Annotated in this window: 58 protein-coding genes, 1 tRNA gene, 1 pseudogene and 1 riboswitch (1 of these 61 cut by a window edge); of the genes and pseudogenes, 27 read left to right on the forward strand and 33 right to left on the reverse strand. The window is 69.8% G+C overall.

Annotated elements, in window-relative coordinates; all coding sequences use genetic code 11:
* Positions 1–126: 126 nt before the first annotated feature.
* On the reverse strand, positions 127–516 hold the full coding sequence (locus tag AB0N07_RS07935; protein ID WP_365833253.1) for a hypothetical protein: 390 nt from the start codon (positions 514–516) through the stop codon (positions 127–129).
* Between the two features lie 115 nt (positions 517–631).
* On the opposite strand from AB0N07_RS07935, the gene AB0N07_RS07940 reads away from it, so the two are divergent.
* Both AB0N07_RS07940 and AB0N07_RS07945 read left to right on the forward strand, forming a co-directional pair.
* On the forward strand, positions 632–1,471 hold the full coding sequence (locus AB0N07_RS07940; protein WP_365833255.1) for a helix-turn-helix transcriptional regulator: 840 nt from the start codon (positions 632–634) through the stop codon (positions 1,469–1,471).
* Positions 1,455–1,661: a DUF397 domain-containing protein gene (locus tag AB0N07_RS07945; protein ID WP_365833257.1), complete on the forward strand. Its 207-nt coding sequence runs from the start codon at positions 1,455–1,457 to the stop codon at positions 1,659–1,661. The genes AB0N07_RS07940 and AB0N07_RS07945 overlap by 17 nt, the downstream gene beginning before the upstream one ends.
* A 151-nt stretch (positions 1,662–1,812) precedes the next feature.
* On the opposite strand, the gene AB0N07_RS07950 is transcribed toward AB0N07_RS07945, so the two are convergent.
* Positions 1,813–2,256 (reverse strand): hypothetical protein, encoded by a 444-nt coding sequence (locus AB0N07_RS07950; protein ID WP_365833259.1) that lies wholly within the window; start codon positions 2,254–2,256, stop codon positions 1,813–1,815.
* A 204-nt stretch (positions 2,257–2,460) separates the two neighbouring features.
* Between AB0N07_RS07950 and AB0N07_RS07955 the strand changes: the two genes are divergently transcribed.
* Positions 2,461–3,984 carry a helix-turn-helix domain-containing protein gene (locus AB0N07_RS07955; RefSeq protein WP_365833261.1) on the forward strand — a complete coding sequence of 508 codons (1,524 nt, stop codon included), beginning with the start codon at positions 2,461–2,463 and terminating at the stop codon, positions 3,982–3,984.
* Between the two features lie 78 nt (positions 3,985–4,062).
* Entirely contained in the window at positions 4,063–4,632 is a 570-nt protein-coding gene (locus AB0N07_RS07960; RefSeq protein ID WP_365833263.1) for a hypothetical protein, read from the forward strand.
* 6 nt (positions 4,633–4,638) lie between these two features.
* On the opposite strand, the gene AB0N07_RS07965 is transcribed toward AB0N07_RS07960, so the two are convergent.
* The 6 genes from AB0N07_RS07965 to thrC form a co-directional block, all read right to left on the reverse strand.
* Positions 4,639–6,159 carry a carboxylesterase family protein gene (locus tag AB0N07_RS07965; RefSeq protein ID WP_365833265.1) on the reverse strand — a complete coding sequence of 507 codons (1,521 nt, stop codon included), beginning with the start codon at positions 6,157–6,159 and terminating at the stop codon, positions 4,639–4,641.
* A 141-nt stretch (positions 6,160–6,300) separates the two neighbouring features.
* Positions 6,301–7,416 carry an NADH:flavin oxidoreductase gene (locus AB0N07_RS07970; RefSeq protein ID WP_365833267.1) on the reverse strand — a complete coding sequence of 372 codons (1,116 nt, stop codon included), beginning with the start codon at positions 7,414–7,416 and terminating at the stop codon, positions 6,301–6,303.
* A 168-nt stretch (positions 7,417–7,584) separates the two neighbouring features.
* A complete protein-coding gene (gene groL / locus AB0N07_RS07975; protein WP_115907423.1) occupies positions 7,585–9,207 on the reverse strand; it encodes a chaperonin GroEL in 1,623 nt (540 codons plus the stop codon).
* A gap of 385 nt (positions 9,208–9,592) precedes the next feature.
* Positions 9,593–9,799, reverse strand: coding sequence for a cold-shock protein (locus tag AB0N07_RS07980; protein WP_019057200.1), 207 nt, complete (start codon positions 9,797–9,799; stop codon positions 9,593–9,595).
* A gap of 452 nt (positions 9,800–10,251) precedes the next feature.
* Positions 10,252–10,527, reverse strand: a complete 276-nt coding sequence (locus tag AB0N07_RS07985) for a MoaD/ThiS family protein (protein ID WP_030941262.1) — start codon at positions 10,525–10,527, stop codon at positions 10,252–10,254.
* 47 nt (positions 10,528–10,574) lie between these two features.
* The gene (gene thrC / locus AB0N07_RS07990; protein ID WP_365833270.1) at positions 10,575–11,864 is read right to left on the reverse strand and encodes a threonine synthase; all 1,290 of its coding nucleotides are present in this window, start codon (positions 11,862–11,864) and stop codon (positions 10,575–10,577) included.
* An 18-nt stretch (positions 11,865–11,882) separates the two neighbouring features.
* A riboswitch (SAM riboswitch) is annotated at positions 11,883–12,039 on the reverse strand.
* A gap of 168 nt (positions 12,040–12,207) precedes the next feature.
* Between thrC and AB0N07_RS07995 the strand changes: the two genes are divergently transcribed.
* Positions 12,208–13,152, forward strand: a complete 945-nt coding sequence (locus AB0N07_RS07995; RefSeq protein WP_365833272.1) for a glucosyl-3-phosphoglycerate synthase — start codon at positions 12,208–12,210, stop codon at positions 13,150–13,152.
* A 95-nt stretch (positions 13,153–13,247) separates the two neighbouring features.
* Positions 13,248–14,639, forward strand: a complete 1,392-nt coding sequence (locus AB0N07_RS08000; RefSeq protein ID WP_365833274.1) for a trehalose-6-phosphate synthase — start codon at positions 13,248–13,250, stop codon at positions 14,637–14,639.
* 58 nt (positions 14,640–14,697) lie between these two features.
* On the opposite strand, the gene otsB is transcribed toward AB0N07_RS08000, so the two are convergent.
* The 3 genes from otsB to AB0N07_RS08015 are packed head-to-tail and all read right to left on the reverse strand — an operon-like array spanning position 14,698 to position 17,159.
* Positions 14,698–15,579 (reverse strand): trehalose-phosphatase, encoded by an 882-nt coding sequence (gene otsB / locus AB0N07_RS08005; protein ID WP_365833276.1) that lies wholly within the window; start codon positions 15,577–15,579, stop codon positions 14,698–14,700.
* Between the two features lie 58 nt (positions 15,580–15,637).
* Complete coding sequence (locus AB0N07_RS08010) at positions 15,638–15,898, reverse strand: DUF3263 domain-containing protein (protein ID WP_365833278.1); 261 nt, start codon at positions 15,896–15,898, stop codon at positions 15,638–15,640.
* Positions 15,899–15,938: 40 nt separating this feature from the next.
* Positions 15,939–17,159, reverse strand: coding sequence for an extracellular solute-binding protein (locus AB0N07_RS08015; RefSeq protein ID WP_365833280.1), 1,221 nt, complete (start codon positions 17,157–17,159; stop codon positions 15,939–15,941).
* A 161-nt stretch (positions 17,160–17,320) separates the two neighbouring features.
* Here AB0N07_RS08015 and AB0N07_RS08020 point away from each other — a divergent pair, with 161 nt between their 5' ends.
* The 3 genes from AB0N07_RS08020 to AB0N07_RS08030 all read left to right on the forward strand — a co-directional run bounded on the left by AB0N07_RS08020 (position 17,321) and on the right by AB0N07_RS08030 (position 20,504).
* On the forward strand, positions 17,321–18,262 hold the full coding sequence (locus AB0N07_RS08020) for an ROK family protein (RefSeq protein WP_365833282.1): 942 nt from the start codon (positions 17,321–17,323) through the stop codon (positions 18,260–18,262).
* 80 nt (positions 18,263–18,342) lie between these two features.
* The gene (nagA, locus tag AB0N07_RS08025) at positions 18,343–19,473 is read left to right on the forward strand and encodes an N-acetylglucosamine-6-phosphate deacetylase (protein WP_365833523.1); all 1,131 of its coding nucleotides are present in this window, start codon (positions 18,343–18,345) and stop codon (positions 19,471–19,473) included.
* Between the two features lie 101 nt (positions 19,474–19,574).
* Positions 19,575–20,504 (forward strand): 1-phosphofructokinase family hexose kinase, encoded by a 930-nt coding sequence (locus AB0N07_RS08030; RefSeq protein WP_365833284.1) that lies wholly within the window; start codon positions 19,575–19,577, stop codon positions 20,502–20,504.
* Between the two features lie 9 nt (positions 20,505–20,513).
* Here the strand turns inward: AB0N07_RS08030 and AB0N07_RS08035 are convergent, their stop codons facing one another.
* Entirely contained in the window at positions 20,514–21,461 is a 948-nt protein-coding gene (locus AB0N07_RS08035) for a carbohydrate-binding protein (protein ID WP_365833286.1), read from the reverse strand.
* A 133-nt stretch (positions 21,462–21,594) separates the two neighbouring features.
* Complete coding sequence (gene cdgB / locus AB0N07_RS08040; RefSeq protein WP_365833288.1) at positions 21,595–23,250, reverse strand: diguanylate cyclase CdgB; 1,656 nt, start codon at positions 23,248–23,250, stop codon at positions 21,595–21,597.
* A 308-nt stretch (positions 23,251–23,558) separates the two neighbouring features.
* On the opposite strand from cdgB, the gene AB0N07_RS08045 reads away from it, so the two are divergent.
* Positions 23,559–24,143, forward strand: a complete 585-nt coding sequence (locus tag AB0N07_RS08045; RefSeq protein ID WP_266956703.1) for a flavin reductase family protein — start codon at positions 23,559–23,561, stop codon at positions 24,141–24,143.
* 201 nt (positions 24,144–24,344) lie between these two features.
* Here AB0N07_RS08045 and AB0N07_RS08050 read toward each other — a convergent pair whose 3' ends face one another.
* Both AB0N07_RS08050 and arfB read right to left on the reverse strand, forming a co-directional pair.
* Positions 24,345–25,241 (reverse strand): sigma-70 family RNA polymerase sigma factor, encoded by an 897-nt coding sequence (locus AB0N07_RS08050; protein WP_365833291.1) that lies wholly within the window; start codon positions 25,239–25,241, stop codon positions 24,345–24,347.
* Positions 25,242–25,332: 91 nt separating this feature from the next.
* Entirely contained in the window at positions 25,333–25,770 is a 438-nt protein-coding gene (arfB, locus tag AB0N07_RS08055) for an alternative ribosome rescue aminoacyl-tRNA hydrolase ArfB (protein ID WP_365833293.1), read from the reverse strand.
* A gap of 173 nt (positions 25,771–25,943) precedes the next feature.
* Between arfB and AB0N07_RS08060 the strand changes: the two genes are divergently transcribed.
* Positions 25,944–26,519 (forward strand): TerD family protein, encoded by a 576-nt coding sequence (locus AB0N07_RS08060; RefSeq protein ID WP_344399573.1) that lies wholly within the window; start codon positions 25,944–25,946, stop codon positions 26,517–26,519.
* 63 nt (positions 26,520–26,582) lie between these two features.
* On the opposite strand, the gene AB0N07_RS08065 is transcribed toward AB0N07_RS08060, so the two are convergent.
* From AB0N07_RS08065 to AB0N07_RS08080, 4 genes are all read right to left on the reverse strand, one after another.
* Positions 26,583–27,029, reverse strand: a complete 447-nt coding sequence (locus AB0N07_RS08065) for a PIN domain-containing protein (RefSeq protein ID WP_365833295.1) — start codon at positions 27,027–27,029, stop codon at positions 26,583–26,585.
* Positions 27,026–27,268 (reverse strand): type II toxin-antitoxin system prevent-host-death family antitoxin, encoded by a 243-nt coding sequence (locus tag AB0N07_RS08070; protein ID WP_365833298.1) that lies wholly within the window; start codon positions 27,266–27,268, stop codon positions 27,026–27,028. The genes AB0N07_RS08065 and AB0N07_RS08070 overlap by 4 nt, the downstream gene beginning before the upstream one ends.
* Before the next feature lie 99 nt (positions 27,269–27,367).
* The gene (locus AB0N07_RS08075) at positions 27,368–27,568 is read right to left on the reverse strand and encodes a DUF397 domain-containing protein (protein WP_365833300.1); all 201 of its coding nucleotides are present in this window, start codon (positions 27,566–27,568) and stop codon (positions 27,368–27,370) included.
* The gene (locus tag AB0N07_RS08080) at positions 27,565–28,440 is read right to left on the reverse strand and encodes a helix-turn-helix transcriptional regulator (protein ID WP_365833302.1); all 876 of its coding nucleotides are present in this window, start codon (positions 28,438–28,440) and stop codon (positions 27,565–27,567) included. Before AB0N07_RS08080 ends, AB0N07_RS08075 begins: the two co-directional genes overlap by 4 nt.
* 500 nt (positions 28,441–28,940) lie before the next feature.
* Here AB0N07_RS08080 and AB0N07_RS08085 point away from each other — a divergent pair, with 500 nt between their 5' ends.
* From AB0N07_RS08085 to AB0N07_RS08100, 4 genes and pseudogenes are all read left to right on the forward strand, one after another.
* Positions 28,941–29,807, forward strand: a complete 867-nt coding sequence (locus tag AB0N07_RS08085) for a helix-turn-helix domain-containing protein (protein WP_365833304.1) — start codon at positions 28,941–28,943, stop codon at positions 29,805–29,807.
* A 67-nt stretch (positions 29,808–29,874) separates the two neighbouring features.
* Positions 29,875–30,222 (forward strand): hypothetical protein, encoded by a 348-nt coding sequence (locus tag AB0N07_RS08090; protein WP_365833306.1) that lies wholly within the window; start codon positions 29,875–29,877, stop codon positions 30,220–30,222.
* The gene (locus AB0N07_RS08095; RefSeq protein ID WP_365833308.1) at positions 30,219–30,476 is read left to right on the forward strand and encodes a hypothetical protein; all 258 of its coding nucleotides are present in this window, start codon (positions 30,219–30,221) and stop codon (positions 30,474–30,476) included. Before AB0N07_RS08090 ends, AB0N07_RS08095 begins: the two co-directional genes overlap by 4 nt.
* Positions 30,476–31,059 (forward strand): annotated as a pseudogene (locus tag AB0N07_RS08100) (Uma2 family endonuclease). Before AB0N07_RS08095 ends, AB0N07_RS08100 begins: the two are co-directional and overlap by 1 nt.
* On the opposite strand, the gene AB0N07_RS08105 reads toward AB0N07_RS08100, so the two are convergent.
* Both AB0N07_RS08105 and AB0N07_RS08110 read right to left on the reverse strand, forming a co-directional pair.
* A complete protein-coding gene (locus AB0N07_RS08105) occupies positions 31,038–31,307 on the reverse strand; it encodes a hypothetical protein (protein ID WP_365833311.1) in 270 nt (89 codons plus the stop codon). The pseudogene AB0N07_RS08100 and the gene AB0N07_RS08105 sit on opposite strands and share 22 nt — an antisense overlap.
* 320 nt (positions 31,308–31,627) lie before the next feature.
* Positions 31,628–33,100, reverse strand: coding sequence for a M1 family metallopeptidase (locus tag AB0N07_RS08110; RefSeq protein WP_365833524.1), 1,473 nt, complete (start codon positions 33,098–33,100; stop codon positions 31,628–31,630).
* Between the two features lie 7 nt (positions 33,101–33,107).
* Here AB0N07_RS08110 and AB0N07_RS08115 point away from each other — a divergent pair, with 7 nt between their 5' ends.
* Entirely contained in the window at positions 33,108–33,608 is a 501-nt protein-coding gene (locus AB0N07_RS08115; protein WP_365833313.1) for a hypothetical protein, read from the forward strand.
* A 35-nt stretch (positions 33,609–33,643) separates the two neighbouring features.
* Here the strand turns inward: AB0N07_RS08115 and AB0N07_RS08120 are convergent, their stop codons facing one another.
* Positions 33,644–34,336 (reverse strand): pentapeptide repeat-containing protein, encoded by a 693-nt coding sequence (locus AB0N07_RS08120; RefSeq protein WP_365833315.1) that lies wholly within the window; start codon positions 34,334–34,336, stop codon positions 33,644–33,646.
* 128 nt (positions 34,337–34,464) lie between these two features.
* On the opposite strand from AB0N07_RS08120, the gene AB0N07_RS08125 reads away from it, so the two are divergent.
* The 3 genes from AB0N07_RS08125 (at position 34,465) to AB0N07_RS08135 (ending at position 38,272) form a co-directional block, all read left to right on the forward strand.
* Positions 34,465–35,646, forward strand: coding sequence for an FAD-dependent oxidoreductase (locus tag AB0N07_RS08125; protein ID WP_365833317.1), 1,182 nt, complete (start codon positions 34,465–34,467; stop codon positions 35,644–35,646).
* Positions 35,647–35,732: 86 nt separating this feature from the next.
* Positions 35,733–36,713, forward strand: coding sequence for a zinc-binding dehydrogenase (locus AB0N07_RS08130; RefSeq protein ID WP_365833318.1), 981 nt, complete (start codon positions 35,733–35,735; stop codon positions 36,711–36,713).
* A 56-nt stretch (positions 36,714–36,769) separates the two neighbouring features.
* The gene (locus AB0N07_RS08135; RefSeq protein WP_365833320.1) at positions 36,770–38,272 is read left to right on the forward strand and encodes an MFS transporter; all 1,503 of its coding nucleotides are present in this window, start codon (positions 36,770–36,772) and stop codon (positions 38,270–38,272) included.
* Positions 38,273–38,350: 78 nt separating this feature from the next.
* Here the strand turns inward: AB0N07_RS08135 and AB0N07_RS08140 are convergent, their stop codons facing one another.
* From AB0N07_RS08140 to AB0N07_RS08150, 3 genes are all read right to left on the reverse strand, one after another.
* The gene (locus AB0N07_RS08140) at positions 38,351–40,987 is read right to left on the reverse strand and encodes a glycosyl hydrolase (RefSeq protein ID WP_365833322.1); all 2,637 of its coding nucleotides are present in this window, start codon (positions 40,985–40,987) and stop codon (positions 38,351–38,353) included.
* Positions 40,988–41,099: 112 nt separating this feature from the next.
* Positions 41,100–42,506 carry an FAD-binding oxidoreductase gene (locus AB0N07_RS08145; RefSeq protein ID WP_365833324.1) on the reverse strand — a complete coding sequence of 469 codons (1,407 nt, stop codon included), beginning with the start codon at positions 42,504–42,506 and terminating at the stop codon, positions 41,100–41,102.
* Between the two features lie 10 nt (positions 42,507–42,516).
* A complete protein-coding gene (locus AB0N07_RS08150) occupies positions 42,517–43,173 on the reverse strand; it encodes a rhomboid-like protein (RefSeq protein WP_365833326.1) in 657 nt (218 codons plus the stop codon).
* A gap of 34 nt (positions 43,174–43,207) precedes the next feature.
* Between AB0N07_RS08150 and AB0N07_RS08155 the strand changes: the two genes are divergently transcribed.
* Complete coding sequence (locus AB0N07_RS08155) at positions 43,208–44,092, forward strand: aminoglycoside phosphotransferase family protein (RefSeq protein WP_365833328.1); 885 nt, start codon at positions 43,208–43,210, stop codon at positions 44,090–44,092.
* A 46-nt stretch (positions 44,093–44,138) separates the two neighbouring features.
* Positions 44,139–44,621: a GNAT family N-acetyltransferase gene (locus tag AB0N07_RS08160; protein ID WP_365833330.1), complete on the forward strand. Its 483-nt coding sequence runs from the start codon at positions 44,139–44,141 to the stop codon at positions 44,619–44,621.
* Positions 44,622–44,688: 67 nt separating this feature from the next.
* Here AB0N07_RS08160 and AB0N07_RS08165 read toward each other — a convergent pair whose 3' ends face one another.
* Positions 44,689–44,967, reverse strand: a complete 279-nt coding sequence (locus tag AB0N07_RS08165) for a hypothetical protein (protein ID WP_365833332.1) — start codon at positions 44,965–44,967, stop codon at positions 44,689–44,691.
* 74 nt (positions 44,968–45,041) lie between these two features.
* Positions 45,042–45,788 (reverse strand): hypothetical protein, encoded by a 747-nt coding sequence (locus AB0N07_RS08170; protein ID WP_365833334.1) that lies wholly within the window; start codon positions 45,786–45,788, stop codon positions 45,042–45,044.
* A 416-nt stretch (positions 45,789–46,204) separates the two neighbouring features.
* Between AB0N07_RS08170 and AB0N07_RS08175 the strand changes: the two genes are divergently transcribed.
* The 3 genes from AB0N07_RS08175 to AB0N07_RS08185 all read left to right on the forward strand — a co-directional run bounded on the left by AB0N07_RS08175 (position 46,205) and on the right by AB0N07_RS08185 (position 47,691).
* A complete protein-coding gene (locus AB0N07_RS08175) occupies positions 46,205–46,678 on the forward strand; it encodes a hypothetical protein (RefSeq protein ID WP_365833336.1) in 474 nt (157 codons plus the stop codon).
* Positions 46,679–46,847: 169 nt separating this feature from the next.
* On the forward strand, positions 46,848–47,141 hold the full coding sequence (locus AB0N07_RS08180) for a hypothetical protein (protein WP_030941334.1): 294 nt from the start codon (positions 46,848–46,850) through the stop codon (positions 47,139–47,141).
* A gap of 244 nt (positions 47,142–47,385) precedes the next feature.
* Positions 47,386–47,691, forward strand: coding sequence for a hypothetical protein (locus tag AB0N07_RS08185; RefSeq protein ID WP_115907393.1), 306 nt, complete (start codon positions 47,386–47,388; stop codon positions 47,689–47,691).
* A gap of 136 nt (positions 47,692–47,827) precedes the next feature.
* Here AB0N07_RS08185 and AB0N07_RS08190 read toward each other — a convergent pair whose 3' ends face one another.
* The 4 genes from AB0N07_RS08190 to AB0N07_RS08205 form a co-directional block, all read right to left on the reverse strand.
* Positions 47,828–48,250, reverse strand: coding sequence for a hypothetical protein (locus AB0N07_RS08190; RefSeq protein ID WP_365833339.1), 423 nt, complete (start codon positions 48,248–48,250; stop codon positions 47,828–47,830).
* A 124-nt stretch (positions 48,251–48,374) separates the two neighbouring features.
* Positions 48,375–48,800, reverse strand: a complete 426-nt coding sequence (locus tag AB0N07_RS08195; protein ID WP_365833341.1) for a hypothetical protein — start codon at positions 48,798–48,800, stop codon at positions 48,375–48,377.
* Positions 48,801–49,170: 370 nt separating this feature from the next.
* Positions 49,171–49,524 carry a hypothetical protein gene (locus AB0N07_RS08200; RefSeq protein ID WP_344399559.1) on the reverse strand — a complete coding sequence of 118 codons (354 nt, stop codon included), beginning with the start codon at positions 49,522–49,524 and terminating at the stop codon, positions 49,171–49,173.
* 219 nt (positions 49,525–49,743) lie between these two features.
* Positions 49,744–50,007 carry a hypothetical protein gene (locus AB0N07_RS08205; RefSeq protein WP_365833343.1) on the reverse strand — a complete coding sequence of 88 codons (264 nt, stop codon included), beginning with the start codon at positions 50,005–50,007 and terminating at the stop codon, positions 49,744–49,746.
* Between the two features lie 421 nt (positions 50,008–50,428).
* On the opposite strand from AB0N07_RS08205, the gene AB0N07_RS08210 reads away from it, so the two are divergent.
* Positions 50,429–51,853, forward strand: a complete 1,425-nt coding sequence (locus AB0N07_RS08210) for a condensation domain-containing protein (protein ID WP_365833345.1) — start codon at positions 50,429–50,431, stop codon at positions 51,851–51,853.
* A gap of 142 nt (positions 51,854–51,995) precedes the next feature.
* Here AB0N07_RS08210 and AB0N07_RS08215 read toward each other — a convergent pair whose 3' ends face one another.
* Entirely contained in the window at positions 51,996–52,763 is a 768-nt protein-coding gene (locus AB0N07_RS08215; protein WP_365833347.1) for an FAD-dependent oxidoreductase, read from the reverse strand.
* A gap of 98 nt (positions 52,764–52,861) precedes the next feature.
* Here AB0N07_RS08215 and AB0N07_RS08220 point away from each other — a divergent pair, with 98 nt between their 5' ends.
* The gene (locus AB0N07_RS08220; protein WP_365833349.1) at positions 52,862–53,857 is read left to right on the forward strand and encodes a hypothetical protein; all 996 of its coding nucleotides are present in this window, start codon (positions 52,862–52,864) and stop codon (positions 53,855–53,857) included.
* A 236-nt stretch (positions 53,858–54,093) separates the two neighbouring features.
* On the opposite strand, the gene AB0N07_RS08225 is transcribed toward AB0N07_RS08220, so the two are convergent.
* Positions 54,094–54,167 (reverse strand) — tRNA-Thr (locus AB0N07_RS08225).
* A 213-nt stretch (positions 54,168–54,380) separates the two neighbouring features.
* Between AB0N07_RS08225 and ugpC the strand changes: the two genes are divergently transcribed.
* Positions 54,381–54,634, forward strand: the beginning of a protein-coding gene (gene ugpC, locus AB0N07_RS08230; RefSeq protein WP_365833351.1) for a sn-glycerol-3-phosphate ABC transporter ATP-binding protein UgpC. 883 nt of this gene lie beyond the right edge of the window; only the first 254 of its 1,137 coding nucleotides appear in the window; its start codon is at positions 54,381–54,383; its stop codon lies beyond the right edge, outside the window.

Genomic DNA, 54,634 nt, shown 5'->3' on the forward strand with positions numbered 1-54,634 from the left:
TCTACCAGCGGTCCCGTTCGTCATTCACCGCAGGGCCAGCACGCCCACCCGCGCCTGGACAGCGCCCCAGCCAGCCTTAACTTCCCGGCCTTGGTTCTTCAGCCGATGCCGGCCCGCACGACCCCCTCATGGCAGACGCACCCCTCGGTTCCGGCTGCGCACCCGAGCCCGCAGCACCTCCTCGGGCGGCGCGGCCCCCACCGCCTCCGGCGGGCACTCCCACTCCCGCCCGCCGCCGACCGGCCGCAGCTGCACCCGCCCGCCGACATGCCCCATGACCTCACCGAGCCGCCCGTCCCGCACATCGGTTGCGTACGCACCGACCGCCGGCCGCTCCCCCCGCAGCACCGACGCCAGCTTCTCCGCCGTACGGACATTGCAGCGCCCGAGGTCGACCAGCGCGAACGGCTCCTCGCTCGCGCCGGTCACGGGATCGACGCGCAGGGACGGCAGGGCCACCCCGACGCCCGTGAGGGCCTCCCGCAGGCTTTCGACGACTTCTTCGGTCGACCGCACGTCGCTCCTACCTCCACGCTGAGTTCGCTGTTCGCAACACAGCGTGGCCGTAACGCCCCTAACCTGGCCATACGACACGTTCCAACAACGCCCAGTGTCCGACAGGGAGTTGCACATGCCGGGACCCAAGGACCTCGATCCGTCGTCTTCGCCGCGGGCCCTCCTGGGCGCGGAGTTGCGGCACGCACGCGAGAAGGCCGGACTGAGCCAGGACGAACTGGGGCTACGGCTGTTCGTCAGCGGCTCGTTCATCGGACAGCTGGAGGCGGGCACGCGGCGGATGCAGCCGGAGTACGCGCGGATGCTGGACGAAGTCCTGGAGACGGGAGGCTTCTTCCTGCGGAACTGCCGGGCGGCGGCCAAGTCGAAGTACCTGGAGGATTTCGCGGAGGCGGCGGAGGCCGAGGCGCAGGCCACGGCGATCCGAGAGTACGCGCCGCTCCTGATCCCCGGGCTGCTCCAGACGGCCGCGTACGCACGGGCCGTGAACCGCGCATACGACCCGACGGCATCGGAGGAGACGATCGACGAGTGGGTGGACGGCCGGTTGGAGCGGATCCGCCTGCTCGACCACCCAACAAGGCCGGTGTTGTGGGTGGTACTTGACGAGGCGGCACTGCGCCGGGAGACCGGCGGCCGGGCGGTGATGGCAGAAGCCCTGCGCCACATCGCCGGTCTGGCTCGGCGAAGGCGGATCATCGTGCAGATGCTGCCGTTCAGCGCGGGGGCCCACACGGCGATGGAGGGTGCCCTCAAGCTGATGGAGTTCGAGGACGCCCCTCCGCTCGTCTACTACGAGGGGCCGGGCACCGGACGCCTGGAGGACGACCCATCAACGGTCGCCCAACTGAGGTTCAGGTTCGATCTCCTCGTGGCCTCCGCGCTCCCGCAGGAGAAGTCCCTGGCCCTCATCGAGGCGTTGGCGCAGGATTACGCCCATGAGGAACACCCCTGACTACGACCTGAGCACGGCCACCTGGCACAAGTCGAGCTACAGCGGCGGCGGCGGCAACAACTGCCTCGAAGTAGCCGACGGCCACCCCGCCGTCGTCCCCGTCCGCGACTCCAAGAACCCCCACGGCCCGAAGCTCGTGTTCCGGGCGGCGGCCTGGTCCTCCTTCCTCGATGCCGTGAAGGACGACTAGGTGGTTACCGGTAGCCGTTCCAGTAGTGCTCGGTGCCCGGGCAGAAGTGGTAGGTGTTGTTGGCCCGGACCGCCCTGCCGTTGGACCAGATCACCAGGTTCCCGTCCGCCTGGAGAATGGCCGTGGCGTTCGGGCTCCAACTGGCGGACTGTCAGTCGTTGCCCTCCACGACCGATCCGTTGAGCTGCTGCCAGTCGCCGTAGTGGGCCAGGTTGCCGTCGTGCCAGAACACCAGCTTCCCGCCGACGGCGTTCCACTTGTTCGTGCCGGTCGACCACACCGGGGTGCCGGCGCTGACCTGTTTGTTCAGGCCGTAGGACCAGCGGCTGTTCAGGCAGTACTGCACCAGGTTTCCGTCATTCTGGACGGTGATCTTCTCGTCACGGGTCCAGAGGCTCTGGTTGGTGGTGTACGCGTGGTCGATCCCGAGCGTGGTCTGGTGCGAGCAGGCGTCGCCGCCGGGATCGGAGCTGAGGTGGTCGCAGACGAAACTGGTGGCCGACGCGGTGCCCACGCCGGCGCCGGTGGCGACGCCCCAGCCGAGCAGTGCTCCCGCGGCCGCGACGGTCGCGGCGAGCTTGTGGCGACGACGCATGAATTCCCCCTGAGCGTCGAGGATCCGGTGCGCCGTGGTCGGTGGCGCGCGAGAACGCCATGACGGCTGCGGGTGGCGCGAAGTATCCGTTGCACGGTGAAGCCGTCCCTCCGGTGCCGGTCCGCACAGCGAGCCTTGTTGTGACCCTGCCAGCGCCTGCCTACTCTGCGACCGGACCGACTTGCGAGTCTCTCGGGGGGCGACATGCACGGTGATCTGCGTGCGGACACGGCGGCTGCCGTACGGATTCGACGGGCCGACGACGTGCTGGACATGCAGCGTGCCGCGCGCACGGGCGGCACCGGGCCGGTGCTTCGCTGGCTGGAGGGCCGCACCAGCGCCACCGCCTTCCTGATGAACCCCGCGGGCACTGCGACCTACCCGGCCCGCGCCCTCCTCGGCGACGCCGAGCGTGGTCTCGCACTGCGCGGGGCACGAGAACTGACCGAGCGGCGGCTGGGATCCGTTGCCATCGACGAGGACGGACTCACCTGCATCGTCCTTCCCCTCGACGGATCGCGGGGCTCCACCGCGCCCCTTCTCGCTGCCGTGGTGCCCAGGCCGGCACCACCTGAACTGCCACTCCTGCTTGCGGATGCCTCATCCGTGCTGAGTCTGAGCTGGCTGGCGGAACACACCCGGCGCCGGCAGCGCCGGCTGAGGATCGCCGAAGCCGGGACGCGTGAAGCAGTCCTGCGCCTGCTGATGAACGGCCATACGTCCACCGCACGCCAGATCGCGGGGGCGCTGCGGCCGGCTCTGCCCGAGGTGGTACGGGTGTACGTCATCGAGGGCCCGCCGAGCGTTCGCGGCCAACTGGCCCGGAAACTGAGCGACATGGCCAAAGGCGCGTGGGTCGTGCCGTGCCCGGTGTACGTCGACCACCTCTTCATGCTTGTGCCCGCTGACGACGCCCCGGCACCGGCCTCGCCCCCCGAACTGGCGGCCCTCTGCTGGATCGGAGAGAGCAGTGCCGTGCCCCTGCGGGACACCGCCACCGGCTACGCGCAGGCCTTCCATGCTCTCGCCGCCGCACGCGGCCGCCCGGAACGGCAGGCCTCGTTCGCGGCCGGCCCCGACCTGGCGCTGACCATCGGGCCCGCCGCGGCGGCCTGGGCCAAGGCCTTCCTCTCACCGATCCGTACCCACCACGCGAGACGGACCCAGGACCCCGACGGCGCGGAACTGCTGGCCACCGCCGCGTCATGGCTCAGCTTCCACTCCCGTGCGACGGCCCACCTGAATATTCACCGCAACACCCTGAGCGCGCGCCTGACATGCATCCAGGAGCTGCTCGGCCTGGATCTTCACCGGCTCTCCGACCAAGCCGCACTGGCACTCGCTCTGCGCAGCGCCACCGCGCAGATCCCGCCCCCGCCGGAGGGCGACGCCGCACGGGCGGCAAAGCCGGTGCCCGTCCTGGACGAGCTGCTGTCACTGCCCCGCGTCGGGGTGTGGGCCCAGCAGCAGTTCCGTCCTGTCACCGGGCCCGACGTCCCGGCATGCATCGCGGAGACCCTCACCACCTGGCTGCGCCTCGACGCACGCATCGGCCCCACGGCGGCCGCGCTGTCCATCTCGGCATCCGCCGTACGCAAGCGCCTGACACGGGCCGAAGCACTGCTCAGCCGCTCGCTCCTACGGTCCCCCAGCGCCATCCATGACCAGTGGCTCGCACTGCGCACTCTCGACCTGGCCGAGCAGACCGAAGCGTCGGCAGCCCGGTGAGCGGCACGCCCGCGCCGGCCAGATCCCCTTCTGCACCCTGGACACCGAAGAGCTCAAGGACTGCGCACACTGATACCTATGAACCATGCCCAACTGACGGCCCTGGGCCGAGCCCTCCGCCTCCTCGGCGAGCACGGCGAAGCCCTCACCGCCGACACCCCCGACGGCAAGCTCCACGAGGTCAAGGCTGACCTGCGCCGCGCTCTGGACCTGCTGGACGAGAGCGTCACCTCCGCCGCGCCCGCCACCCGCTGCCCCGAGCACCCGAACGGCCCGGTCGACGAGAACGCCCACGACCGCTGCCTGCTCTGCGAGACCCGGCGCCGGGCGGCCCGCCGCGCCGAGTTCAACGGCGGCCCCGTACTCCCGCACGCCACCGAGACCGCCCCCTCCCGCTACGGCGCCAGCGCCGACCGCCCGCAGCCCCAGCAGCGCTGGCTCCCGGAGGCGTGGAACGGCCAGACCTGGCACCTGTGCGGCACGCCGAGGCGGGACCGGCGCGAGGCCGAGCTGTATCTGGCCGCTCAGCGCCGCGGGCCCCGCCCCGCGATGGCGTACCGGCTGGTGCACGAGTTCACCGACTACGAGGTGCTGCGTGTCTGGGGCACGCCGGTGAAGGTCGACATCGAGCCGTTGGGAAACCTCTAGCGGCGCCTACTCGAGCAGCGGGAGCGGCGCGAACTCGTACCCCTCCCACAGCCGCCGCGAGGTCTCCTCCGGATACGGCCCGACCTGCTCCTTCGGCCCGGCGTCCAGCACCTGGACCAGGCGCTCCTCCGCCTCGAACGCCGGCCAGCCCGGATCGCCCGACCGCGCGAACGCCGTCCAGGACTCCCGGAAACGGGACGACAGCGCCTCCCCCTCCGCGGTGGCCCCCGTACCCGCGAACAGCAGCTGCCCCAGGTCCGCCTCGAACGTGCCGAACAGCAGCGGAATGTCCAGCCCGTGGCACGCCCCGAGACCGCCCCCGCCGCCAGGGGCCGCCCAGGTCAGCTCGTAGAGGTGAGCGCGACCGCCACCCGCGACCTGTGCCTCGGCCAGGTGCAGTGACGGCATGTTGAACAACCAGTCCGTCTGCACGCGCTCGAACAGCTCACCCGGCGTGGCCTGCGGGAAGGCCGCGCGATACGCCCGCTCCCCGTCCGGCCCCGGCCCGAACGTCCGCAGCGCCCAGCCCGCCTGCTCCTCCCCGATCTCGCCCAGCATCCCGCCGAGCGCGAGAAACAGCCGGAACTCGTCCCGGTTGTGCCCGACGAGCAGGTCGACGTCCTTCCCCGCGCCCGCCCTCAGCGCCTGCCAGGGTGTGCACGGCAGCACCTCGCCGTCGACCACCGGCGAGAAGGGCGTGGCCGTCGGGGCCACCCGCCCCCACCGGTCCGCGTACGACATCATCCGCGCGCTCAACGCCTCGCCCACCGAGGTCAGTTGACGGGGATCGACGGTCGCGAGATCGGCCGCCGTCGGCCGCAGCCCCGCCTCCTCCGCGATGGCGGACGCGATGTCACGGGCCAGCTCGCCGGAGAAGTAGGTCCCCGGCACACTCTGCGCGACCGCCCGCCGGAACAGCCCCCGGGCGCTCGGCATGGCCAGCAGGGAGGCCACCGACCCGGCCCCCGCGGACTCACCGAAGACGGTCACCTGCCCGGGGTCGCCGCCGAACCCCTCGATGTTCTCCCGCACCCACTCCAGCGCCGCCACCTGATCGAGCAGCCCGCGATTGGCAGGCGCCCCCTCGATGAGCGCGAACCCCTCGATCCCGACCCGGTAGTTGAGCGTCACGACGACCAGGTCCCCGTCACGGGCGATGCGTTGGGCGTCGTACCCGGGACTGCCGGAGTGCCCGAGCTTGTAGGCCCCGCCGTAGACCCACACCATCACCGGCCGCAGAGCACCCGAATCCGCCTCGGGCGTCCAGACATTGACGGTGAGCCACTCATCGCCCTCGGGGGCGTTCAGCACCCCCCTGCGCCCCTGGATCCCGGACTCCTGCGGAGGCGGCGGCCCGAACTCGTACGCCTCCCGGGTCCCCTCCCAGGCCCGCACCGGACGCGGCGCCCCGAACCGGTCCTTGCCGACGGGCGGTTCGGCGAACGGAATGCCGCGGAACACCGTCAGCCCGTCCTCAAGGCGCCCACGCACCGCTCCGGCGACGGTACGCACGACAGTGGTCGTCATCATCAACTCCTGGTCTGGATCGCTGCGGGACGCCACATATTTTCGGCCCGTCCGGCATGTGAGGACCAGGCCGGAGGCCGATGGGGGTCTGGGTGCGCAGCCCCCGGGGCCGCGCACCCCCACCGACCCGCACCGCTCCGCTCAGCTCAGCGTCTTCAGCGCACTCGCCGAGTACGGCTCAAGCTCGTCGCTCCGCCCGGCAAGCACCTTCGCCGCCCACTCGGGATCCTGCAGCAACGCCCGCCCGACAGCGACGAAGTCGTACTCCTCCCGCTCCAGCCCGTCCAGCAGATCGTCGATCCCCCGGATCGGCGACCCCTCCCCGGCAAACCCCCGGAGGAAGTCCCCGTCGAGCCCCACCGACCCGACGGTGATGGTCGGCCGCCCCGTCAGCTTCTTCGTCCACCCCGCCAGATTGAGGTCGGAGCCCTCGAACTCCGGCAGCCAGTACCGCCGCGTAGAGGCATGGAACGCATCCACGCCGGCCGCGGCCAGCGGCGCGAGGATGGCCTCCAGCTCCTCCGGCGTCTCGGCAAGACGCGCGTCGTACGCCTCCTGCTTCCACTGCGAGTACCGGAACAGAATCGGGAACTCCGGCGACACCGCCTCCCGCACGGCCGCCACGATCTCCGCCGCGAACTTCGTACGCGCCACGGCGTCGCCGCCGTACGCGTCCGTACGCCGGTTGGTGCCGGCCCACAGGAACTGGTCGAGGAGGTAGCCGTGCGCGCCGTGCAGTTCTATGCCGTCGAAGCCGATGCGCTCGGCGGCGACCGCGGACTCGACGAACGCGCCGATGACGGCGTCGATGTCGGCCTGGGTCATGGGGGTGGCGTCCTCGACGCCGGTGACGCGCAGACCGGAGGGGCCGTGCGAGGGGGCGTCCGGGTAGGGGCCGTCACCCTGGTTGCGGACCGTGCCGATGTGCCACAGCTGCGGAACGATCGTGCCGCCCGCCGCGTGCACCGCCTCGGCGACCTTCTGCCAGCCCGCGAGCTGCTCCTCGCCGTGGAACCGGGGGACGCGGTCGCTGTTGCCGGCGGACTCGTGGCCGACGTAGGTGCCCTCGGTGACGATCAGCCCGACACCGGCGGCGGCCCGGCGGGCGTAGTACGACACCACGTCCTCGCCGGGGACGCCGCCCGGGGAGAACATGCGCGTCATGGGTGCCATGACGATGCGGTTGGGGACGGTCAGGCCGTTGATCGCGGTGGGCCGGGAGAGGATCTCGGCGGCGCGGGAGGGGGCGGTGGTCACGTGGGTGGGCTCCTCGTGCGATGGCTGCATTGACCTACTGGTATGTGCATACGCATTGTTGCACCTACTTAATCAAATTTCCTATGACCTCGAACACGCCCGAGGGCGGCACCCCCTGTTTCCAGGGAGTGCCGCCCTCGGTTGGAACCCGGATCAGCCGGAGGCCGATCAGAAGTCCATGTCACCGCCCGGCATACCGCCACCGGCAGGCGCGGCGGCCTTCTCCGGCTTGTCGGCGATGACGGCCTCGGTGGTGAGGAAGAGCGCGGCGATGGAGGCGGCGTTCTGCAGGGCAGAGCGCGTGACCTTCGCCGGGTCGATGATGCCTTCCTTGACCAGGTCGACGTACTCGCCGGTCGCGGCGTTCAGGCCGTGGCCCGGGGTCAGGTTGCGCACCTTCTCCACCACGACACCGCCCTCGAGGCCGGCGTTGACGGCGATCTGCTTCAGCGGGGCCTCGAGCGCGATGCGCACGGCGTTGGCACCGGTCGCCTCGTCACCCTCCAGGTCCAGCTTCTCGAAGACCGAAGAGGCCTGGATGAGCGCGACGCCACCACCGGCGACGATGCCCTCCTCGACGGCCGCCTTCGCGTTGCGGACGGCGTCCTCGATGCGGTGCTTGCGCTCCTTGAGCTCCACCTCGGTGGCGGCACCGGCCTTGATGACCGCGACACCGCCGGCGAGCTTCGCCAGGCGCTCCTGCAGCTTCTCGCGGTCGTAGTCCGAGTCGCTGTTCTCGATCTCGGCACGGATCTGGTTGACCCGGCCCTGCACCTGCTCCGTGGAGCCGGCGCCGTCGACGATGGTGGTCTCGTCCTTGGTGATGACCACCTTGCGGGCGCGGCCCAGCAGGTCGAGGGAGGTGTTCTCGAGCTTGAGACCGACCTCCTCGGAGATGACCTCGCCGCCGGTGAGGATGGCGATGTCGTTCAGCATCGCCTTGCGGCGGTCGCCGAAGCCGGGGGCCTTGACCGCGACGGACTTGAAGGTGCCGCGGATCTTGTTGACGACCAGGGTCGACAGGGCCTCGCCCTCGACGTCCTCGGCGATGATCAGCAGCGGCTTGCCCGACTGCATGACCTTCTCCAGGAGCGGGAGCAGGTCCTTGACGGAACCGATCTTGGAGTTGGCGATCAGGATGTACGGGTCGTCGAGCGACGCCTCCATCCGCTCCATGTCGGTGGCGAAGTACGCCGAGATGTAGCCCTTGTCGAAGCGCATACCCTCGGTGAGCTCCAGCTCCAGACCGAAGGTCTGGGACTCCTCGACGGTGATGACGCCTTCCTTGCCGACCTTGTCCATGGCCTCGGCGATGAGCTCGCCGATCTGGGTGTCGGCGGCGGAGATGGAGGCCGTGGAAGCGATCTGCTCCTTGGTCTCGACATCCTTGGCCTGCTCGAGCAGGGCACCGGAGACGGCCTCGACGGCCTTCTCGATACCGCGCTTGAGGGCCATCGGGTTGGCGCCGGCGGCTACGTTGCGCAGGCCTTCCTTGACGAGGGCCTGGGCGAGCACGGTCGCCGTGGTCGTACCGTCACCGGCGACGTCGTCCGTCTTCTTGGCGACTTCCTTGACCAGCTCGGCGCCGATCTTCTCGTACGGGTCCTCGAGCTCGATCTCCTTGGCGATGGAGACACCATCGTTGGTGATCGTGGGGGCGCCCCACTTCTTCTCGAGGACGACGTTGCGGCCCTTGGGGCCGAGCGTCACCTTCACGGCGTCCGCGAGCTGGTTCATGCCGCGCTCGAGGCCGCGCCGCGCCTCCTCGTCGAACGCGATGATCTTGGCCATGTGAAGTGGTCCCTCCAGGACTGGGGGTGATTCCTTCGGACCGCGCCCGCGCCCGCGACGGACGGCTCGCCGACCCGTGGGTTCCTTGCCCCACCCGGCCTGCGGGCCTCACCGACCCGGTCCATCTTTGTCACTCTCACCTTCAGAGTGCTAACGCCAATGATTAGCACTCGACCCCCCCGAGTGCAAGGTGTGCCCGCGGAGCGGGCTCGTTGAGGGGTGGTGGTCGGGCGACGAGCGGGCGCAAGCGGCTACCGGGTACCGGGCGGCACCCACGCCGGGACCTGCCCAGGCCCCCCGGGCATGCCGAAGGGCCCGCACCCTGAGGTGCGGGCCCTTCGATCAAGAACAGAAGAACGTCGCTGCAGTTAACCCGGCGCGTGCTTCAGCTGGTCGCCAGACGGACCATGTCCGCCTGCGGCCCCTTCTGGCCCTGCGAGATCTCGAAATCGACCCGCTGGCCCTCTTCCAGGGTGCGGTAGCCGTCCATCTGAATCGCACTGTAGTGGACGAAAACATCCGCACCACCGTCGACCGCGATGAAGCCGTACCCCTTCTCCGCGTTGAACCACTTGACGGTGCCCTGAGCCATGCCTAACTCCCCTATTACTGGCCCTTGCACAGATCCACACTTCGCGGATCCGGGTCAGACCTCACCCCCCACGGTTGGGGGCGTGCGCCGGAACGCGTCGACCGCGGCTGAATGTATCTGTCCAACTGCCGTCTGCAACAGGTCAATCGGACGAGAATTCCGGGCACGACCGGTCGGGACCTTACGGAGAATTCGCCCGAATTCAGGGCAAGTCGGGCCCCATAAATGGAGCATAAGACGCAAAAAACCTGCACACTTTGGCTACTTCTCGCTGCCCGAGAAGCAAGAACTCATATGCACGCGGCAAGCGGAGTCGAGCAGGTTCCCCAACTGTACCGTGCTCAACCATGCAGAATTGCCCCCTCCGCTTCTCTCACGGAGGGGGCAATTCGATGAACTCTTCGTAACCGACATTACCGACGGTAATAAGCGGTCGTCCGACCTGTTTCCGGTCAGCCTCCGGCGACGGCCGGGATGATCGAGACGCCCGCCCCGTCCGGAGTCGCCGTCTCCAGCCCCTGCTCGAACCGCACGTCGTCGTCGTTCACATACACGTTGACGAACCGCCGCAGCTTCCCCTGGTCGTCGAGAACCCGCGCGGCGATCCCGGTGTGGTTCTTCTCCAGATCGGCGATGACCTCGCCGAGGGTCCCACCTTCAGCAGTGACCTCGGCCTGGCCGCCGGTGTAGGTACGCAGGATGGTGGGGATACGAACGTTGACGCTCACGATGAACCTCCGGTCGGGGTGTGGCTTTCAAGGGGCGCGGGGAACGACTACGCGAGGCCGGCCTCACGGAACGACTCCAGGCTGGGGCGAATCGTCGCGGTGAGCCCGGTACCGGCCACCGCGTCCAGCGTCTTCAGACCATCACCGGTGTTGAGGACGACCGTCGTCAGGGCCGGGTCGAGCACGCCGTTCTCGATGAGCTTGCGCGTCACGCCCACGGTCACGCCACCGGCGGTCTCCGCGAAGATCCCCTCGGTCCGGGCGAGCAGCCGAATCGCGTCCACGATCTGCTCGTCATTGACATCCTCCACCGCCCCACCGGTACGCCGGGCGATGTCCAGCACATACGGACCGTCCGCCGGGTTGCCGATGGCCAGCGACTTGGCGATCGTGTTCGGCTTCTGCGGCCGTACGACGTCGTGCCCCGCCTTGTAGGCGACGGAGACAGGGCTGCACCCCTCGGCCTGCGCCCCGAAGATCTTGTAGGGCTTGTCCTCGACGAGCCCGAGCTTGATCAGCTCCTGCAGCCCCTTGTCGATCTTCGTGAGCTGGGAGCCGGAGGCGATCGGCACGACCAGCTGGTCGGGCAGCTGCCAGCCGAGCTGCTCGCAGATCTCGTACGCCAGGGTCTTGGAGCCCTCCGCGTAGTACGGCCGCAGGTTGACGTTGACGAAGCCCCAGCCCTCGCCGGCCGGGTCGCCGATCAGCTCGGAGCAGAAGCGGTTCACGTCGTCGTAGTTGCCCTCGATGCCGACGAGCTCGCCGCCGTAGACCGCGGCCATGACGACCTTGCCCTGCTCCAGGTCGTGCGGAATGAACACGCAGGAACGGAAGCCGGCGCGGGCGGCCGCGGCACCCACCGCACCGGCGAGGTTGCCGGTGGACGAGCAGGACAGGGTGGTGAAGTCGAAGGCGCGGGCGGCCTCGATGGCCTGGGCGACGACCCGGTCCTTGAAGGAGTGCGTCGGGTTGCCGGAGTCGTCCTTCACGAAGAGCTTGCCGGCGTCGACGCCCAGTTCGCGGGCGAGGTTGTCGGCCTTGACGAGCTTGGTCCAACCGGGGTTGATGTTGGGCTTGTCCGCCACGTCCGCCGGGACGGGCAGCAGGGGCGCGTAACGCCAGATGTTCGCGGGACCCGCCTCGATCTGCTTGCGGAGCTCCTCGGTGTCGTAGGCCGAGAAGTCATAGGCGATCTCGAGCGGGCCGAAACACTCCTCGCAGGCGAAGACCGGGCCGAGGGGCACCTGGTGACCGCACTCGCGGCAGGAGAGCGCCGCGGCGGGACCGAGGTCGACGGTCGTGGAGTCGGTGGTGCTTGCAACAGTCTGCGCAGCCATGTGAGGCGAGGCCCTTTCTCCTCATCTTCCTCACGACGCATCTCGCCGTGAGACGGATTTGGCACCTTCCCTAGCCGGGAGCCTCGCGGAACGATCAGCATCGATCGGTACGAGACCGGCTGGAGGGTTGCCGGGGCTTCATCGGGCCGTATCCCTCTGCCCCTCTGGATGAGCGGTATTCGGTTGTTCAACTCGTTCAACGCGGGACGACCCCCGACATGCGATGGTCACCAGCGTTGTTCAAGACTGTAACCGAAGGCCAGGACAGTTGAGATAGTCGTCCGAACCGCGAGATGGATCACGGATCCCACGCTCGCCGAGAGAACGCAGAGGAGCCGCCTACGTGCTGGAAGAAGTCGAGCGCTGGCTGAGCACCCGCTCCTGGTCCCTGACCGACCGCCCTCTCCACCAGATCCTCGCCGCCAAGCAGCGCACGGGTCAGTCGGTCAGCGTGGTGCTGCCCGCGCTCAACGAGGAGGAGACGGTCGGCGACATCGTCGCGATCATCCGTCACGACCTGATGCAGCAGGTCCCGCTCGTCGACGAGATCGTCGTCGTCGACTCCGGGTCCACCGACCGCACGTCCGAGGTCGCCGCGGCGGCCGGGGCCAGGGTCGTCCACCGTGACGACATCCTGCCCCGCATCCCGACCGTCCCCGGCAAGGGCGAGGTGCTGTGGCGCTCGCTCCTGGTCACCGGCGGGGACATCGTCTGCTTCATCGACGCCGACCTGAAGGAGTTCTCCTCCGACTTCGTCTCCGGGATCGTCGGCCCGCTGCTCACCGACCCGGCGGTCGACCTGGTCAAGGGCATGTACGACCGTCCGCTGGCCGGCGCCCAGGGCCAGGGCGGCCGGGTCACCGAGCTGATGGCGCGCCCGCTGCTGAACATGCACTGGCCGCAGCTGGCGGGCTTCGTGCAGCCGCTCGGCGGCGAGTACGCGGCCCGCCGCAGCCTGCTGGAACAGCTGCCGTTCCCCGTCGGGTACGGCGTCGAGCTGGGCATGCTGGTCGACGCCCTGCACCTGGTGGGCCTCGACGCGCTCGCCCAGGTGGACGTCGGGGTGCGCAAGCACCGCCACCAGGACGGGCAGGCGCTGGGCCGGATGTCCGCCGCGATCTACCGCACGGCACAGCTGAGGCTGGCCCGCGGCCATCTCATCCGCCCCTCCCTCACCCAGTTCGAACGGGGCGAGGAGGGCTTCGAACCGCGCACCTACTCCGTGGACACGGAGGAGCGGCCGCCGATGGTGGAGATCGCGGAGTACGCGTCGCGCAAGGTCGCCTGAGGCGGCGCGTTACGCGGCGTGGGCGGTGTATACGGTCCACCCGCAGAGCCCAGACATACGTTTGAGCGTTTACGGGCCGGGCTAGGTTGAGGCGTATGGCTTCCACGCACGGCGCTGGTCATCAGGTGCTGGTCGCGTCCAACCGCGGCCCGGTCTCGTACGAAGTGCAGCAGGACGGCTCGCTGGCCGCCAGGCGCGGCGGCGGCGGGCTGGTCTCCGGCCTCTCCGCGATCGGGCCCGACGCGGACGCCCTGTGGGTGTGCTCGGCGCTGTCCGACGGCGACCGCGAGGCGGTACGACGCGGGGTCGGCGAGGACGGGGTGCGGATGCTGGACATCCCGGCCGACGTGCACGCCGACGCTTACAACGGCATCGCGAACTCGGTGCTGTGGTTCGTCCACCACATGCTGTACCAGACGCCCCTGGAGCCGGTCTTCGACGCGGAGTTCCGGCGGCAGTGGGCCTCGTACGAGACCTACAACCGGGCCTTCGCCGAGGCCCTGGCCCAGGAGGCGGCCGAGGGCGCGGCGGTGCTGGTGCAGGACTACCACCTGTGTCTGGTGCCGGGCATGCTCCGCAAGCTCCGTCCCGACCTGCGCATCGGGCACTTCTCGCACACGCCGTGGGCGCCGGTGGACTACTTCCGGATGCTGCCGGACGACATCGCCGAGCAGCTTCTGCGCGGCATGCTGGGCGCCGACCGGCTGGGCTTCTTGACCCGGCGCTGGGCGGACGCGTTCACGGCGTGCGCCACGGCGGTGGTGGGCGGCCTCGGGAGCACGGAGATCGGCGTGCACGGCCTCGGCGCCGACGCGGACTTCCTGCGCAAGCGGTCGCACGAGGCCGATGTGGCCGAGCGGATGGCCGCGCTGAAGGAGGAGATCGGCGCCGGTCGCAGGACCGTCGTACGGGTCGACCGCACCGAGCTGTCGAAGAACATCGTGCGCGGGCTGCTGGCGTACCGGCAGCTGCTGGCGGACCGCCCCGAGTGGCGGGAGCGGGTCGTGCACGTCGCGTTCGCCTATCCCTCCCGGCAGGACCTCGCCGTGTACCGCGACTACACGGCCGAGGTGCAGCGGGTGGCGGATGAGATCAACTCCCGCTTCGGGACGCCCGGTTGGACCCCGGTCGTGCTGCACGTCAAGGACGACTTCGCCCGCTCGCTGGCCGCCTACCGGCTGGCCGACGTGGCTCTCGTCAACCCGATCCGGGACGGCATGAACCTGGTCGCGAAGGAGGTCCCGGTCGTCTCCGACGAGGGTTGCGCGCTGGTGCTGTCGCGGGAGGCGGGCGCCCACGCCGAGCTGGGCGAGGACGCGATCACCGTGAACCCGTACGACGTGATCGGGACGGCGGGCGCACTGCACGCCGCGTTGTGCCTGTCGGCGGCTGAGCGGGCCGAGCGCAGCAAGCGGCTTGCTGCTGCGGCCACGGCGTTGCCGCCGGCTCAGTGGTTTCTTGAGCAGCTGGAGGCGTTGCGCGGCTGAGGTCTGGGGGCTGCCGCCCCCGGACCCCCGCCTTTTCGGCCCTTGAGGGGCCTTGTCCTCAAACGCCGGACGGGCTGATGTGCCCCGCCAGGGCTCGCAGCAGGCGTACAACCCCCTCCGGGCCGTCCACCACCAGGTCCGCCCGTTCGCGTAGTTCCGTGACCTCGTCGCTGCCGCTGCAGACGAGGAGGCCGGGGATGCCGTCGGAGCGGAGTTTGTCGACCGCCGCGAAGGCGGGGAGGTCGCCGAGGTCGTCGCCGGCGTAGAGGACTGCCGAGGCGTCGATCTCGCGGACGTACTCCAGCAGGGCCACTCCCTTGTCGGTGCCCGGGGGGCGCAGTTCAAGGACCAGGCGGCCGGGTTCGACGATCAGGCCGTGGCGGGTGGCGAGGTCGGTGAGGGGGGCGCGCAGGGCCTCGAAGGCGGCCTGGGGGTCCGCTGCGCGGCGGGTGTGGACCGCCACGGCGCGGCCCTTCTCCTCGATCCAGGTGCCCTGCCAGGCGCCGATGCGGTCGAGGAAGCCGGGGAGTTCGGCGCGGACCGCGGCGACGCCGGGGTGGGGGGCGGGTGCGCTGACCTTGCCGCTGACCGCGTCCCAGCGTTCGGCGCCGTAGTGGCCGAGGACGACCAGGTGCTCCAGGCCGGGAACGCCCGCGAAGCCGCCGTGCCGCACGGCGACGCCGGCCGGGCGGCCGGTGACCACCGCGACGGAGGCGATCCGCGGGGCGAGGGCGGCGAGCGCGGGCACCGCCTCCGGGTGGGCGCGGGCCTGCTCGGGGTCCGCAACGATCGGGGCGAGGGTGCCGTCGAAGTCCAGGCCGACCACCGTTTTCGCGGGGTTCGCGAGGATCGCTGCGAGCCCGTCCCGGCCTGCCTGCGTGGCGGGCGTCGGCAGGGGGTCCATGGAGTGCGTCGAGTCCGTGTCCGTATGGGTGCCCATACGGTGACCATAACCGCGCAGGGCAGGGCGCACCCATGGCTCAGGGGAGCACCGGCCGTCAGCGCTCCGCTCGGCGGGTCTCGCGCACCCTGCGCAACCTGTTCACCGTCACCGGGTCGTGGGCGAGGGCCCGCTCGTCGTCCAGCAGGGCGTTGAGCAGCTGGTAGTAGCGGACGGGCGCCAGGCCCAGCTCCTCGCGTATGGCGCGCTCCTTGGCGCCGGGGCCCGGAAAGCCCCGGCGTTCGAGGGCGAGGACTGCCTGCTCGCGGTCACCCAGCGGCTCGCGCGGCTCGCGGCCTCCCCACTGCTCCTGGTCCATGTCCTGAACCGTAGCCCCCGCCACTGACAGCGCCCCGCGGCTAATGCGCGTTCTCCGCCATGGACGCCGTCGACTCCAGCTGCGCGAGGGTGGCCGCGGGGTTGCCGCCGGGGGCCACCGCGCTGCCTATGTGCTTCTTGACGGCCACGGCGACCGAGGCCCACGAGGTCTTGTCGACGGGATAGAGCTCGGACAGCGGCAGCTGCTTGAGGAACGGCTCCAGGGCTGCGTCCTGCTTGCCCGTGCTCATGACGTCGGAGGCCGAGGTGGTGACCGGCAGCAGGTCGTACTCGCGGGAGAAGGCGAGCACGTTCTTCCGGCTGTAGACGAAGTCGAGGAACTTGCCGACCTGCTCGGCGTGGCCGTTCTTCTTGAAGGCCATCATCCAGTCGGCGACACCCATGGCGTTCTTGCTCTCGCCGTCCTTGCCGGGCATCGGCACCATGCCGAACTTCACGCCCTTCTGCGCGGCGATCTTCATCAGCGAGGGGTGCCCGTTGAGCATGCCGACCTCGCCCTTGGCGAAGGCGGCGAAGGCGGTGGCACGGTTGAGGCTGCCGGGCGCGACGGGACCGGTCAGGCCCTTGTCGACCAGGTCGTCCTTGAGCCAGTTGAAGGTGTCGACGTTCTGCGCGGAGTCGATGCCGTAGGTGCCGACGGTGTCGGTGTAACCGCCGCCACCGCTCAGCAGCCACTGCATGGTCTCGGCCTGCGCCTCCTCCGGGCCGAGCGGCAGCGCGTACGGGAACTTCACTCCGCGCGCCTTGAGCACCTTGGCGTCGGCAGCGAGCTCGTTCCAGGTCTTCGGAGGGGTGAGGCCGGCGTTCTTGAAGAGGGTCTTGTTGTAGAAGAGCAGCCGCGTGGAGGCGGCGAACGGCAGCCCGTACTGCACGCCCTTCACCTGCCCGGCGGTGGCCAGCTGGGAGGCGAAGTCGGCCTGGGTGCTGATGGAGAGCATGTCGTCGGCCGAGTAGAGCAGGCCCTTGTCGGCGTAGTCGGCGTACGCGCCTATCTGCGCCATGTCGGGTGCCTTGCCCGCGTCGACCAGCTCCTTGACCTTGCGGTCCACGTCGTTCCAGGAGTACACGGTGACGTCGATCTTCACACCGGAGTGCTTGCTCTCGTACTCGCTGACCAGCCGGTCCCAGTACTTCTGGGAGCTGTTGTCGGCGGAGTCGCCGTAGTCCGCGGCGATCAGTTTCAGAGTGACGTCCCCCGAGCCGCCGCCGGTCAGGCCGCAGCCGCCGAGCACCGCCGTCATGCCCAGTGCGGATGCCGCCGCGATCGTTCCTGTCCTACCCCGCCGCTGCACTGCTGTTGACCCCAACCCTACTGTCTCGCCGTTCAACATGTGGACACGATAGGTCTACACCACGTGAGTGGACTAGACCTCTTGCGGGTCCTCGGGCCACACTGTCCCCCGTGAGACATGTCATCGCCCTGGATGTGGGCGGCACCGGGATGAAGGCCGCGCTGGTCGCGCAGGACGGCGCCCTCCTCCACCAGGCCCGCCGGGCGACCGGCCGCGAACGCGGGCCGGAAGCGGTCGTCGAGGGCATCCTCGACTTCGCCGCCGACCTCAGTGCCCACGGCGCCGAGCACTTCGGCGAGCAGGCGTCCGCCGCCGGCGTCGCCGTCCCCGGCATCGTCGACGCCGACCGGGGCATCGCCTCCTACGCGGCCAACCTCGGCTGGCGCGACGTACCCCTGCGCGATCTGCTCGGCAAGCGGCTGGGCATCCCGGTCGCCCTCGGCCACGACGTACGCACCGGCGGACTGGCGGAAGGCCGAATCGGCGCCGGCCAGGGCGCCGACCGCTTCCTCTTCGTCCCCCTCGGCACCGGCATCGCGGGCGCGATCGGCATCGCGGGCCGGGTGGAGGCCGGCGCACACGGCTTCGCGGGCGAGATCGGCCACATCGTCGTACGGCCCGGGGGCAGCCCCTGTCCCTGCGGCCAGCGGGGCTGCCTGGAGCGCTACGCCTCCGCGGCGGCCGTCAGCGAGGCCTGGGCGGCGGCCACCGGCGACCCCGACGCGGACGCCGCCGACTGCGCCAAGTCCGTGGCGTCCGGCGACCCGAATGCCGTACGGGTCTGGCAGCACGCGATCGACGCCCTGGCCGACGGCCTGGTCACCGCCCTCACCCTGCTGGACCCCCGCACCCTGATCATCGGCGGCGGCCTCGCGGAGGCGGGCGACACCTTGTTCACGCCGCTGCGGGAGGCGGTCCGGGGGCGGGTCACCTTCCAGAAGCTGCCGACGATCGTCCCCGCGGCGCTGGGTGACAGCGCCGGATGCCTGGGTGCAGGGCTCATGGCCTGGGATCTCCTAGCCACCACCGACCGCACGGAGGAGCCGACGTGACGCCAACCCCCCCAGGGGCGCGGGGAACTGCGCGATCAACCACGACGCACCCGCACCCCGCAGCGGCCCGCACCTGCCTGGTGCTCTCCGGCGCCAACGTGGTCCTCCCCACCGGAACCGTCGAGAACGGCCGAGTGTTCGTCGAGGGCACTCGCATCGCCGGTGCGGCATCACCTGACGCTCGGATGATCGACCTCAGCGGCCACCACGTGGTGCCCGGCTTCGTAGACCTCCACAACCACGGCGGCGGCGGAGCCTCCTTCACCTCGGGCACGGTCGAGGACGTCCTCACCGGCATCCACACCCACCGCCTGCACGGCACCACCACCCTGGTCGCCTCGACGGTCACCGACGACATGGACCTCCTCGCCCAGCGGGCGGGCCTGCTGAGCGAACTCGCCGAGCAGGGCGACATCGCCGGCATCCACTTCGAGGGCCCGTTCATCTCCCCGTGCCGCAAGGGCGCCCACTCCGAGAAGCTGCTGCGCGACCCCGACCCGGCAGCGGTGCGCAAACTGATCGACGCGGCGCGCGGCAGGGCGAAGATGGTCACGCTCGCCACCGAACTCCCCGGCGGCCTCGACTCCGTACGTCTGCTCGCCGAACTCGGCGTCATCGCGGCGATCGGGCACACCGACGCGACGTACGAGCAGACGGTGGCGGCGATCGACGCGGGCGCCAGGGTCGCGACCCACCTGTTCAACGCGATGCCGCAGATCGGCCACCGGGCCCCCGGCCCGATCACCGCCCTGCTGGAGGACGAACGCATCACCGTCGAACTCATCAACGACGGCACGCATCTGCACCCGGCAGCCCTCCAGCTGGCCTTCCATCACGCCGGCGCGGACCGGGTGGCCCTCATCACGGACGCGATGGACGCGGCCGGTTTCGGCGACGGCCGCTACCTGCTGGGCCCCTTGGAGGTGGAGGTCACGGACGGCGTGGCCCGTCTGGTGGAGGGTGGCTCCATCGCGGGGTCGACGCTCACGCTGGACCGGGCGTTCCGGCGGGCGGTGACGGTGGACGGGCTGCCGGTTGAGGACGTCGTCACCGCCATCTCGGCCAATCCCGCCAAACTGCTCGGCCTGTACGACCGGATCGGCTCACTGGAGCCCGGAAAGGACGCCGACCTGGTGGTTCTTGACCATCAATTCGCCCTCAAGGGCGTGATGCGCCGCGGTGAATGGGTGGTCGATCCCCAACTGGACTGATCTGTCCCGCTGTTGAGGACGGCGGTCCTCCTGCGAAAATGGGACGGCCGCCGTCCGTTCGGCGTGCGTTCCGCATGCGTCTTCGGGGGAGGTCGGCCCAGGTGTTCCTCACGGTCACGCTGAACACCGCTCTCGACCTCACGTACCGCGTACCGGCGCTCAAGCCGCACTCCTCGCACCGGATCACCGAGGTGACCGAACGCCCCGGAGGCAAGGGCGTGAACGTGGCACGCGTGCTCGCTGCCCTCGGCCACGAGGTGACCGTCACCGGCTTCACGGGCGGCGCCACGGGCCGCACGGTCCAGGACCTGCTGACCGCCACCCCCGGCCTGGTGGACGCCCTCGTCCCGGTCGCGGGCCCGACGAGGCGCACGATCGCGCTGGTGGACGACCGGACCGGCGACACCACACAGCTCAACGAACCGGGCCCCACCGTCACCCCCGCCGAGTGGTCCGCCTTCCAGGAGGCCTACGAGGAGTTGCTCGCGCCGGCGTCCGCGGTGGCCCTGTGCGGCAGCCTGCCGCCCGGGGTACCGGTGGGCGCGTACGCCGGGCTGATACGGCTCGCGAAGGCCGCCGGGGTGCCCGTGCTCCTGGACACCGGCGGCGAGCCCCTGCGCCGCGGAATCGCCGCCCGCCCGGACCTCGTCAAACCGAACGCCGACGAACTGGCCGAACTCACCGGCTCCCACGACCCCCTGCGCGGCGTCCAGGACGCCCGCCGCCGGGGCGCCCGGTCGGTGGTCGCCTCCCTCGGCACACAGGGCCTCCTGGCGGTCACCCCGGAGGGCCGCTGGCACGCCACCCCACCCGCCCGCCTCCACGGCAACCCGACAGGCGCGGGCGACTCGGCGGTGGCGGGACTGCTGTCGGGCTTGGCGGAGCAACTCCCGTGGCCGGACCGCCTGTCCCGGGCGGTGGCCCTGTCGGCGGCGACCGTACTGGCGCCGGTGGCGGGGGAGTTCGACCGGGGGGCGTACGAGGAGTTGGTGGGGCGGGTGGCGGTGACCGGGGAGGTCAGCGCGGCCTGAAACCGGCCCCTAGCTCTTGACCTGGCCCTTCTTCACCCACAACTGGTCCAGCAGGACGTTGCACTTGTCGCCGGCCTGGCAGGTCAGGGTGAGTGTGTTCGGGCCCTTCTTGAGGGTGGTCCAGGCGAAGGTCTTGGTCCAGCCCTTGGTGAAGTCGCCGTCCGCGGCGTGCGCGAAGTTGCTCAGGTTGAATTTCCGGCCCGACGGCGTGCCGTTGACGAGGAGCGTCATCGACTGGTCCTGGCCGGGGACGCTGTAGGTCGCGAAGACCGTGTAGTCGCCGGCCTCGGCAATGTTGTCGATGGTCCAGGTCACCGAGGAACCGACGTTGTTGAGATTGCCCACATAGGTGCCGTCCGCCGCCTGGGCCCCCTGGACGTCCGACGCCTTGGCGGCCGTACCGCCCAGCTGAAGATCCTTCGCATCCGTCTTCGGCAGCTCCGCCGACGCACTGCTGCTGGCCGACTGGCTCGGCTTCGAGCTCTGCGAGGTGGACGGCGTGCTGGAACCGCCACCCGCCTTGTCGTTCTTGGAGTTGTCGTTCATCATCGCCACGCCGATGCCGATCACGACCGCGGCGACCACCGCGATCGCGCCGATCAGCAGACCCTTGGTGTTGGGACCGCGGCGACCGCCGCCGCCGCTGTACGCCGGCTGCTGCGGGGCCGTGGGGGCGCCGCCGCCGGGGAGCGTCTCCGGTGCCGCGTAGTGGGCGTTCGGCTGGCCGTACACGCCCTGCTGCTGCGAGGCCTGGCCGTAGGCGGCCGTCTGCTGGACCTGGGCCGGCTGGCCGTACTGGCGCTGGCCGACCGCACGGTTCCGGTTGACGGAGCCCGGGTAGCCGTAGCCGCCGCCACCGGAGGGGGGCTGCGCTCCGTTGGCCTGCCCGTCGGCGTAGAGGTAGCCGAACGGGTCGTCGTCCTCGGGCGTGCTGGCGCCGTTGTTGCCGGACGTCATCTCCGTGGTACTCCTCAGCGGTGCGGGTCGAACGCGATACGTGGGGTCAGAATGGCGAGCCTACCCGCTCCAGCTGCCCCAAACGGGTGACTCGGATCGCATCGGTCCGCGGACCCGGCCCCTGACCTGGAGATCAGCCCGCGCGTCTGTGCTGTTTGGGACGAGATCGTTTCTCTACGTACATCCGCTCGTCGGCAGACTTCAACACTTCGTCCGCAGTCATGCCGCAGTGCGCCCACCCGATGCCGAAGCTGGCGCCCACGCGCACGGCCCGTCCCTCGGCCCGGATCGGCTGGATGATCTCGTTGCGCAGGCGTACGGCCAGGTCCTGGGCATCGGCCCGGCCGAGCCCGTCCGCGAGGATCACGAACTCGTCACCCCCGAGCCGCGCGACCGTGTCGCCGTCGCGCACGGCCCGCGACAGCCGCCGGGCGACCTCGATGAGAACCGCGTCACCCGCGTTGTGCCCGAACCGGTCGTTGATCGACTTGAACCCGTCGAGGTCGCAGAAGAGAACCGCGAGCCCCTTGGTGCCGTCGTCGCGCTCACTCTGGGGGGCGGCGGTGTGCACATGGTGGTCGAAGCCGTCGTACACCTCGACGCCGCCGGGCCGGAAGTCGAAGCCGTGGCCGCCCGCGTCGTAGACGGGATGGCCGTACGCCGCGTCCAGGGACTCCAGGGCGCCGGGGTGGCCGGCGCGCTGACAGAGGCGGGAGGAGAGGCGGGAGCGCAGCTCGGCGGAGTTCGGCAGGCCGGTGAGCGAGTCGTGGGAGGCGCGGTGGGCGAGCTGCAGCTCGCGCCGCTTGCGGTCCTCTATGTCCTCGACGTGGGTGAGCAGGAAGCGGGGCCCGTCGGCGGCGTCCGCGACGACGGAGTTGCGCAGGCTCACCCAGACGTACGTGCCGTCGCGGCGACCGAGCCGGAGCTCCGCCCGGCCGCCCTCGGCGGACGTCCTCAGCAGGGTGCCGATGTCCTCGGGGTGGACGAGGTCGGAGAAGGCGTAGCGGCGCATCGCGGAGGCGGGGCGGCCGAGCAGACGGCACAGCGCGTCGTTGGTCCTGAGGATCCGGCCGTGCTGGTCGCCGCCCATCTCGGCGATCGCCATGCCGGAGGGGGCGTACTCGAAGGCCTGCCTGAAACTTTCCTCACTCGCCCGCAGGGCCTGCTGGTCCCTTTCGAGTCTGACCAGTGCCCGCTGCATATTCGCACGTAGACGCGCGTTGCTGATCGCGATGGCGGCCTGGAACGCATACATCTGGAGCGCTTCGCGACCCCATGCGCCCGGCCGCCGGCCGTTGCGCGGCCGGTCCACGGACAGGACGCCGATCAGCTCACCGGAGCTGCCGCCGGGGGAGGGGGGCGTGTACATGGGGGCGAACAGCCGGTCCGAGGGATGCCACTCGTCGTCGAAACGGGGCGCAGGGCCGTCGGTGTACCACTGCGGGACGTCGTCGTCGTCGAGGATCCAGCCCTCGGTGTGCGATATGAAGACCAGGTCGCCCCACTGCTCGCCCATGCTCAGGCGCCGCTCCCAGGACTCCCGGGAGCCGACCCGCCCGGTGATGAGCGCCTCGGCCGCCGGGTTTCCGGCGAAGGCGGCGACGACCAGATCTCCGTCCGGACGTACGAGATTGACGCACGCCAGCTCGTAACCGAGGCCGTTGACCACGCCGTCGGCGACGGTCTGCAGTGTGTCCGCCAGGCTTCGGGCCGTGTTCATGTCAGCCATGACCTGGTGAAGTTGTCGCAGGGTCGCAAGACGGACGTACGGCTCCGACTCGGTCTCCATGCTCGCCCTCCCCCCGAGACCTCGCAGCGAATCAAGGGTTCTCATCGGCGTATCGTCATTGGCAGCTTCCCAGCCACTGAATCACAGCGCGCTGCCCACTCGGTACACAGGGTCAACAATTAGTGGCTCTTGTGACTCAAGTCACAGCTAAAGATGAACAATTGAGTGGTGTTTCTGCGTTTTCCCTATGCGTTTACTGAACGCAAACTTTGTGGGGATGTGAAGAAGGCTCCGCCGATGGTCCTAGGTCCGGTATCGGGCCTGGGTCCGATGCGGCGGGCACAGGGCGGACACTAGCGTCTCGGAACGTGCCGAACACACCCGCTGCCACGTTCCCGATCACTGCCCCGCCCGCCTCCGGGCATGCTGAGGGGGTGAGCAACGAGGAGTTCCGCGCCGCCATGTCCCGGCTGGCCGCAGGTGTGGTCCTGGTGACCGCGCAGGAGCCGCCGCTCGACCCGGACGACCCGACGGCACCGGGCGGCGAGGACGTCGGCATGACGGCGACGGCCTTCATGTCCGTCTCCCTCGACCCGCCCCTGGTCCTGGTCAGCCTGCGCGAGGGCTCCCGCATGGACGACCTGCTCGACGAGCAGCCCCTGTGGGCGGTCTCGGTCCTCTCCGAAAGCCAACGCCACATCGCGGGCCGCTTCGCCATGAAGGGTCGCATCAGCGACCGGTTGCTGTTCGAGGACATCCCGTACGTCCGCGGCGAGGCAACCGGCGCCCCCTTGGTGGGCGGCGCCCTGGCCACCCTGGAGTGCCGCACGGAGCAGAGGGTGCGGGCCGGGGACCACACGCTCGTGATCGGCCGGGTGCTGACGGCGGGGGTACCGAGCGCGGACGGGGGGCCGCTGGCCTACTTCCGGGGGCGGTATCGGCAGTTGGGGTGAGCTGGGCACATCCTTCAGCCCGTCCGGCGTTTGAGGACGAGGCCGGGCCCGCCACTTTCAGCCCGTCCGGCGTTTGAGGACGAGGCCGTTCAGGCCGATCGGGGTCCGGGGCGGAGCCCCGAAACGGGGTGCAGGGGCGGAGCCCCTGGGAATGGGACGGGCAGGGGCGGCGGGGGCGCCAGAACCCGCCCCGGGCCAGCCCTACTCCACGAGGGTGACCTCCTGCTCCGCCGCCCGTGCAGCGTCCAGCACGATGTCGATGACAGCGATCCGGTCCCGTACGAACGTGAAGGCCAACGTCCGGTCCAGCCGCCCGTCGATGAACACGGCGAGCCCCGTGGCACCGTCGACCAGCGCGGCCCGCGACACGGCAGCGAAGTGCCGGAAGCTGGACGCGCCCTTGGCGACCGCTGCCGCCCCCGTGGTCACACCGACATCGGTGCGCGCGACGACGTCCGGGTCGAGCAACTCGACCAGGGCGTCGAAGTCACCCTCCCGCGCGGCCGTCAGAAACGCGTCCACGACCTCCCGCTGCCGCACCCGGTCCGGATCGTGCGCCTCAGCCCCCTGCACCCGCCGCCGCGCCCGACTGGCCAACTGCCGCGCCGCCACCGGGCTCCGCCCCACGATCTCCCCGACCTCCTCGTACGACACCGCAAACAAGTCGTGCAGCACGAAAGCCAGCCGCTCAGCAGGAGTCAACGTCTCGAGCACGACGAGCAGCGCAACGCCCACCGAGTCGGCAAGCAGCGCATCCTGCTCGGGATCGCCGGCGAAGACCTCCCCCACGCGCGCGTTGCCCGACCCGCCCTCCAACGGCTCCTCCGCCCGCGATTTGCGCGAGCGAAGCATGTCCAGACAGACCCGCCCGACCACCGTCGTGAGCCAGCCCCCGAGATTGTCCACCTGCCGGGCGTCGGTACGACTCAGCCGGAACCACGCCTCTTGCACCGCGTCATCCGCCTCGGCGCCAGAACCGAGCATTCGGTAGGCGACGGCCCGCAGACGACTCCGGTGTGATTCGAATCGCCGGGCGAGAAATTCCTTCTCCGCATCATTCGGAGCGCAGTCCCCGCCGGGAATTCCGTTCTCGTCCATCGCCACAGCTCCTCACATCCCCGTCCGTTGTCGGTGACTTGACGGATGCGAGGGCGAGGATGTGACAAAGGACGTTCTACGAGTGGGGTCCCTAACCCCAGTCCCGGCCGGACCGCCCCCGCTTGGTGTCGGAGCGCTGCTTCTTCTCCCGCAGCCGCCGCTCATTGATCCCCCGCGGAATCCGGGTCGGCCGGCGCGGCTTGGGCGGCGGCGCAGTGGCCTCCGCGAGAAGCGAAGCAAGCCGTACGGCGGCGGTCTCGCGATTGCGCCACTGGGACCGGTGCTCGGAGGCACGGACGACGACCACTCCGTCGACGAGCCGCCCGGCCAGCCGCTCCAGCGCCCGCTGCTTCCACACCTCGGGCAGGGCTTCGGTCTTCGCGAGGTCGAAGCGCAGTTCCACCTGCGAGTCACTGGTGTTGACGTGCTGCCCGCCGGGCCCCGACGACCGCGAGAAACGCCACATGAGCTCGGCCTCGGGGAGCGAGACGGAGCCGCGGATGAGGTAGGGACCGGACATGCCCACCATGGTCCCGCAGCTGACCGGCACACGTCACGCGAATAACGTTCACTCAGCGTTCGGTAAAGAAAGTAAAGACAGGTGGAACCTTCGACGCCCCTCTTGGCGTTGGTACAGGTAGCTGTAGCTTCAAGCCCGTACGTCGTACCGCCGTACGCAAACGAGGGAAAGGACTCCCAACCATGGCTGTAAGCCTGTCCAAGGGTGGCAACGTCTCGCTCACCAAGGAGGCTCCGGGCCTGACCGCCGTCACCGTGGGCCTCGGCTGGGACGTCCGCACCACCACCGGCACGGACTTCGACCTCGACGCCTCCGCGATCGCGGTCAACGCTCAGGGCAAGGTCTTCTCGGACGCCCACTTCGTCTTCTTCAACAACAAGCAGACCCCGGACAACACCATCGTCCACACCGGTGACAACCGCACCGGCGAGGGCGAGGGCGACGACGAGGCGATCAACGTCAACCTGGCGGGCCTCCCGGCCGACATCGACAAGATCGTCTTCCCGGTCTCCATCTACGACGCGGAGAACCGCTCGCAGAACTTCGGCCAGGTCCGCAACGCCTACATCCGCATCGTCAACCAGGCCGGCGGCGCCGAGATCGCCCGCTACGACCTCTCGGAGGACGCGGCCACGGAGACGGCCATGGTCTTCGGCGAGCTCTACCGCAACGGCGCGGAGTGGAAGTTCCGCGCGGTGGGCCAGGGCTACGCCTCGGGTCTGGTGGGCATCGCCCAGGATTTCGGCGTGAACGTCTGAGGGACGCTGCGCAGCGGTCCCGGGGCCCTCGGTCGATACCGAGGGCCCCTGCCGCACCTGCGCCTAGAGATCCTCGGGCAAGAGCCGGAACGCCTTGTGCCCGGTCAGAGGCCGCAGCATGCGGAAGTGGCCGTCCGAGGTGAACATGACTTCCGTGCGGTATGCGGCGGCAAGGGCGACGTTCATCGCGTCTGTCAGACCGACTCCCCAGCCGCCGTCGACATCCCGGTAACCCTCGGCAACAGCGATAGCGGCGCTCAAGTGCGCGCTCACGTGCGGCACTTCGAATCGCCGGGTCACCACGTTGCGCTCGATGAACCGTGCCGCCACGACAGCCTTCTCCGCTCCCGCCCGCGTAGCGATCAGGTAGTCCAGTTCCGCCAGGACCATCGGGGAGACGATGAGGTGACTGATCGAAGCCAGGGCCTTCTTGTGCTCGTCGTGGCCGGTGAGCCTCGGGTCCAGGAGCCGGTACAGGGCGTTGGTGTCGGCGATGGCGACGAGGCTCAATCTCCCATCCCCCTGAGCGTGTCCTCGATCTCGTCGTCGGTGAGGTCGGGAAGGCCGAGGTCAGGGAGGTCGATCTCCCCCATCGGGTCGGTCGGATACGCAGGGATGTCATCCGCCTTGATCGGCACAACCCGAGCAACGGCTACGCCGTTCTTGGTGACGGTGATGGTCTCCCCACGCGCGGCCGCAGCGAGTATCTGCGAGGACTTCTGGTTGAACTCTCGGGCGGTCGTCTCCATGTACTACAGGTTACTACCTGCTCGCCGACCAGGCGCGGCGGCGCCGAGCAGGAGCCCTTGGCTGTGGTTTGCCGGGGCAGGGGCTCCGGCGTGCTTTCGTCAGGCCTGCGACACGAAGGCGGCCCAGGTGGTCGGGGTGACCGTGAGGCGAGGGCCGTCGAGGTTCTTGGAGTCGCGGATGTGGATGGTGCCGGGGGCTACCGCGATCTCTACGCAGGATTCGCCGTTGGTTCCGCCGCTGTAGCTGCTCTTGAACCACGCCAGTTCGGAGGCGTCCCCGGTGGGGGCCTTGCGGATCATGTTTCTCCCAGCAGTTGCTCGATGAAGGCCAGCGACTCCCGTGGCGAGAGGGCCTGCGCCCGGATCGTGCCATATTGCAGTTCGATGACGCGCAGCTGTTTCGGATCCGTGGTCGGACGGCCGTTAAGAACGCCGTCAGCGCGAGCCACTGCCGTCCCGTCCGGGAATTTCAGCAACTCGATCCTTCCGTCCAGCCCAGGGTGCGGATCGCTGTTGGTCGGCATGACCTGAAGCGTGACGTTGTGCAACCGTCCCACCTCCAGCAGGCGTTCGAGCTGCTGTCGCCAGACCATTGTGCCCCCAACCTGGCGACGTAGCGGTGCCTCTTCAAGGACGAAGTGGATCGACGGCGCCGGGTCCCGTTCGAAGACCGACTGGCGGGCCAAACGGGCCGCGACCATACGTTCCATGTCATCCGGCGAGTACGGCGGCTGCGCCGCCCCGATCACGGCCCGCGCATGATCCGGAGTCTGCAGCAGCCCGGCGACAATGTTGCACTCGTACACACCGATCTCGACCGCCTGGGCTTCCAACTTGCCCAGCTCCCGCACCTTCTTCGGGTACCGGACCTTCTTCACGTCCTCCCGCGTCGCCACGATGAGCCCGTCCGCCCCCAGCACCTCGTCGGCCTTGTACAGGTACTCCTGCCGAGGGATCCGCTTCCCGCCCTCGATCTTGTACACCAGGTCCTCGCCATACCCGACCGCCTCACTGAACTCGGCGACACGCAACCCCACCGCCTCGCGCCGCAGCTTCAACTGCCGCCCGACGGTGGCGATGACCGCAACTCCCCACTCGTCGTCCGGATCCACCTCCCAACCCGGCTCGTCCGCCTCGGTCTTGAGTCGAACCGCATCCGCATCCACCGACATTCCCGCACCCCTCCGCCGTACGACCCCGTCGCGACGCCCCCTACCCGCAGACCGGTCCGGACCGGACGGACACCACCGGACAACGTCCGGACAGTCACCGTACGCAACGGCGTCGTCACGGTTCACGGTAAGCGCGCGCAGCCATGCTGAGTGGCGTGGGGCTCCCCGCGTGGCACGGGGGCTGCCGCCGCGCAAGACGGTGTGGGCGGAGGTCCGCGTCCACCGGAGCACGGCGGCCCCTGCTCCGGTCGGGCTGTGCTCCGGTGGGCCGGGCGACCTTCTCCAAGGAACGAAGAGATGAGAAAGAACTCCCACCAAACCCCACCCCTCCCGCCCGCGGCGCACGCTCACCCTCGCGGGTGAACATCACCAACTCAGCTGGATTTCGGCCCGGTTGCCTGCCCTACGCTCAGCGCAACACAACCGCACATGCAACGGCCCCCGCCGGGACGGCAATCCCAGTGCGAGGGCCTGACCACCAAGGAAGTCAGCCCTTCCCGATGGACACCCAAAACCCTAGCGCGCACTCGCGCGCCCAGTCCCGCGTTGCAGCCAACAACCACTCGAACCGGCGGGATCCCGAAACCGGCGGCGGTCTGATCCACGACCACACCCGCCACACCACCCGCTTCACGGTGATCGGCAACCACCTCACCCAACACGCGGAGCTCTCCCTCCTCGCCATCGGCCTGGCCTGCCACATCCAGTCGCTGCCGAAGGGCGCTTCGGCCGACATCAAGACGCTGGCCGCCCGCTTCCCCGAGGGCCCGACCCGTATCGCCGCGGCCCTGCGAGAGCTGGAAGCCCACGGCTATCTGCGCCGCGAACGCAAGCGCATCACCGGCGGCCGTATCGTCACGCGCACGGTCTCCTGCAACCAGCCGGGCCATCACCGCCGGGCCGACCACCCTCCGCGACCCGCCGAACCCGCCCGCCCGAAGAAGACCCCGCCCAAACCCCTCCCCTCGGTACCGCAGCCGTCCTACCCCTCCCCCACCCTCATCCGGCAGGCCACGGATCTCCTCGCGGACCTCCACCGCCACGACCGCCGCCTGCTGCTCAGCGAACGCGACGCAGCCCATTTGGCCCCCGGCATCGCGGCTTGGCTGGAACGCGACGTGACACCCACGGCCGTACGCGACGCCCTGACCACCGACCTGCCACCGGAACCCCTGTGCCGCCCGGCAGCCCTCCTGGCCCACCGACTCGCCACCAAGCTGCCACCCCCGCCGCCGTTCCGCGCACCCACCGAGCCGCATGCCGCCCCGCCCCCACTCCGAAACTGCGACGGCTGCGACCGCGCCTTCCGCTCGCCGACCCCAGGACGTTGCCATGACTGCCGCACTTCCGTTGCCACCGCTGCCTGAGCCCGTTGCGCCCCGGTTGCTGCCCTCAAGCCGGATACGCTGGCCGGGGCACCCTCCGGAGGACACCATGAGCACTCAGGCAGACCACGGAAACGAACTGATCCCTCGCCCCGAGCTGACCCCTGATGCCCTGCGTGCAGCCCTTGCCGTCGTCGCGCCAGGCCGCCTGGACGAGATGCAGGCAATGAAGGACGACGCCTTCGCCAAGGCGGTCGAGTGGCAGTCTCTGAGCCCGGTGAAAAGCTGGGTGCTGGCATGGGCCAGGGACATCGAGATCGCACGTCGACCGGACCTGTCCACCCGCTACGCATGGGCGCAGAACAACTTGGAGCACGAGGATGCGGCCATCGCGTGGGAAGCCCTTCGCGAGCTGAGCGCCGTCCTTGATGAGGCGATGAAAGCAGTTCGCGAGTGAGCTGGAAATGGGAGTACGCCTTCGGAGCCGAAGAATCGGCCCGCACCGCTCCCACAGACTTCCTCGCCGCCGTGGCACGCAATGCCGACGAACTGGTCAGGGCAGCCGAAGCTCTCCATGTCCATGGACGGGCCCACGATGGAGTCGACCCGAAGGGCGGCGACGTCAACGTCTCCGGCGGCATGTTCACGTACCAGGTCGTCGTCCGCAGCGAGCGTGTGTACGTCGTCCAGATCACTTACCTGGGTTTCTGATGGCGCTCGGCATGAGCCCACGGCCGTACCGGGCCATGCGGGAGCTCCTGCAATCCACGCACGACACCCTGCCGGGCAAGCTCGAGATCACCAAGGAAGGCCTCGTCCACGACCTGACGTCGCCCAACGGGCGCCACGAGTTCACCAGAGCACACCTCCGAAAGCGCCTTGAGACGGCGCTGCCGGAAGAGCCTGTCGCCCACACGGGCAAGCCCGACGTGGAAGACGAGTCGGAAGGAACCTGCGGCGCCCGGACATGATGGTGATCGCCGAGGTGGAGATGGAAGGGGAGGGGTCCTTCGACCCTCGTACACTCACCGCAGCCATCGAGATCGTCTCCTGCTCCAACCCGGACAACGACTGGGTGAGCAAGATTCGCGACTACCCCCTGATCGGCATCCCCGTCTACGCGATCTTCGACCCCCGCACCGGCGAGGGCGCCGTCCTCACCGACATCCACCCCACCCCCGACGGTCCCCGCTACGCCACCCGCAAGGACTTCGTCTACGGCGAGGACGTCACCATCGGCGACTGGACGATCTCCACGGACGGCCTGCCGCGTTACCAGCCCATCGGCCGGTAGTACCCCAACACCGCCGCCAACTGCGCAAACCACTCCCCCAGCTGCGCCCTCGGCTTCGCCTGCACCACACACTCGTAGAACTGGCCGCTCGGCAGCACCACCGCCACCATCAGCGCCTTGCCGTTCGGGCTGGCCTTGTAGTGGATGCTGCCGATCTCCTGCCAGGAGAACTCGATGGCCGCACCGTGATTCTCGAAGGCGACGCCCGCGACGTCGACCACGACCGAGTTGTGGACGTCGACCGCCATGAACTCCGGTCCTTGCGCGGGCGGTTGGGGCGGAGTCGGATACGGGGCGGCGTACTGCGGTGGCGGCGGACCGAAGCCGGCCGGGGCAGTGGCAGGGGGATGCTGCGGCGGGGGCGGTGGCTGCTGACCGTACTGGGGCTGATGGCCGTACGGCGGCTGCGGCGGTGTCGTCATCGTCTTCCGTCCCCGGAATCGTGGTGTGGCTACGCGGAAATCTTCCCAAAGGTCAGCACATGCTCCCCACCCCGCCCGCACGAGCCACAACCCGCCCATACGGCCGGGCGGTCTGGGTGCACAGGCGGCGATGCGGTCTCGTGGACTCAGGGATGATCCGGCTTCCCCTCCCCGTACAGCCAGTCCTTCCAGATCTCCTTGAAGTCCTTGTCCGGTGCCTTCTTCTCGACATACGCGGTGAAGTCGGCGGTGTCCGCGTTGCCGTGGCGGTGGGCGGCTGCCCAGCCCTGGATGATGTCGTAGAAGGCGTCGTCGCCGACGGTCTGGCGGATCTTGTGCAGGACCATCGCGCCGCGCTCGTAGACGGGGCTGTCGGAGATGTGCGCCGCATCGCTCGGCTTGGCCGGCGGGAAGGCCCAGATGTCCTTGTCGCCGTCGTTGTAGCGGGACTCGAACGTCTGCTGGCAGGTGTCGCCGCCGTGGTCCTCGTCCCACAGCCACTCCGCGTACGTCGCGAAGCCCTCGTTGAGCCACATGTCCCGCCAGCTCTTCGGGGTGACGGAGTCGCCGTACCACTGGTGCGCCAGTTCGTGGACCAGGGTCCCGGTGTCGGGGGCGCCGGGGAAGACGGGCCGGTTCTGGGTCTCCAGGGCGTACCCGGCGTCGTCCGGGCGGTCGACGATCGCTCCGGTGGAGGAGAAGGGGTACGGCCCGAAGTTGTACTCCTCCCATTCGATGATCTCGGGGAGCTGCGCGAGCACCTTCCGGCTCGCCTCCGCCTCGGTCGGGTCGACGGCGACGTACACCGGCAGGTGCTTGCCGCCGATGGTGTACCGGCTGATGTCGTAGTGGCCGATGGCGAGGGTGGCGAGGTAGGTCGCCATCGGTTCGGCGGTGTGCCAGGTGTAGGTCGTACGGCCGCCGCTGCTCGTCTCGTCAGTGAGCTCCCCGTTGGACACGGCCTGCAGGCCCTTCGGCACGGTGACGGCGATGTCGTACGACGCCTTGTCGGAGGGGTGGTTGTTGCCGGGGAACCACGCCATGGAGCCGGTGGGTTCGCCGAGCGCGAGCGCGCCGTCGGCGGTGCGCAGCCAGCCCTCCTCGGACTCGTCGGGGTCGGTGATGGTCACCGGGCTGCCGGAGTAGCGGACGGTGACGCGGAAGGTCTCCTTGGCACGGAGGTCGTCGTGCGGGCGGACGGTGAGCTCCTGCCCGGCGCGGATCCAGCGGGCGCGGCTGCCCTGCACGGTGACCTCGTCGACGTGCAGCCCCTTGAGGTCGAGGTCGAAGGCGGAGAGGTTCTGGGTGGCGCGGGCGGTGATGGTCGCGGTGCCGGTGAGGCGCTGTCCGCCGGCGGGGTCGTAGGCGAGCTTCAGGTCGTAGTGGCCGACGTCGTATCCGCCGTTGCCCGCCTTCGGGAAGTACGGGTCACGCAGGCCGGAGCCGCCGGGCGTGCCGTGGACACCGCCGCCGCACGCCGCCGCGACCGGGGCCAGGAGCACGGCGAGGGCGCAGAGAGCCGCGGGGGCTCGGCGGACCACGGGGGCGCGGAGGGCTGCGGGGACAACGGGGACGGGGCTGGGCACGCCGGTGATCCTATGGCGGCGGCGTGACACCATCTCGTACGTGCTCGACATCGGCTATGCCCTCTCCAACCGTTTCCCGGATCCCCCGCAGACGGACTACCGCCGCGCGGACGTCCATGCGCTGCGGCACGACCTGTTCTGCGGTGATGTCTACCTCGCCGACACCAAGGCGGACCGGGAACTGTCCACAGCCTGGGGATGGGTGCCGGTGCTCGACTTCGCGTGGGCGCTGTGCGACATCGTGGAGCGCATCGACCGCGACCCGGCGGGCTCCCGCGCGTCCCGGCCCCAGCGTGCCGAGCTCGACTTCACCGAGTCCACCGACCGCATGCTCTTCGAGCGGCGCTTCGGGTGGGTGGACGTGGAGGCCGACTGGATGCCCGCGGAGGAGCCGCCGCTCTCCTTTTCCCACGGTGAGCTGCGGCGTGAGGCACGGGACTTTCTGCATGACCTGATTGCCGACCTGGTCGATCTTCATGAGGACCTCGGGGAGAACCCGGCGATCTGGACACTGCAGGCCCGGTTTCCCCGGTTGCCCTGAGGTGACGTGACCGTCCTGGGGGCTGCCGAACACCCTCAGCCCTCCACCCGAATCCCCATCTCCGCCGCCAGCACCGGCGCCAGATCCATCAGTTGCCCCGGACTGATCACCGCCCCCGCCAGCCGGTCCACCCCCCGCGCGATGCCGAGCTCCGCCGCCGCTCTCAGGTCCACGTCCTTCAGGGTCGCCGCGGTGAGGTCCGCCTCCTTCAGGACGCAGTCCACGAACTCCACACGCTCCAGCCGGGCGCCCCCGAAGTCCGGCTCCACCAGCACGCAGCTCTCGAAGACGACGTCCTTGAGTCTGGCCGCGCGCAGGTTCAGATAGTCGATCTTGCCGCCGCGGATCACCACCCGCTCCAGGACCGCGCCGTGCAGCTGTACTCCGCCGAGGCGGGCGTCGACCACCTCGACGTCGCGCAGGGTGGCCTCGGCGAGGTTCGTGCCGACCCCGCGCAGCCCTGTCAGGACCGAGTCGAGGATCCGGGCGTGCTGCAGCCCCGTCTCGTCCAGCGCGCACCCCGTCAGTGCGCAGTCCATGAAGCGGGCGCCCCCGCCGTCCTGCCCCGCGAGGTCCGCCTCCCGGAACTCCAGCCCGTCGTAGTCCCCGTCCGGCTCCAACTCCACGCCCTCGAACGGCTCCAGCGCAGGCAGCCGCACCTCCGGCCGCCGCGCCCCTTTCACCGCCGTACCGGAACCGCCCATCCCGCCCGCCTCTCTCCTCGCCATGCCCCCATGGTGCACTCCGCCACTGACAACGACCCTGACCAGGCAGAACGCCGCCCATGTCACATTCCGGCGGCCCAATCCGTCGTATGCGCAGAAAGGCGGACCCGAAACGAGGGAGACCCCGAGCCATGCACCGCATCACCGTCATCGGCGGCGGATTCGCCGGACTGACCGCGGCCGTCACCGCTGCCGAGGCCGGCGCCAAGGTGACCGTCTTCGAAGCCCACCACACCCTCGGCGGGCGAGCCCGGACCGCCGAGGGCCCGTACCGGACGAACGACGGACCACACGCCCTCTACAACGGCGGCCCGCACTGGACCTGGCTCAAGCAGCGGAACCTGATCGGGCCGCTCGCCCCGATCCCGCCCCTGGAGGCGGCCCGGCTGAGGCTCCGCCACCAGGGCACCCTGCGCCGCACGCCCCCCTTCGCGATGCTCAAGCTGCTGCGCCCCGGCCTCCAACAGGCGCCGGTCGACGTCGACTTCACGACCTGGGCGACCGGTGTCGCGGGGGAGGAGGCCGCCCGCGCGGCCGCCCACTACTCCGCCGTAGCCCTCTTCCATCACGACCCCGGCGCCCTGTCCGCCGCGTTCGTGCAGGAGCGGCTGCGCCGTGCCACCAAGTTCCCGCCGGAGGCGCACTATCCGCGCGGCGGCTGGGCGAACGTCGTCGACCGGATGGCCGCCCGGGCGTGGAACCTGGGCGTGCGGATGGAGACCCTGTCCCGCGTCGACTCCCTCGACGCCCTTCCCGCGACCGGCGGCCCGGTCGTCGTCGCCACCTCGCTCGACGCCGCCCGCCGGCTGCTCAGGGACGACTCCCTGACCTGGACGAGCGGTCGTACGACGCTGGTCGATCTCGCCGTGCGGACGCGGCGAGGGGACGCGTTCGCCGTGTGCGACCTCGACTCCCCTGGCTGGCTGGAACGGTTCACCGCGCAGGACCGGTCGCTCGCCCCGGCCGGCGAGCAGCTCGTCCAGGGCCAGATCCCCATCGCCCCGCACGAGACGAAGGCCGCCGGTGTCGCCCGTGCCGAGGACCTCCTCGACCTGGCCTTCGAGGGCTGGCGCGGACGCGTCACCTGGCGGCGCGAGGCCGTCGCGAACGGCCGTACCGGTGCCGTCGACCTGCCGGGCACCAGCTGGCGCGACCGCCCCGCCATCGACCGCGGCGACGGCGTGTACCTCGCCGGCGACCAGGTCGCGGCCCCCGGCGTCCTCTCGGAGGTCTCCTTCAACAGCGCCCTCGCCGCCGTGTCACTGGCGCTCGGCCGCCGGGCCACCGGCCCCCTTGACCTCAAGCGTGCGTGAGGTTGAAGGCTGGGGTTCCGGACGGACAGCTGGGGTTACCCGGGGCAGCTGGGGTCCCTGACAAGCAATCGATGGGGGATTTCACCATGCACGCCATCCGACTCCATGCCTTCGGACCCGCCGAGAACCTCACCTACGAGGAGGTGGCGGACCCCCAGCCGGGCCCCGGCCAGGTCCGTATCGCCGTAGCCGCGGCAGGCGTACACCTGCTCGACACCGCCCTCCGGGAGGGCGAGCAGGGACCGCTGCCCGAGCCGACCCGGCTGCCCACCGTCCCGGGCCGCGAGGTCGCCGGCGTCGTCGAGTCGCTCGGCGAGGGCGTCGCCGGGCTGTGGCTCGGCAAGCGCGTGGTCGCCCACCTCGGATTCGCCCCGGGAGGCTACGCCGAGCTGGCCGTCACCGAGGTCGACCGCGTGCACGAGATCCCCGCGAACCTGGACTTCGCCGCGGCCGTCGCCATGATCGGAACAGGGCGTACGGCGATGGGGATCGTGCAGTTCGCCGAGCTCGGCCCGGATGCCGTGGCCGTGATCCCGGCCGCCGCGGGCGGCATCGGCACCCTCCTCGTGCAGTACGCGAAGAACGCCGGCGCCACCGTCGTCGGCCTGGCGGGCGGACCGGAGAAGACGGCACGCGTGGCGGCCAACGGTGCCGACCTCGCCGTCGACTACAGGGAACCGGGATGGCCCGACAAGGTCCGCGCCCACCTCGGCGGCCGCCCCGCCACCGTCGTCCTCGACGGCGTGGGCGGCGAGGTCGCACGCCTCAGCACACAGCTCCTCGGACCCGGCGGCAGGCACCTCGTCTTCGGCTGGTCGGCCGCGGGCATCCGCGGCGGCGAGCCGTACCTCGTGGACGGCATCTCCGAGCGGGTCCTGGGCCCCGTGATGATGCGGAAGGCCGGCGGCCCCAACCCCGTACAGACCCTGGAACTGCGCGCCCTCGCCGAAGCAGCCGCGGGCAGGCTGACCCCCGCCGTGCAGCGCTTCCCGCTCGCCGAGGCGGCGGCCGCGCACCGTGCGCTCGAGACGCGCGGGACGACCGGAAAGGTGGTACTGGAGCCATGACCAGGCACAAGGCATCCGCAGATGCGATACGTACCGATTCATGGTCTTCTGACGGAGTGAGCGTCACCCGTACAGGCGAAGCCACCACTTCCGTGGACGCCGGCCCCCGCCGCTGGTGGGGCCTGGTGATCATCGCGCTCGCGCAGCTCATGGTCGTCCTCGACGCGACCATCGTGAACATCGCGCTCCCCTCCGCACAGCGCGACCTGGGCATGTCCGACGGCAACCGGCAGTGGGTGATCACCGCCTACACGCTGGCCTTCGGCGGACTGCTCCTGCTCGGCGGCCGGATCGCGGACCTGGTGGGCCGCAAGCGGACGTTCGTCTTCGGGCTGATCGGCTTCGCCGCCGCGTCCGCGCTCGGCGGCGCCGCCACCAGCTCCGCCATGCTCTTCGGCGCCCGCGCGCTGCAGGGAGCCTTCGCCGCCGTCCTCGCGCCCTCCGCGCTGTCCCTGCTCACCACGACCTTCACCGACCCGAAGGAGCGCGGAAAGGCCTTCGGCATCTACGGCGCCCTGGCCGGCAGCGGATCGGCGATCGGGTTCATCGTCGGCGGTCTGCTCACCGAGTACCTGAACTGGCGCTGGTGCCTGTACGTCAACGTGCCCATCGCGGTCATCGCCGTCTTCGGTGCCCTCGCCCTGCTCCGCGACCGCCCCGGCCGCAAGGGCGCCCGCCTCGACGTGCCGGGTGCGGTGCTGGGCTGCGGCGGACTGGTCGCGATCGTCTACGGCTTCAGCGAGGCCGAACCGCGGGGCTGGACCGACCCCCTGGTGCTGGCGCTGTTCGCGGTCGGCGTCGCCCTCCTCGCCGCCTTCGTGTGGTGGCAGAACCGGGCCCCGATGCCCCTGCTCCCGCTGCACATCGTCAAGGACCGCAACCGGGCGGGCTGCTTCCTGACCATGATGCTCGCCGTGATCGGCATGTTCGGGCTGTTCCTGTTCATGACCTACTACCTGCAGGTGGTGCTCGGCTACTCGCCGGTGAAGACCGGCCTGGCCTATCTGCCGCTGACCGCCGCGATCATCACCGGCTCCACCCAGATCTCCGCCCGGCTGCTCCAGCACGTGGCGCCGCGCATGCTGATGGTCCCCGGCATGGTCCTCGCGTCCGGCGGCATGATGATCCTGACCCGGATGACCACCCACTCGTCGTACACGACCGAGGTCATGCCGGGTCTGATCCTGATGGGTCTCGGCATGGGCCTGACCTTCATGCCGGTCTTCGCCACCGCGACCGCGGGCGTCGCCCCGCACGACTCCGGTGTGACCTCGGCGACCGTCAACACCTCGCAGCAGGTGGGCGGTTCGATCGGTACGGCCCTGCTGAACACCATCGCGACCACCAGCAGCACGGCGTACATCGCCGCCCACCTCCACAACCCGGCGCAGAAGGCCCTGACCGTCAAGGAGGGCGTCGTGCACGGCTACACGGTCGCCATCTGGTGGGCCGCCGGGATCATGCTGCTGGCCGGCCTGGTCGCGGGCCTGATGGTCACGGCGAAGGCCCCGAAGCACGGGGCAGCCGCCGAGCGGCCGGTGTCGGAGCCGGTCGCCTAGGGGGCGCAAGGACGGGGAGGGGCCGCACGGACCGCGGGCCCCTCCCCTCTCCGCCCTTCGAGGCAGTCGCTCAACCGCTCACCGCAGTCGCCGTACGTCGATCGCCCAGATCCCCCGCCCGTGCGTGGCCGCATACAGCCGCCCGTCCGGGCCGGTCCGCAGCTGGAGGACCGCGGTGGTGGGCAGGTTGTCGCCGGCCACCCTCCAGCCCTTCGAGCCCGGTGTCCGTACCAGCACCCCGAGATCCGTGCCCAGCGCGATCGTGCCGCCCTTCAGCAGGGCCACCGAGTCGGCAGGTACGTCGGGCAGGTTCCCGGAGTCGTCCTTCCAGGTGACCCCGCCGTCCCGGGTCTCGAAGAGGTGCCCGACACCCGCGCCCGGCCCCTCCGTCCACTTCCGCGAGAAGCCGTTGACGGCGAGCAGGACGTGATCCGAGTTCGCCGGGTCGATCGCCAGACCGGAGAGGTAGCGGTTGGGTACGGTCCCGTCCACCGGCAAGCTCAGCTGGTGCCAGCCCGTACCGTCGGCATTGCCGACCGCGATGCCGCGCGTGAAGCCCTGGTTGTTGCAGGGCCCGCACCAGGCGGCGTACACCTTGCCGCCGGAGGAGGCCACCGCCGTGGCCGTGTGCCCCGCACCCAGGTCGAACGCGCCGGACCACTCGCTCCCGCTGCGGATCGCATACCCCTTGGTGTTGACCCACACATGCCGGCCGCCGGCGACCCAGACCTTCGGGTCCTTGATGTCGGCGTTCAGCGGGGCGATGAACCGCGCCTCGCCGGTCGCGTTGTCGGGCGGAGCGACGGAGTACGTCGTCGCCTTCGACGGGTCGGCGACCCAACTCCCGTCATTTACGGCGCAGTTGTTGGTGACGGAGACCGCCAGGTAGACGTACTCCTGGGCGATGTTGCACCCGTTCGCCGGGTCGGTGATCGTGTCGCCGCCGTCACCGCCGAAGTTGGAGCCCATCACGCGGTCGCCGGCCCGGAGCTCCGACTGGCCGTTGTCCTGGAGGCCACCGGTGATCGCCAGGCCCCGCCCGGCCGGATCGGCTCCCACGCCCACCGAGTAGTACTGCAGGGCGTCCATCGTGCCGTCGTTCAGGGAGGTCCAGTCGGTCGCGTGGCCGGAGGCGTCGGCGCTGCCGTTCAGCGGCCGGCGGAAGGTGCCGCCGTCGTCGCCGACGATGACGTACGGCGCTCCCCCGTCGCTGCCGATCGCCACGGAGTGCTGGTCGGCGTGGACGGTCTGGTGGCAGTCGCCGGTCTGCCTGCTCGGGTCGATGGACCAGCAGGGGAACCCGAAGTTCCAGTACGGACCGGGCACCGACCACGACTTGCCGCCGTCCTTGGTCTCGAAGACCTCCTCCAGACCGGCGTACACATGGTCCGGGTTCTTCGGGTCGACCGTGAGGAACTGGTTGTACCAGGCCTGGATCCCGGGCTGGTATCCGGCGCCGGTGAGCGCCGAGCCGGAGTCCCGCAGCTGCTTGTAGTCGGCGATCCTCGTCCAAGGCCCGGTCGGCGAACCGGTCTTGGAGACGAAGATGCCCGCCAGTCCGCTGTCCGGGTTGCCGTTCGTCTGCTCGGGGGACTGGTCGATGGCGTAGTACCGCGACCCGTCCGCGCTGCGCGCGAAGGTCACATTGCCGACGTCCTCGGCGTTGCTCGGCAGGTCACCGAGACCGGTCAGCCGCTGCCAGCTGCCGCCGGACCTGGCGTAGAAGCCGTTGTAGGTGTCCCCGCCGCGCCAGCCGACGGCCAGCACGACCTTGCCCGGGTCCTTCGGATCGATCGCGATGTCGCTGGTGATGTTCTTGTACGCGGCCGACGGGTCGCTCGCCTTCGGACCGCCGGGCAGATAGTCCGGGTTGGGCGCGAACTCCAGCTTCCAGTGGCCCTTCAGCGTCTTCGTGGAGTGGCTCCACACACCCTCGGTGGTCGCGGCCCACACCTTGTCGCCGGCGAAGCGCAGGGCGTTGACGGACGTCGACTCCAGCTCGTCGCCGCCGACCCGGTCGTCCGGGCCGAAGCTGCCCTTGCGCGGATCGGCGAGGACGTACACGCCGGTCCCCAGGAAGGAGGTCGCGCTGGTGTTGGCCTCACCCGTGGCGTACCAGAGCCGCCCCCGGCCGTCGAGCTGCAGATCGCCCGTCGACAGCGCGGGCAGCCCGTCGGAGATGTTCGTCCAGTGACCGCCGCCGGTGCGCGAGCGGAAGACACCGCCGTTGGCCGAACCCGCGTACACATAGCCGTGCCGGTCGGCCGCGAGCCCGGTGACCCGGCCGGTCACCTTTCCGGCCCCGCCGCCGGAGTTGGAGTTGATGTCCCGGTACCGCGGGTCGTCGGAGTCGTAGGGCAGCCGCGTCAGATCGCTCCAGCTGCCCTTGGTGTGCGGCAGATTCACCAGATCGTCGTACGCCGCCCCGTACGCTCCCGGCGCCACGATCCCCGGCGAGGTGCGCGCCTCGGCGTACTGGTCCGCCTGCTCGGCCTCCTCCTGTGCCTCTCCCCCGCCGTGGTCGTCCCCCGTATGCGCGAAAGCCGACAGGCCCTTCTGCTGCTGATGCAGAAGGGCCTGTCTGTGAAGTTCCCGCACACCGAAGGGGTCGCCGCCACCGTTCGCCGCCTGCGCCTGAGTGACTGTCAGGCCCAGCGCGGCGGTGGTGGCAAGCGCCGCCCATACTCGTCTTCTTCGCCAGCCGTCGGCTGCCATGAAGTGCCCTCCCCTGGGAGCAGTGGCGTACATGACACGAGCTGGCCAACAGCATTGGCGTGAATGCAGCGGTGAGAGATTCCTGTGAATGCAATCAGAGGGTAAAAAATCCTCAGTGCCGCCCCGCCACCCTGTCGGCGAACTGGGCCAGCTTCGAGGACTCGGCGCTGTACGTGGCGCGTTCCCGCCGGTCCGCGGCCCGGTACGTGGCGTACATCCCCTGCACCCCGAGCCACCGCAACGGCTCCGGCTCCCACTTGCGCACCTTGTGCCCGACCCACGGCAGATCGGTCAGCTCCGTCCGGCCGCCCTGCCCCGAGTCGAACTGCACCAGGTCCCTGAGTGTCCGCGCCGCGAGATTCGTGGTGGCCACCCCCGAGCCGACATAGCCGCCCGCCCAGCCGAGCCCCGTCGACCGGTCCAGGGTCACCGTCGCGCACCAGTCCCGCGGCACCCCGAGCACCCCCGACCAGGCATGCTCGATCCCCACCCCCGCCAGCGAGGGGAAGAACCGCACCAGGATCTCCCGCAGCGCCTCGACCGTCTCCGCCTGTGTCCGCCCGTCGTTGTCGGTCTTCGACCCGAAGCGGTACGGCACTCCGCGCCCGCCGAGCGCGATCCGCCCGTCGGCGGTCCGCTGCGCGTACATGTACGCGTGCGCCATGTCCCCGAGCGTCTCAAGGCCGTCCCAGCCCACCGACTCCCACTGCTCGGCGGTGAGCGGCTCGGTCGCGATCATCGAGGAGTTCATGGGCAGCCAGGTGCGCCGCTGCCCCTTCAGACTCGCGGTGAACCCCTCCGTGCAGCGCAGGACGTAGGGCGCCCGGACCGTCCCGTACGGCGTCACCGCATGCTTCGGCCGGATCTCCGCCACCGGCGTCAGCTCGTGAATGGTCACCCCGAGCGCCTCGACGGCGGACGCCAGCCCCTTCACCAGCTTCACCGGGTGCAGCCGCACCCCGTGCGGGGTCCAGCTCGACCCGACCGCGTCCGCGACCCGGATCCGCTCGGCGGTCTCCCCGGCGCCGTACAGCTCACGGTCCTTCTCCCCGTACGACAGCTCCAGCTCGTGAAAGGCCTTGAGCCGCGCCAACTGGGCGGGCGTGGTGGCGACTTCGAGCACACCGCCCTTGTGGATGTCGGCCTCGATGCCTTCCTCGTGCGCTGCCCGGACGACCTCGTCCACGGTCTCGTTCATGGCCTTCTGCAACCGTACGGCGGCCTCGCGCCCGTGCAGCTTCGCGTACCGGTCACGCCCGGCGATCCCGTTGTACAGCCAGCCGCCGTTGCGCCCGGAGGCCCCGTACCCGCAGAACTTCTGCTCCAGGACGGTGATACGCAGGAAGGGCGCCGCCTTCTTCAGGTAGTACGCGGTCCACAGCCCCGTGTACCCGCCCCCGACGATCACGACGTCGGCGGACGCGTCACCGCCGAGCGGCTCCCGCACCGCCGGGAAACCGTCGTCCGCGTACCAGTAGGAGATACCGCCGTTCACGACACTGCTCACCGACCTGCTCATGGCCGGAAAGCTAACCCCTCAGGGCGGAAACTGTCTCCATCGGATCCCATGCCGGCCCCCGCCCGATGACCAGCGGATAACAGGCGAGCCCGATCAGCACCGACACGAAGTGCCCGAGGTCGGTGAAGGTCGGCGCGTCCACGAGCGGTTCCCCGTACACGAGGAACACCGCCGCCAGATAGAGATACCGCCAGGGCGCCACGATCCGGTAGGCCAGCACCCCCACCACCCCCGCCAGCGCATAACTCACCCCGATGTCAAGGGTGTTGACGGCCGAGTGCTTCACCACCCCCTCCTGCACCGCCCTCAGCAGGGCTCCCTCGCTGATCAGCGTCGCCAGCACATGGGCGGCCACGCACACCATCAGCCACCGCAGCGTCCCCAGCCAGCGCTCGGCCTGCGCGTGGAAGACGGTGTACTGGAAGGCGACCGGAAGCCATTTGCCGCCGTCGATCCACATCGCACTCTGCAGAAGCACCCGCCCGGGGTTGTTCGACAGCTCATGGATGTTCGTGGACCGCTGCCGCAGGAACTCCTGCTCGAAGTGCGGCGACATGTGGTGCAGCGCGACCGTGGTGATGAACAGGACGGCCAGCCAGAGATACGTGCCCGGCGCGCTGCAGACGTAGGCCCACACCCGCTGCCCGAGCCCCCGGTCAATTCGCATGAGGCGATTCACGCACGTAAGTATCGTCGCAAGGGTGATCGACATTCCGGGTGAGCTGGCGGCGGCACAGGAGAAGTTCAACGGCGAGGCGGGACGGGCGTTCATCGCGGGCCTGCCGCGCCTGGCTGAGGAGTTCCTGGATCGCTGGGAGCTACGACCGGACGGGCGCCCCATGCACGGAGTCACCGCCCTGGTCCTCCCGGTCCTGCGCTGCGACGACACCCCTGCCGTGCTGAAGCTGCAGCTGCTGGACGAGGAGAGCGCGGGCGAGCCGGTGGCCCTGCGCCTGTGGGACGGCGACAGCGCGGTCCGCCTCCTCGCACACGACAAGACGACCCACACCATGCTCCTGGAACGCCTCGACCACACCCGGATGCTCTCCCGGCTCCCGGACACCCGCGAGGCCGTCCTGGTCATCGCCCGCCTGCTCGCCCACCTCACCGCCACCCCGGCCCCGGAAGGCATGCGCCGCCTCGGCGACATCGCCCGGGCCATGCTGGACCGGACCCCTTGGGCACTGAAGCGCATCCCGGACCCGGAAACCCGCAGCCTGACCGCGGACTGCGCGGCCGCCGTACGAGAAGTCGTGGCCGAACCGGGCGACCGCCTCCTGCACTGGGACCTGCACGACGAGAACGTCCTGGCCGCAGGCCGCGCCCCCTGGCTCGCCATCGACCCCAAACCCCTGGCAGGCGACCCCGGCTTCGAACTCTGGCCGGCCCTCACCAACCGCTTCGACGCCGACGAGATCCGCTGGCGCTTCGACGCGATGACGGACGTACTCGGCCTGGACCGTGCACGCGCGCGTGCCTGGACCCTGGGCAGACTGCTGCAGAACACCCTCTGGGACATCGAGGACGGCCGCGCCCCGGAGTCCGACGGCCTGGAAATCGCCAGACGCCTGCGCAACCAGGCCTGAAGGGGCGCGGACAAAGACGGCGCACCCCGCGCGTAGTCTCAGAAACGTGATCCGCGAAGCAACCCCCGCCGACATCCCCGTCATCCACACCCTGATCCAGGAACTGGCCACCTACGAAAAGGCCCCGCACGAGGCCAAGGCCACCGAGCCCCAACTCCACGAGGCCCTCTTCGGCGACCGCCCCGCCGCCTACGCCCACATCGCCACCGACGACACCACCGGCACGCCCGTCGGCTTCGCCCTCTGGTTTCTCAACTTCTCCACCTGGCGCGGCGTCCACGGCATCTACCTGGAGGACCTCTACGTCCGCCCCACCGCAAGAGGCGCCGGCCACGGCAAAGCGCTCCTCACCGAACTGGCGCGCATCTGCACGGAGCGCGGCTACGAGCGCCTCGAATGGTCCGTCCTGAACTGGAACACCCCGGCCATCGGCTTCTACGAGTCCCTCGGCGCCCGCCCGCAGGACGAGTGGACGGTGTACCGGCTGACGGACGACGCGCTCAAGAAGCTGGCCGATCGGCGCAGCTGACGCCGTGAAGTGCAAGAGCCCAGGCCGGATTGCTCCTGACCTGGGCGAGAAGCTGTAGCGCGGATACTCAGAGGGCCTTGCTGTTGCAGCCCATGTCCGAACCGAGGTGGGCGGGCTGGGCACCCGGGTCGCCTTCGCCGTTCAGCGCGCCGCCCAGCAGACCGTTGAGGGCGCCGAGGCTGCCGATGACGTCGACGTTCATGTCGTGCGAGCGGCACTCGATGTCCTGCGTGACGTCGATGTCGTGCCCCGGCTCGCCGTGTGCGAAGGCCGGGCCGACCCCGAAGGCGCCCATGCTGCCGAGGACAGCGGCGCCCACGATGGCGACCTTCTGAAGCTTGCGCATTTCTTCTCCATTGATCGAGCGGAAGTGATCTGCAGCAGATCGAGTTGGGACGACGGACAACCAGCGGGAGGCCATCAGCCGAGTCGGGGCAGACCCAGGTTCCCGACGGGAGGAGCCGCCACCTGTCCGAGACCGAGCCCGGGCACCTGCGGTGCTGCGCCGGCGGGCGAGACCAGCGGGTCGATGAGCGGGTTCACCTGGGGGTTGAACTGCGGGTTCACCTGGGGGGCGACGTGCGGAGCCGGCTCCGGGTTGAAGACCTGGGGCATGGCGACCTGCGGGGCGACCTTCGGCATGACCTCGGGCGAGGACTGCGGGGCGACCTGCGGCTGGACCAGCGGCTGCTGCTGCGGCGCGGCCTGCGGGGCGGACGCCGGCGCACCGGCCTGCGCACCACCCACCGACGAGGCGACGGCGGTTGCCTGGCTCGGCTGGGGCGCGGCCTGCGGGGCAGGCGCCTGGGGCGCGTACTGCGGCGCCGGCTGGGCGTACGACTGCGGGCCACCGGACTGCGCGGTGCTGTCCGCGGTGGACGCCGCAACGGCCCGCGCCGGAGCGCTCTGCGGGGGTGCCGGGTAGTACTGGGGAGCCGGGGCCGGGTAGTACTGCGGGGGCGGTGCCGGGGCCGGGTAGTACGCGGGCGCCGGGGCCGCGTACTGCGGCGCCGGGTAGTACGCGGGCGCCGGGGCCGGGTAGTAAGGAGCAGCCGGAGCACCACCGGTGTACCCGGGGTAAGCGTCGGCATGGCTGACGCCGGCGCCGATGGCGGACAGACCGCCGGCCGCTGCTACGACGAGCGCGGCCTTGTGAATCTTTCGCATGGAACCCTCGGCCCTTCAATACCTGTGCAGGGAAATCCGTTGTATTCAGTGCTGTGTTGCGTGCGCTCAGTCTGATGTTCACGCCGGAGCCGACAGCGGATCCCCTTGCCCCTCTCACCGGTTCATGGTCGCTGCCCTCTCCCTGCTGGCAACGACATTTCCTTCTGCGCGGTCACGGGATCGAGAATTCCGTCACCCATTTGGAATTGATCGGATAACCGGTCCGCCGGGGGCGAATGGGTGACTGCTCCCCGACTGCCGTGACTGGCCCGGAACTTGCTTCGTTCCCCACGGGGACAGAGCGAAGACCCATCACACACCGCAGCCGCCCAGGGCAGCAAGAGCAGCCACAACTCCACTGGCTCATCTGCTATTTCAGTACGTCCATGCCAGGTCAATGAAGGGCCGAAGGTTCCATGCGCAAGTTCCAGCACGTCGCGCTCGTCGTAGCAGCGGCCGGCGGTCTGTCCGCCATCGGCGTCGGCCCCAGTGTCGCCGACGCTCCTGTCGCCTACGGCAACAGCGCCCCGCCCCCGGGCCCCGCCATGGCCGGCGCCTTCACCGCCACCCAGGCCACCGCCCACGCGTCCGGTCCGTCCGGCCCGTCCGCCCCGCGCCAGGCGGCGCCGGCACAGCCCGCCGAGGTTGCCCCGCAGGTCAATCCGCAGATCAACCCGCAGCTCAATCCGCACATCTCCTCGCCGTCGGCGCCGACGCAGTCCGGCGGCAATGCCGACCAGTTCAACCTCTTCCGCCCCGCCCAGGAGTGCAGCCCGCAGTCCGTGCTCAACGCGAACCTCCCGGTCGCCGTGCTCGCCGCCGCCGAGACCAAGGGGGTCGCCTGCACCCAGGCCAACAGCCAGGCGAACGCCCTCGCCAAGGCCCACTAGGAGCCGAAGAGGCCCACCGGGATCGCCGGACGACTTCAGGGAGCTGCCGCGACAAGATCACAGGACACGGCGCGTCGCTAGGTGATTGTCGGTTATTTCCTATTATTCTCCGTAACTGTAAGAAGTCGATCTGTTACGGATCGCACCCACTCACTCCACCGGAGATGACATGCACCAGCTTCGCAAGGCTGCCGTCCTGGTCGCCGCCCTCAGCACCGTCGGACTCCTCGGTGCCGGCACCGCTCAGGCTCACGACGACGGGGGCAAGGGCGGCAAGGGTGGCGACAAGTTCAACGTGCTGCAGAGCTCCAACTGCAAGTCGCACGACCTGAACGTCGACGTCCTCGGCCAGGTCGGTATCCTCAACGGCCTGCTCGGCAACGCGCTCAACGGCGAGGGCAACGCCGGAGGCCAGGACACCCACATCGGCTCGAGCATGGGCTGCAACAACAGCGCCTTCTAGTCGGATGACGGTCGCATAGCCGGCCGAGAGCGGGAAGCAGGTCCCGGCACCGAGCTCCAGACTCGGTGCCGGGACCCCCTTTTTTGTCACGTCGGCGATATTTCCGGGCATCGACCAGGGCAGTGAGGATCATCCCGAATTCGGCGCGCCGCACAGTCTTTTACGGGTATTTCTTATTAGCCTCCGTAACTGCACGAAGTCGGTCCGTCACGGATCGCATCCACTTCACTCCACCGGAGATGTCATGCACAAGCTTCGCAAGGCTGCCGTCCTGGTCGCTGCCCTCAGCAGCGTCGGACTCCTGAGCGCCGGCGCCGCCCACGCCGATCAGGGCGGCTTCGGCTCGGGCGAAGGCGGCCATCGCGGCGGTGGCTTCAACATTCTGCAGAGCACCACCTGCCGTTCGCACGACGCCAACGTCGACGTCCTCGGCCAGGTCGGCATCCTCAACGGCGTTGCGGGCAACCTGCTGAACGGCGAGGGCAACCCGGGCGCCCAGGACACCCACCTGGGCTCGGACATGGGCTGCAACAACAGCGTCGGCAAGTAAGTCGGCAAGTATCCGGAAAGCAGGAACAGTCCTTGGTGCCCCGGCCGGTCGGCCGGGGCACCCGGGCTTTCACAGGGCCGGAACGCCGAAATGCCGGACCGGGAGCGGCCCCGGTCCGGCATTCGTCGACCGCACCTCAGAAATCGAAGTGCGGCGTCGTGACACGGGGCGCCGTGACATGAGGCGCCGTGACATGAGGCGCCGTGACATGGAACGCCCGGATGTGGGGCCGCTTGAACCCCTTCGGCGTCGGCGCCTTGTTGGTGCAGTCCACCACCGGCCCGACATGCGTCGACCCGTTGTTGAGCATGCCGTCCTCGGGCAGCACCAGACGCGGCCGCGCCGTCGTCGAGCAGCTCTGCGACTGCTTGACGACGAACGTGCCGTGCTTGTCCTTGTGGACGCTCTCGGACTTGTGCACGCAGACGATTTCCCCTGCAGCATTGGTCTTGCAACCACGCGGGTTCTCGTCCGCCTGCGCGTGCACGGCCCCGACGCAGATCACGGCGAGACTTCCGAGGATCCCCGACACGGTTGCGATTTTCTGCCGACTGAACATGCGCTGTGTTCCTTTGATCGATATATCGGTACAGCCCGGACGCGCACCCTGATGGGTTTACTGCGCGTCCGGGCTGCCTTTGCCGTTGAGGGTTTTGTTTCAGGTCGTTGCGCCAGGGGCTTCTTTACCTGGAGCCGTACGGGGTGGCGTACTGCGGCGCGTACTGCGGCGCCGCCTGGGGGGCGGCGTACTGGGGCGCGTACTGCGGCGCGGCAATGTACTGGGGGGCGGCGTACTGGGGCACGAAGTACTGGGGCGCAGGCTGAGGTGCGGCCATCGGGGCGGCCTGCGGCGCGGCCGGCGGCGCGAAGTTGACGTTCATCGGCGCGAAGTACGGAGCGGCCTGCGGGGCACCGTACGGAGCCGCCTGCGGGGCGTCGTGCGGAGCCCATCCCCCGCCGCTCCCGTAGGCCACGGCGTTGGCCTGCGAGGAAGCCACCGCGGTGGCGCCGCCGCCCCAGCCGTCGGTGGCGCTGCTGACGCCGGCCCCGAGGGCGGAGAGCCCCGCGACCGCTGCAATCACTGCCGCGGCGCGCTGAAACTTGCGCATGATTAGACCCTTTCCTAGCTGGGCGGGAAGCCCTGGCTTGACTACTTAATGTGAGCATATACACACGAAACGTAGTCATTTGGGATCTTGGGCCCTTCTGTGCACCGTGTCGGCTTATGCCAAAGCAGCCTTCCGCCCGCTCGGCCGCGGACTCGGAGAGGGAAAGGGATGTTGCGGGACGGGCAGTTGTTGATGCGGTTCGGTCGCGCACTCGGCGCTCTCCCGTAAAACGACGATTCCCCCGGCCCAAGTCACGGGCGGGGCCCGGCAGTCACCCATCTGCCGCGGGCAGAGAAAAAACGCACAGAAAAAGCGGACGGCCGGTCCGGGTCGCCCCGGTCCGGCCGTCCGCCGCTCGGAAGTGCGGGCCTCAGCCCAGAATGCCACCGGGCAGTTCCGAGGGGGTGTCCCTGTCGTCGACCCCGGTGTCGTTGGGGGAACAGGTCACTGCGGGGCCGATCTTGGTGCTCCCGCTGTTCAGCAGGGGAATGACGGGCAGTTCCATGGGCTTCTGCGGGGTGCAGGTGTTGGCCCTGCGGACGATGAAGTCCTCACCGTCGGACGTCTTGCCCGCGAACCGCTGGACACAGGTGACATCGCCCGACGCGCTCACCGTGCAGGCACCCGGGCCCGCTGCCGCATAGGCCTGAGTGGCTCCGGCACAGGTCACGGCGAGGCCGCACAGAAGCCCCGAGACGGCCGCGATCTTCTTCCTACTGAGCATGTGATCCGTTTCCTTTGTGAGGGGCACCCGGGCGCCGTGCGCCGCGGACCGGCCCGTTTCGCCTACGAAGTGAAGGGCTGACCTGCTGAAGGAACTTCCAGTGCCATCACGAACGCATGCGGGCCACCGGCGCGGCCTCGCGCCCCGGGCGGCCACACGTGAACGGGCCCCTGCGGGGGGGGGTGACCCCGAGGGGCTCGCGGAAAGCGTCGCGCACGATTACGAGGTGAAGGCGTTGTTGAACTGACCGCAGGTGGTGTCGAAGGTCTCGGAGAGACCGAGTACGCCGATCGGGAGGTCGCCGTCGGCCACGGTCTGCGGACTGCACTCCTGGTACGGGCGGTAGTGCTCGGTCACCTTCGGCTTGGCGTCGTGGCCATGGCCGTGGCCGTGGGCGTAGGCGGTGCCGGCGCCGGCACCGATGACGGAGAGACCGCCAGCCGCCACTGCTGCTGCGATCATGGCCTGTTGAAGCTTGCGCATGAAACCCTCGGTCCTTCATTGCCTGGATGTCGAGGCAGATTGCCTACTGTGACTGGACGAACACTAGCAGTAACAACTAGGCATTCCACACCGCCGGATATCCCGTGTCCACTCGACGCGCGGCAACTCCGGCTTGCGCAAAGTCCGTTCGAAGGAGCGCGTATTCTCCCCGTACGAGAACGGGGGCCGCTCGCTCCCGGCCGGTATGAACTCCGGTTTCTCGAGCGCGACTTGTTCGTATGTTGAAATGCCCGGACCAGTGAATAGCGGTGTCCCGCCAACCGATTGGCGCACATCCGCCGATCACTCAATCCACTCAAAAGTGGGAACACCCCATGTTCCGGGTATCTCCTTTCGCGGTCGCGGCATTCCCTTGATCGGGTCCGCCCGATTCGGGCTCCAACTGCGACAGGAGACGCCCGTGCGAATCACCGACATCCAGCGCTGCGAAGTCCGGCCCGGACGGCTCGTCGAGTGGGCGCTCAGTCCGGCGACCGTCACCGTGGCGGCGGCCCTTCCGGAGGACCCCCGGCCGCCGGCGTACGTCCAGGAGTCGCACATCAGGACCGCCCGATCGGTGCACGAGGACGGCCTGTTCGTTCCGACCTGGGTCGGCACCGCATTCGACATCCCGGGCAGGGTCGACCTCGACGCGCTGCAGGACGCACTGCGCAGCTGGACGCTCCGGCACGAGACGCTGCGCAGCGGATTCCGCTGGGACGGCGACGAGATGCGCCGTTTCACGCTCGACACCGAGGACGTGTCCCTCCACCGGGAGGACATCGGCGACTTCCCCGACCCGGCGCGGCTCGTCCAGCACCTCCAGGACCGCTTCGACGCCTCCGCGAGCGCGCTGAGCTGGCCCAACTTCCTCTACGCGGCGGTCGTCAGGGACGACGGCGCGAGCCTGTACATCGCGTTCGACCACAGCAATGTCGACTCCTACTCCATCCAGCGCATGCCCGCCGAGATCAACGAGCTCTACACGGCGGCCGCCGAGGGACGTCCCGTCGAGGAGTCACCGGTCGGCAGCTACGTCGACTTCTGCGAGATCGAGCGGGCGGACGCGGACCGGATCGACGGCACCCACGCCATCGTCGGCCGCTGGCGGGACTTCATCCGGCGGTGCAACGGCAAGCTGCCCAACTTCCCCGTCGACCTGGGTGTCGAGCCCGGCGGTGACCTGCCCAGGCAGAAGCTGATGCGCGAGATGCTCGTCGACGCGGACACCGCCGCGGCGTTCGAGTCGTACTGCCGGCCCTTCGGCGGCAGCCTCGTCGGCGCCCTGGCCGCCACCAGCCTCATCGTCCACGAGATCGGCGGACAGCCCGTCTACCGCGCCGTCGTGCCCTTCCACACCCGGGTGAAGTCCAAGTGGTCCAACTCCGTGGGCTGGTACGTCGGCGGCGCTCCGATCGAGGTCGCCATCGACGAGGCGCCCGATTTCCCCACCGCGCTGACCGCCGTGCGCGCCGAACTGCAGGCCAACAGGTCGCTGGCGCGCATGCCGCTCGCCCGGGTGCTGCGGCTGCTGGGCGAGGACTTCCGGCCGACCTCGCCCGACCTGTACTCGATCGTCTCGTTCGTCGACGCACGAGGCATCCCCGGGGCCGAGCGCTGGGACGAGCTGGCGGCCTACGGGCTGGTGCGGGTGTCCTACGGCGACCAGGTGTGCATCTGGCTGAACCGGCTGCACGAGGGCCTGTGGTTCACCTGCCGCTACCCCGACACCGACATCGCGTACAAGAACATGCGGCTGTACGTCGAGCGGCTGCGGGACGTCATCCTCACCGTGGCCGGCGAGCAACGCGCCAGCGAACTCGCACCGCATGATCTCGCGGGGTGAACGGCCCGAACGGGGGGCGGCCGGGACGGGCCGCCCCTTGCGCCTCGGCGGCCCGCCCGCAGTCGTCGAACGCTTGCTCGTCGCCACAGGGTTCCCCGGTCCGTGTAGACGCCGGCGCGGGGAGCGAACGGCCCGGCCGCCGTCACTGTGCCGCGTCGCCAGTGCCCTCGCCGTCAGCCATGCCCATCAGCTTGGTCAGCCGGGTCAGGCCGTCGACAGTCGCGTCGTGGTAGGCGTAGCTGTAGGTGGGGGTGTTGAGCGCGAGTGTGAGGAACAATTCCACCCTGCCTCCGAGCTGGAGGACGACGTGGCCCAGGCCGACCACTTCGGAGGCGATGTCGCCGAAGCAGTGGACGCCGAGCAGCTTGCGATTGTCCTCGCGGAAGATCAGCTTCAGCAGCCCGCCGTGTCCGGCGATCGCCCCACGTGGGGTGGTGGCCAGGTCGCAGCGGCCCACCGCGTAGGGGATGCCGGTGGCCTGGATCTGTTCTTCGGTCGCCCCGACGCCGGCGACTTCGGGTAGGCCGTAGACAGCACTGCCGGCGGTCTGGTCGATCTCCACGCCGAAGACGAGTCCGCAGGCGTGGGCCGCTGCTGCGCGTCCTTGCTGCATGGCGTTGGAGGCAAGCCCTGGTTGGACCACGTCGCCTGCTGCGTAGATCCCTGGAGCGGTCGTCCGGTGATAGCGGTCGACGACGATCCGACCGCGGGCGTCGAGGCGCACGCCGGCCTGTTCGAGGCCGAAACCTTCGGTGTCGGGCGTGCGGCCGGCGGCGAACAGGACGGCGTCCCCGGCCAGGACGGTACCGGTCGAGAGCGTGCCCCTGAGCCGGCCGTCGACACACCTCACCCCGTCCGCGCCGGCGCCCAGAACCAGCCGGACTCCGCGCCGCTTGAACTCGTCGGCCACCAGCCATCACGTCACCGGCTCCGGCGATTTGCGGCGTTGCAGCCGCTCCGCACGGAATCGATTGCCCAATAAAGCGGAATTGATTACCCCGATAAAAGGTGCTGACGATCAACTCTCCGCTCGCCAGTCTCGGTGCGGTCAGGCCGGATCCGGCAGACCGAGCTCTGGAGAACCAGCAATGTCCCATCCCCCCACAGCGGCGGCCCCCCCAGCGCGGCACGCCTCGGCCGCAGACGCAGCGCCGGCTGCCCAGGCCCCTCCTCCTCGTCCTGCAGTTCCTGATGGTGGCGCTGGTCGCCACCGGCGCACTCGTGACGACCACCGGCCCGGCCGGCGCGCAGGACGAGCCCGCCAACGGCTTCTCGCAGGGCCAGCTGCCCGGTGTGCTGTACCGCGGCGACTCCCGGAGCCCGAACGACATCTTCGCCAACGGTTTCACGGCCCGGGGAACGAACTACGACCTCGTCAGCCATGTCCACGGCGGAGCGGGCGCCAACGACAGCGGCTACGTCTCCACGTCGGGTTCGCAGGACGTCTCGGAGACGTTCGCCCGGAGCCAGGGGATGCAGAACCTCGCCGACCAGGCCAACCAGCCGCGTTGCCAGGGAGCGGGCTGGACCATCGGCCAGATGATCCCGGTCGTCGGATGGCTCGTCACGTCGCACTGCGAGCACGGCGTCGTCGAAGCCAGGACCTTCGTCTACACGATCAACCCGCAGTTCGCCGGCGTCGTCCTGCACGTTCCCGACCAGCTCCGCGGGGACCCGAACATGGCCAACACCTACCGGGGCCAGGACGAATGGGCCTTCTTCCATGAGATTCCGCCCCAGGCGATCACCGGTGTGCACATCTACGACATGACGGCGCGGACGCAGGGAACCTACCTCCAGCTGCAGAGCCTCACCTTCACCCATGACCGCTGGGTGGCGAACCCCAACTACGACCCCAACTACCGCTACAACCCGTACGGCGACCCGGCGGCCAACCTCCGCGTCGACACGGACCTCCACCTCCCGGCCCAACAGGCGAACCACTACACCCGGGGATGCAACGCAATCGACCGGTGCAGGGACGGTGGCCCTGGCAACGGTTGAACTCCCCGGGGCCGCCGGTAGGAACGTCCTGTCCTACCGGCGGCTTCGGCCGTGACCGGCGCAGGTCTCGGAGCTGCTGGAGAAGATCGCCGGATGCCGAGGAATCCGCCGCCCAGCCGGTCCGTGGCGGCGCGTCCGCTCACGCACCGCTCACGCAAACGGCCCCGGACGCGGAGTCCGAGGCCGAATGGCGCGTGTCGCCTGGGACAACCCCCAGGTCGGAGCCGGCCTTCCAGAGCCCCCTGTCGGATTCGAACCGACGACCTTCGCTTTACAAGAGCGGCGCTCTGACCAGCTGAGCTAAGGAGGCCTGCACGCAGGCTTCGCGTGCGTGCCCGTGCAGTGTACCCAGGTCCCGGCCGGCCCCTGTCGAAAATTTCCGCGAAGTTCACAGGCCCGGAGGTACTGACAGAGCAGGCGAACGCCAGGTAGCGTCCTGAGCCAGTTCACCCTCGTGGACTACACCACCTTCCTACAACGGATCGTCCGGCACGTTCCTGCCGGTAGAAGGGGGCCCATCACCATGGCCACTGTTACGTTCGACAAGGCGACCCGGATCTACCCGGGCACCGAGAAGCCCGCCGTCGACGGTCTGGAGATCGAAGTCGGGGACGGCGAGTTCCTCGTCCTCGTCGGTCCGTCCGGCTGCGGCAAGTCCACCTCGCTCCGCATGCTCGCGGGGCTCGAGGACGTGAACGCCGGCGCCATCCGCATCGGTGACCGCGACGTCACGCACCTGCCGCCCAAGGACCGGGACATCGCCATGGTGTTCCAGAA

The organism is Streptomyces sp. NPDC051172, from assembly GCF_040682555.1.
Taxonomy (GTDB): domain Bacteria; phylum Actinomycetota; class Actinomycetes; order Streptomycetales; family Streptomycetaceae; genus Streptomyces.

Bases quoted from the DNA above. Each gene is read 5' to 3' on its own strand.
- groL (WP_115907423.1), bottom strand. From the start codon at position 9,207: ATGGCCAAGATCATCGCGTTCGACGAGGAGGCGCGGCGCGGCCTCGAG.
- AB0N07_RS08070 (WP_365833298.1), bottom strand. From the start codon at position 27,268: ATGGAGACGACCGCCCGAGAGTTCAACCAGAAGTCCTCGCAGATACTC.
- AB0N07_RS08060 (WP_344399573.1), top strand. From the start codon at position 25,944: ATGGCTGTAAGCCTGTCCAAGGGTGGCAACGTCTCGCTCACCAAGGAG.
- AB0N07_RS07955 (WP_365833261.1), top strand. From the start codon at position 2,461: ATGCACGGTGATCTGCGTGCGGACACGGCGGCTGCCGTACGGATTCGA.
- AB0N07_RS08015 (WP_365833280.1), bottom strand. From the start codon at position 17,159: ATGACGGCGGTGCTCGGCGGCTGCGGCCTGACCGGCGGCGGCTCGGGG.
- thrC (WP_365833270.1), bottom strand. From the start codon at position 11,864: ATGGCTGCGCAGACTGTTGCAAGCACCACCGACTCCACGACCGTCGAC.
- AB0N07_RS08200 (WP_344399559.1), bottom strand. From the start codon at position 49,524: ATGCTCAGTAGGAAGAAGATCGCGGCCGTCTCGGGGCTTCTGTGCGGC.
- AB0N07_RS08080 (WP_365833302.1), bottom strand. From the start codon at position 28,440: ATGTCGGTGGATGCGGATGCGGTTCGACTCAAGACCGAGGCGGACGAG.
- arfB (WP_365833293.1), bottom strand. From the start codon at position 25,770: ATGGTGGGCATGTCCGGTCCCTACCTCATCCGCGGCTCCGTCTCGCTC.
- cdgB (WP_365833288.1), bottom strand. From the start codon at position 23,250: ATGGAGACCGAGTCGGAGCCGTACGTCCGTCTTGCGACCCTGCGACAA.
- AB0N07_RS08180 (WP_030941334.1), top strand. From the start codon at position 46,848: ATGCACCAGCTTCGCAAGGCTGCCGTCCTGGTCGCCGCCCTCAGCACC.
- AB0N07_RS07945 (WP_365833257.1), top strand. From the start codon at position 1,455: ATGAGGAACACCCCTGACTACGACCTGAGCACGGCCACCTGGCACAAG.
- AB0N07_RS08130 (WP_365833318.1), top strand. From the start codon at position 35,733: ATGCACGCCATCCGACTCCATGCCTTCGGACCCGCCGAGAACCTCACC.
- AB0N07_RS08120 (WP_365833315.1), bottom strand. From the start codon at position 34,336: ATGGCGAGGAGAGAGGCGGGCGGGATGGGCGGTTCCGGTACGGCGGTG.
- AB0N07_RS08205 (WP_365833343.1), bottom strand. From the start codon at position 50,007: ATGCGCAAGCTTCAACAGGCCATGATCGCAGCAGCAGTGGCGGCTGGC.
- AB0N07_RS08105 (WP_365833311.1), bottom strand. From the start codon at position 31,307: ATGGCGGTCGACGTCCACAACTCGGTCGTGGTCGACGTCGCGGGCGTC.
- AB0N07_RS08170 (WP_365833334.1), bottom strand. From the start codon at position 45,788: ATGCGAAAGATTCACAAGGCCGCGCTCGTCGTAGCAGCGGCCGGCGGT.
- AB0N07_RS08140 (WP_365833322.1), bottom strand. From the start codon at position 40,987: ATGGCAGCCGACGGCTGGCGAAGAAGACGAGTATGGGCGGCGCTTGCC.
- AB0N07_RS08035 (WP_365833286.1), bottom strand. From the start codon at position 21,461: ATGACGTCCGGCAACAACGGCGCCAGCACGCCCGAGGACGACGACCCG.
- AB0N07_RS07940 (WP_365833255.1), top strand. From the start codon at position 632: ATGCCGGGACCCAAGGACCTCGATCCGTCGTCTTCGCCGCGGGCCCTC.
- AB0N07_RS08085 (WP_365833304.1), top strand. From the start codon at position 28,941: ATGGACACCCAAAACCCTAGCGCGCACTCGCGCGCCCAGTCCCGCGTT.
- AB0N07_RS08195 (WP_365833341.1), bottom strand. From the start codon at position 48,800: ATGCGCAAGTTTCAGCGCGCCGCGGCAGTGATTGCAGCGGTCGCGGGG.
- AB0N07_RS08165 (WP_365833332.1), bottom strand. From the start codon at position 44,967: ATGCGCAAGCTTCAGAAGGTCGCCATCGTGGGCGCCGCTGTCCTCGGC.
- AB0N07_RS07950 (WP_365833259.1), bottom strand. From the start codon at position 2,256: ATGCGTCGTCGCCACAAGCTCGCCGCGACCGTCGCGGCCGCGGGAGCA.
- AB0N07_RS07965 (WP_365833265.1), bottom strand. From the start codon at position 6,159: ATGACGACCACTGTCGTGCGTACCGTCGCCGGAGCGGTGCGTGGGCGC.
- AB0N07_RS07960 (WP_365833263.1), top strand. From the start codon at position 4,063: ATGAACCATGCCCAACTGACGGCCCTGGGCCGAGCCCTCCGCCTCCTC.
- AB0N07_RS08145 (WP_365833324.1), bottom strand. From the start codon at position 42,506: ATGAGCAGGTCGGTGAGCAGTGTCGTGAACGGCGGTATCTCCTACTGG.
- AB0N07_RS08150 (WP_365833326.1), bottom strand. From the start codon at position 43,173: ATGCGAATTGACCGGGGGCTCGGGCAGCGGGTGTGGGCCTACGTCTGC.
- AB0N07_RS08090 (WP_365833306.1), top strand. From the start codon at position 29,875: ATGAGCACTCAGGCAGACCACGGAAACGAACTGATCCCTCGCCCCGAG.
- AB0N07_RS08125 (WP_365833317.1), top strand. From the start codon at position 34,465: ATGCACCGCATCACCGTCATCGGCGGCGGATTCGCCGGACTGACCGCG.
- otsB (WP_365833276.1), bottom strand. From the start codon at position 15,579: ATGGGCACCCATACGGACACGGACTCGACGCACTCCATGGACCCCCTG.
- AB0N07_RS08110 (WP_365833524.1), bottom strand. From the start codon at position 33,100: ATGGTGTCACGCCGCCGCCATAGGATCACCGGCGTGCCCAGCCCCGTC.
- AB0N07_RS08175 (WP_365833336.1), top strand. From the start codon at position 46,205: ATGCGCAAGTTCCAGCACGTCGCGCTCGTCGTAGCAGCGGCCGGCGGT.
- AB0N07_RS07980 (WP_019057200.1), bottom strand. From the start codon at position 9,799: ATGGCTCAGGGCACCGTCAAGTGGTTCAACGCGGAGAAGGGGTACGGC.
- AB0N07_RS08185 (WP_115907393.1), top strand. From the start codon at position 47,386: ATGCACAAGCTTCGCAAGGCTGCCGTCCTGGTCGCTGCCCTCAGCAGC.
- AB0N07_RS08000 (WP_365833274.1), top strand. From the start codon at position 13,248: ATGGCTTCCACGCACGGCGCTGGTCATCAGGTGCTGGTCGCGTCCAAC.
- AB0N07_RS08075 (WP_365833300.1), bottom strand. From the start codon at position 27,568: ATGATCCGCAAGGCCCCCACCGGGGACGCCTCCGAACTGGCGTGGTTC.
- AB0N07_RS08050 (WP_365833291.1), bottom strand. From the start codon at position 25,241: ATGGACGAGAACGGAATTCCCGGCGGGGACTGCGCTCCGAATGATGCG.
- AB0N07_RS08190 (WP_365833339.1), bottom strand. From the start codon at position 48,250: ATGTTCAGTCGGCAGAAAATCGCAACCGTGTCGGGGATCCTCGGAAGT.
- AB0N07_RS08010 (WP_365833278.1), bottom strand. From the start codon at position 15,898: ATGGACCAGGAGCAGTGGGGAGGCCGCGAGCCGCGCGAGCCGCTGGGT.